Annotated in this window: 42 protein-coding genes, 1 pseudogene and 1 riboswitch (1 of these 44 only partly in view); of the genes and pseudogenes, 4 read left to right on the top strand and 39 right to left on the bottom strand. The window is 41.1% G+C overall.

Translation table 11 applies throughout. The annotated features are described in order from the left end of the window. The coding region (locus AC4HAL_RS02565; protein ID WP_491092835.1) for an antigen I/II family LPXTG-anchored adhesin at window positions 1–3,080 on the bottom strand (3,080 nt) is incomplete at its 3' end. Between the two features lie 266 nt (window positions 3,081–3,346). Continuing rightward, window positions 3,347–3,478: riboswitch (TPP riboswitch) on the top strand. An 85-nt stretch (window positions 3,479–3,563) separates the two neighbouring features. Here AC4HAL_RS02565 and thiT point away from each other — a divergent pair. Continuing rightward, a complete protein-coding gene (thiT, locus tag AC4HAL_RS02560) occupies window positions 3,564–4,136 on the top strand; it encodes an energy-coupled thiamine transporter ThiT (protein WP_491092834.1) in 573 nt (190 codons plus the stop codon). A gap of 196 nt (window positions 4,137–4,332) precedes the next feature. Here the strand turns inward: thiT and AC4HAL_RS02555 are convergent, their stop codons facing one another. The 15 genes from AC4HAL_RS02555 to tgt all read right to left on the bottom strand — a co-directional run bounded on the left by AC4HAL_RS02555 (window position 4,333) and on the right by tgt (window position 25,152). Continuing rightward, complete coding sequence (locus tag AC4HAL_RS02555; protein WP_491092833.1) at window positions 4,333–8,886, bottom strand: antigen I/II family LPXTG-anchored adhesin; 4,554 nt, start codon at window positions 8,884–8,886, stop codon at window positions 4,333–4,335. Between the two features lie 512 nt (window positions 8,887–9,398). Further along, window positions 9,399–10,094 (bottom strand): CPBP family intramembrane glutamic endopeptidase, encoded by a 696-nt coding sequence (locus AC4HAL_RS02550; RefSeq protein ID WP_491092840.1) that lies wholly within the window; start codon window positions 10,092–10,094, stop codon window positions 9,399–9,401. Between the two features lie 104 nt (window positions 10,095–10,198). Then, on the bottom strand, window positions 10,199–11,593 hold the full coding sequence (locus AC4HAL_RS02545) for a sensor histidine kinase (protein WP_491092832.1): 1,395 nt from the start codon (window positions 11,591–11,593) through the stop codon (window positions 10,199–10,201). Continuing rightward, window positions 11,575–12,243, bottom strand: coding sequence for a response regulator transcription factor (locus AC4HAL_RS02540; RefSeq protein ID WP_491092831.1), 669 nt, complete (start codon window positions 12,241–12,243; stop codon window positions 11,575–11,577). Before AC4HAL_RS02540 ends, AC4HAL_RS02545 begins: the two co-directional genes overlap by 19 nt. Before the next feature lie 40 nt (window positions 12,244–12,283). After that, on the bottom strand, window positions 12,284–13,123 hold the full coding sequence (locus AC4HAL_RS02535; protein ID WP_491092830.1) for a TraX family protein: 840 nt from the start codon (window positions 13,121–13,123) through the stop codon (window positions 12,284–12,286). A 499-nt stretch (window positions 13,124–13,622) separates the two neighbouring features. Then, window positions 13,623–13,982 (bottom strand): rhodanese-like domain-containing protein, encoded by a 360-nt coding sequence (locus tag AC4HAL_RS02530; RefSeq protein ID WP_491092829.1) that lies wholly within the window; start codon window positions 13,980–13,982, stop codon window positions 13,623–13,625. 266 nt (window positions 13,983–14,248) lie between these two features. Next, entirely contained in the window at window positions 14,249–14,665 is a 417-nt protein-coding gene (locus AC4HAL_RS02525; protein ID WP_491092839.1) for a MarR family winged helix-turn-helix transcriptional regulator, read from the bottom strand. A 429-nt stretch (window positions 14,666–15,094) separates the two neighbouring features. After that, entirely contained in the window at window positions 15,095–15,640 is a 546-nt protein-coding gene (locus tag AC4HAL_RS02520; protein WP_491092828.1) for an NADPH-dependent FMN reductase, read from the bottom strand. 96 nt (window positions 15,641–15,736) lie between these two features. Next, a complete protein-coding gene (locus AC4HAL_RS02515) occupies window positions 15,737–16,177 on the bottom strand; it encodes a MarR family winged helix-turn-helix transcriptional regulator (protein WP_447452935.1) in 441 nt (146 codons plus the stop codon). Window positions 16,178–16,669: 492 nt separating this feature from the next. Continuing rightward, window positions 16,670–21,070 carry a PolC-type DNA polymerase III gene (locus AC4HAL_RS02510; RefSeq protein ID WP_491092827.1) on the bottom strand — a complete coding sequence of 1,467 codons (4,401 nt, stop codon included), beginning with the start codon at window positions 21,068–21,070 and terminating at the stop codon, window positions 16,670–16,672. A gap of 191 nt (window positions 21,071–21,261) precedes the next feature. Next, on the bottom strand, window positions 21,262–22,545 hold the full coding sequence (locus AC4HAL_RS02505) for a DUF975 family protein (protein WP_491092826.1): 1,284 nt from the start codon (window positions 22,543–22,545) through the stop codon (window positions 21,262–21,264). A gap of 125 nt (window positions 22,546–22,670) precedes the next feature. Beyond that, window positions 22,671–23,201: a biotin transporter BioY gene (locus AC4HAL_RS02500; RefSeq protein ID WP_491092825.1), complete on the bottom strand. Its 531-nt coding sequence runs from the start codon at window positions 23,199–23,201 to the stop codon at window positions 22,671–22,673. A 14-nt stretch (window positions 23,202–23,215) separates the two neighbouring features. After that, a complete protein-coding gene (locus AC4HAL_RS02495) occupies window positions 23,216–23,518 on the bottom strand; it encodes a CHY zinc finger protein (RefSeq protein ID WP_491092824.1) in 303 nt (100 codons plus the stop codon). Between the two features lie 188 nt (window positions 23,519–23,706). Then, entirely contained in the window at window positions 23,707–23,952 is a 246-nt protein-coding gene (locus tag AC4HAL_RS02490; protein ID WP_447452940.1) for a GlsB/YeaQ/YmgE family stress response membrane protein, read from the bottom strand. A 57-nt stretch (window positions 23,953–24,009) separates the two neighbouring features. Beyond that, entirely contained in the window at window positions 24,010–25,152 is a 1,143-nt protein-coding gene (gene tgt, locus AC4HAL_RS02485) for a tRNA guanosine(34) transglycosylase Tgt (protein ID WP_491092823.1), read from the bottom strand. A gap of 336 nt (window positions 25,153–25,488) precedes the next feature. Between tgt and AC4HAL_RS02480 the strand changes: the two genes are divergently transcribed. Continuing rightward, window positions 25,489–26,391, top strand: coding sequence for a helix-turn-helix domain-containing protein (locus AC4HAL_RS02480; protein WP_491092822.1), 903 nt, complete (start codon window positions 25,489–25,491; stop codon window positions 26,389–26,391). A gap of 864 nt (window positions 26,392–27,255) precedes the next feature. Here AC4HAL_RS02480 and AC4HAL_RS02475 read toward each other — a convergent pair. The 15 genes and pseudogenes from AC4HAL_RS02475 to malQ all read right to left on the bottom strand — a co-directional run. After that, window positions 27,256–28,326 (bottom strand): annotated as a pseudogene (locus tag AC4HAL_RS02475) (IS4 family transposase); the annotation flags it as partial. A gap of 168 nt (window positions 28,327–28,494) precedes the next feature. Then, the gene (locus AC4HAL_RS02470; protein ID WP_491092821.1) at window positions 28,495–28,650 is read right to left on the bottom strand and encodes a hypothetical protein; all 156 of its coding nucleotides are present in this window, start codon (window positions 28,648–28,650) and stop codon (window positions 28,495–28,497) included. Between the two features lie 246 nt (window positions 28,651–28,896). Next, a complete protein-coding gene (locus tag AC4HAL_RS02465) occupies window positions 28,897–29,049 on the bottom strand; it encodes a hypothetical protein (RefSeq protein ID WP_491092820.1) in 153 nt (50 codons plus the stop codon). 42 nt (window positions 29,050–29,091) lie between these two features. Beyond that, entirely contained in the window at window positions 29,092–29,223 is a 132-nt protein-coding gene (locus AC4HAL_RS02460) for a hypothetical protein (protein WP_491092819.1), read from the bottom strand. A 194-nt stretch (window positions 29,224–29,417) separates the two neighbouring features. Beyond that, complete coding sequence (locus AC4HAL_RS02455; RefSeq protein WP_491092818.1) at window positions 29,418–30,656, bottom strand: aminotransferase class III-fold pyridoxal phosphate-dependent enzyme; 1,239 nt, start codon at window positions 30,654–30,656, stop codon at window positions 29,418–29,420. Between the two features lie 13 nt (window positions 30,657–30,669). Then, window positions 30,670–31,578: a hypothetical protein gene (locus AC4HAL_RS02450; RefSeq protein ID WP_491092817.1), complete on the bottom strand. Its 909-nt coding sequence runs from the start codon at window positions 31,576–31,578 to the stop codon at window positions 30,670–30,672. 9 nt (window positions 31,579–31,587) lie between these two features. Beyond that, on the bottom strand, window positions 31,588–32,298 hold the full coding sequence (locus AC4HAL_RS02445; protein WP_491092816.1) for an SDR family NAD(P)-dependent oxidoreductase: 711 nt from the start codon (window positions 32,296–32,298) through the stop codon (window positions 31,588–31,590). Then, complete coding sequence (locus AC4HAL_RS02440) at window positions 32,288–33,025, bottom strand: methyltransferase domain-containing protein (RefSeq protein WP_491078537.1); 738 nt, start codon at window positions 33,023–33,025, stop codon at window positions 32,288–32,290. The genes AC4HAL_RS02445 and AC4HAL_RS02440 overlap by 11 nt, the downstream gene beginning before the upstream one ends. Further along, entirely contained in the window at window positions 33,018–34,166 is a 1,149-nt protein-coding gene (locus AC4HAL_RS02435; RefSeq protein ID WP_491092815.1) for a hypothetical protein, read from the bottom strand. The genes AC4HAL_RS02440 and AC4HAL_RS02435 overlap by 8 nt, the downstream gene beginning before the upstream one ends. Before the next feature lie 255 nt (window positions 34,167–34,421). Continuing rightward, complete coding sequence (locus AC4HAL_RS02430; RefSeq protein ID WP_491092814.1) at window positions 34,422–35,135, bottom strand: ABC transporter permease; 714 nt, start codon at window positions 35,133–35,135, stop codon at window positions 34,422–34,424. After that, window positions 35,128–35,973, bottom strand: a complete 846-nt coding sequence (locus tag AC4HAL_RS02425) for an ABC transporter ATP-binding protein (RefSeq protein WP_491092813.1) — start codon at window positions 35,971–35,973, stop codon at window positions 35,128–35,130. Before AC4HAL_RS02425 ends, AC4HAL_RS02430 begins: the two co-directional genes overlap by 8 nt. A 270-nt stretch (window positions 35,974–36,243) precedes the next feature. Continuing rightward, window positions 36,244–38,418 carry a PTS transporter subunit IIBC gene (locus tag AC4HAL_RS02420; RefSeq protein ID WP_491092812.1) on the bottom strand — a complete coding sequence of 725 codons (2,175 nt, stop codon included), beginning with the start codon at window positions 38,416–38,418 and terminating at the stop codon, window positions 36,244–36,246. A 270-nt stretch (window positions 38,419–38,688) separates the two neighbouring features. Next, complete coding sequence (locus tag AC4HAL_RS02415) at window positions 38,689–39,480, bottom strand: endonuclease/exonuclease/phosphatase family protein (protein ID WP_491092811.1); 792 nt, start codon at window positions 39,478–39,480, stop codon at window positions 38,689–38,691. Window positions 39,481–39,725: 245 nt separating this feature from the next. Further along, a complete protein-coding gene (glgP, locus tag AC4HAL_RS02410; protein WP_491092838.1) occupies window positions 39,726–41,990 on the bottom strand; it encodes a glycogen/starch/alpha-glucan family phosphorylase in 2,265 nt (754 codons plus the stop codon). A 4-nt stretch (window positions 41,991–41,994) separates the two neighbouring features. Beyond that, entirely contained in the window at window positions 41,995–43,488 is a 1,494-nt protein-coding gene (malQ, locus tag AC4HAL_RS02405) for a 4-alpha-glucanotransferase (RefSeq protein WP_491092810.1), read from the bottom strand. 187 nt (window positions 43,489–43,675) lie between these two features. Here malQ and AC4HAL_RS02400 point away from each other — a divergent pair, with 187 nt between their 5' ends. Then, entirely contained in the window at window positions 43,676–44,383 is a 708-nt protein-coding gene (locus AC4HAL_RS02400) for a UTRA domain-containing protein (protein WP_491092837.1), read from the top strand. 292 nt (window positions 44,384–44,675) lie between these two features. Here AC4HAL_RS02400 and AC4HAL_RS02395 read toward each other — a convergent pair whose 3' ends face one another. Beyond that, window positions 44,676–45,968 carry an adenylosuccinate synthase gene (locus AC4HAL_RS02395; RefSeq protein ID WP_491092809.1) on the bottom strand — a complete coding sequence of 431 codons (1,293 nt, stop codon included), beginning with the start codon at window positions 45,966–45,968 and terminating at the stop codon, window positions 44,676–44,678. Between the two features lie 359 nt (window positions 45,969–46,327). On the opposite strand from AC4HAL_RS02395, the gene gshAB reads away from it, so the two are divergent. After that, window positions 46,328–48,583 (top strand): bifunctional glutamate--cysteine ligase GshA/glutathione synthetase GshB, encoded by a 2,256-nt coding sequence (gshAB, locus tag AC4HAL_RS02390; RefSeq protein WP_491092808.1) that lies wholly within the window; start codon window positions 46,328–46,330, stop codon window positions 48,581–48,583. Between the two features lie 112 nt (window positions 48,584–48,695). Here the strand turns inward: gshAB and AC4HAL_RS02385 are convergent, their stop codons facing one another. The 7 genes from AC4HAL_RS02385 to AC4HAL_RS02355 all read right to left on the bottom strand — a co-directional run. Next, on the bottom strand, window positions 48,696–49,040 hold the full coding sequence (locus AC4HAL_RS02385; protein WP_491092807.1) for a DUF6568 family protein: 345 nt from the start codon (window positions 49,038–49,040) through the stop codon (window positions 48,696–48,698). Between the two features lie 123 nt (window positions 49,041–49,163). Continuing rightward, entirely contained in the window at window positions 49,164–50,504 is a 1,341-nt protein-coding gene (gene celB / locus AC4HAL_RS02380; protein ID WP_491092806.1) for a PTS cellobiose transporter subunit IIC, read from the bottom strand. A 31-nt stretch (window positions 50,505–50,535) separates the two neighbouring features. Continuing rightward, window positions 50,536–51,048 carry a hypothetical protein gene (locus tag AC4HAL_RS02375; RefSeq protein ID WP_491092805.1) on the bottom strand — a complete coding sequence of 171 codons (513 nt, stop codon included), beginning with the start codon at window positions 51,046–51,048 and terminating at the stop codon, window positions 50,536–50,538. A gap of 13 nt (window positions 51,049–51,061) precedes the next feature. Next, a complete protein-coding gene (locus AC4HAL_RS02370; RefSeq protein WP_447452952.1) occupies window positions 51,062–51,376 on the bottom strand; it encodes a PTS cellobiose transporter subunit IIA in 315 nt (104 codons plus the stop codon). A 4-nt stretch (window positions 51,377–51,380) separates the two neighbouring features. Then, window positions 51,381–53,366, bottom strand: coding sequence for a BglG family transcription antiterminator (locus AC4HAL_RS02365; protein ID WP_491092804.1), 1,986 nt, complete (start codon window positions 53,364–53,366; stop codon window positions 51,381–51,383). A 23-nt stretch (window positions 53,367–53,389) separates the two neighbouring features. After that, the gene (locus AC4HAL_RS02360) at window positions 53,390–53,707 is read right to left on the bottom strand and encodes a PTS cellobiose transporter subunit IIB (protein WP_447452954.1); all 318 of its coding nucleotides are present in this window, start codon (window positions 53,705–53,707) and stop codon (window positions 53,390–53,392) included. A 205-nt stretch (window positions 53,708–53,912) separates the two neighbouring features. Beyond that, a protein-coding gene (locus AC4HAL_RS02355) for a hypothetical protein (protein WP_491092803.1) crosses the window boundary here: on the bottom strand, window positions 53,913–54,071 show its end. The gene runs 177 nt beyond the window's last position; the window shows 159 of its 336 coding nt (coding positions 178–336); the start codon falls outside the window, past its right edge; it ends in the stop codon at window positions 53,913–53,915.

The following is a 54,071-nucleotide window of genomic DNA, read 5'->3' as shown; positions in this document are numbered from 1 at the left end:
ACCGACTGCTTAGCGACCAAGGTCTTGTCGATATCGACCCCTATGTTATTGGTGATGGCCTTGTTAACCTGAGGCTGGATGGCATAGCTAGCATAGTGGTAACGAACCGTTGGAACAGCGGGTGCTCCAGGGAAACGCTGTAGGATTGGCGGCGTCGGCGGCGTTGGCACTACCTCATAGTTAGGCTCATCCGGCTGATTTGGCTCCGGTTGATCCGGTGTCCGAGTCGGTGGTGTTGGCTCTGGATCGTACTTGGGTTCTACTGGAGCTGGTTCGGATGGCTGTTCCACCTCATAGTTAGGTTCATCCGGTTTGTTTGGCTCCGGTTGATCCGGTGTTCGAGTCGGCGGGGTTGGTTCTGGCTCGTAGTTGGGTTCTACCGGAGCTGGTTCGGATGGCTGTTCTACTTCATAGTTAGGCTCATCTGGTTTGTTGGGCTCCGGCTGATCCGGTGTCCGAGTCGGTGGGGTTGGCTCTGGCTCGTAGTTGGGTTCTACCGGGGCTGGTTCCAAGTCCTTTTCGACCTCGTAAACAGGTTCTGAAGGCTTGGTAGGTTCTACCGGTGGTTCTGGATTTTCCTTGGTCACTTTCGGTACGTTAACCGCAAGAATTCGAGCATTGAGAGAATACCAGATATTTGGTTTTTTACCAGCAGCAACTGCATAAGTAGGCTCTTCAGGCAATACTAAGGTTGCAGAAATGGCACCCAGAGTGATACTGTTATTTGGGCCGGACATGCGGACAGCCCCTGCACCATACCACGAGTTAGGTGCATCGGCTGAATCCCAGCCAGAACCAGGTTCGCTACCCCTTTTATACATGGTCCAACGAGCGCCACCTTGGCCTTGTCTAAAGTTGAGGGTATCTGTCGCATAGATTTTACCATCTTTTTCACTGATAGATGAGCCAGTGATTTTAACGAATTCCCCTGTGTAATCCTTAGCCATTTCAATCGAGTTGTTTTCACGATTAAGGGAAGCCACAGAAAAGAGGGCGTTGTCAAAGTCAATTGGTTGGCCGTCTTCGTCATAAAATGTAAATTCATTTTTAACAAAGATAGAGGTATTCTGTTCATCCACCCCTGTATAGGCAGAGGCAAAGATCCCTAGTGTTGGATCGGTAAAGATACCCAACCAAGCCTTATCTGTATTTTGGAATTTTGAATCTGGATCTAGAGTGTATTTAACCACAACTTTAGAAATTTTCTTACCATTATAGTAAGAGTTTTCCAAGTTGGTGTAAGTCGCTGTAGCACTTTGACCGCGTTCTAGGAGAACAGATGCCCACTTAACTTCATTTTCATTGCTGATAGTTGTGGTCCAGTCAGCCTTATCCCCGATATTACCATAGAGCTCAATTGAGTCTGTCACATCATCGGCCTGCAGCATGTTACTGATATCAAGATAATCCACTTGCAGAACTTTTCTATCATATGGCTCTTTTGAAGTGCTCTTACTAAAGGCATCATCTACAGAAGAGGCCTTGACGAACTGGCCATCTGTTACCACAGACAGTTGAGCATTCGGTTCTAAGTCATAAGCCAAGTTTTGAGCAGATGGTTCTGTTAAGTTCCCGTCTTCGTTCTTATGCTTCTCAAGTTCTTCCAGAGCTTTTTTAATTCGCTCTTGTTCCTCTTCGTATTCCCGTTTTTTGATAGGATACTCAGCCAAGTCCTTTTGATATTTGGCTAAGTCCTTTTCATATTTAGCTAATTTGGCTTCATAGTCAGCCTTAGCGTCAGCATTGCGCTGTTTAATAGCAGCGTTTTCCGCTGCAATCTCAGCATTCTTAGCATTATTGTCCTTAACAGCTTGATCATAAGCGGCCTTGGCATCGGCATTGGCCTTTTGTACGCGAGCGAGCTCTTGTTCGTAGGCGGCCTGTTTAGCTTGATAATCGGCCTCATTATCCTTGTTCTTTTGTTGGATATCTGCTAAATCGGCTTCATATTGCTTCAGGGCCGCTTCATATTGAGCTTTGGCATCCGCATTGCGCTGCTTGATGGCTGCATTTTCTGCTGCAATCTCAGCATTCTTAGCATTGTTGTCCCTGACAGCCTGATCATAGGCTGCCTTGGCATCGGCATTGGCCTTTTGTACGCGAGCGAGCTCTTGTTCATAAGCTGCTTTCCTAGCTTGATAATCCGCTTCATTATCCTTATTGCCTTGCTGAGCTGCTGCCAAATCAGCTTCATATTGCTTCAAGGCCGCTTCATATTGAGCTTTGGCATCGGCGTTGCGCTGTCTGATAGCTTCGTTTTCTTTTGCAATCTCGGCATTTTTTGCCGTATTTTCAGCCACAGCCTTGTCGTAAGCCGCTTTAGCATCGGCATTGGCCTTGCGAACGCGCTCTAACTCTGCTTGGTAGGCTGCAAGTGCAGCCTGATAAGCGGTTTCATTATTTTTATTTGTATTTTGAATGGCTTCCAGCTCTTTTTGATACTGGGCTAATTTAGCTTCATAGTCCGCCTTGGCAGCAGCATTAGCAGCATTAATCCGTTCAACTTCTGCCTGATGGGCAGCCATATCTTTATCATATTGCTCTGCAGCGGCCTTGTTTTCTGCATCTATTCGTTCAACTTCCGCCTTGTGCTTAGCAACTTCTTCCTTATAAGAGTCGACGGTTGTCTTAATTTCTTCTACTTGCTGGGCATAATCCGCATCGATCTCCGCCTGCTTAGCAGCTGCTTGTTCTGAGGTCTGAACGGTTCCCGCGTCCACATCAGCCTCTTCTTGAACCGTCACACCAGCTTGGTAGGCTTCCTTAACCGCCTGCTCCAATTCTGGTGACGGAGCCTCTACAACCAGCTTCTCCCCATTGTTCTGGCCGGCTTGGGCCTGACTCTGGCTGGCTTGGTCGCTGGCTGGCCCTTGAGCTTCCGGCAGATTAGTCGCTGGGTTGCCTGTTGCTGTCCCGACAACCTTCGTGTCAACACCGCTTGTCGATGTTGTTTCCGATACTTCCTCGGCTGCTGCTCTATAGCCTGTCAGTGACACCAGCGCTGTGGCTCCCAACACAGCACCGCATAGAGATTTCACAACCTTACTTTTTCGAAAACCGTAAACTTGTTTTGCTTTCATTGTTTTCTCCCAATATTTTTCTAAGCAAATAATATTGCCGGGAATATTGTAACATAATTCCCCTGATTAAGAAATATTATTGTCTCACACTGCCATTGTTTTGAAAAATATATGACATTTTTCTGTTTATTACAGATAAATTGTGATTGGTCTTCTGAGTACAAATCTTCCTTGACTATTTGCATTTAGCCTGATTAATCGGCTTATTAGCTTTTGATATCATAGGGATAAGACCTTGTTAAGTGCACAAAATTTTGCTATGATGAAGACGTCACAAGAGGAGCTTTTGCTGAGAATGACCTTTTTCTATCCTTGCTACTTTGGATTGGAAGTTTCGTCTAAACTCTTTGAACCTGAACAAGGTAATGCTTGCGTAAGGGATGTGAAAATCATAATAAATTTTCCTTGAGTTTATTGCGGTTTTGATTGTGGCAATCATGTAAGTGCCCAGTCTTGACTGCGGTAACGAGAAAGGATTTTTTTATGCAAAAAACAAATGTTGCTTCTATGGCTGAAATAGCCTTATTTGCAGGTTTGGCTATGGTTTTAGATATTTTTACCCAGCCCTTATCGCTGGGACCGTGGCTCTCTCTCTCTTTTAAAATGGTTCCTATTTTTATCTTAGCCTTCCGCCGCGGGACAAGGCCCGCCGTGTTGGCAGGCCTTATCTGGGGAATTTTACAGGTTGTAACTGGTCAGGCAGCCGGAGGCTGGCTTAATCTCTGGCAGGGCTTTTTAGAATACTTCATTGCCTTTAGCTTAATCGGACTTGCCGGAGTCGTTCAGCCTTCATTTGAACAAACCCTTAGAAGAAATCAGCCCTTAAGGAGCTGGACCACCATGATCCTTGGCATCTTAGTCGGCGGCCTGTCTCGCTATATTGTCCATTTTATTGCTGGAATTATTTTCTGGGGAAGCTACGCTCCTAAGGGACAGTCAGCTCTCATCTATTCTGCCATTGTCAATGGTTCTTCTTGGCTGGGTGAGACCCTAGCCTGCATCATTGCTCTGGGTTTGCTCTTTCCTTTTATCAAACGCTTTCTGTTGATAAGCTAAAAAGGTCAACTTAGACTAAAAGGAATTCAACTTCAGGAATCATCAAATTTTAGAAAACGGTAAATGAAATAAAATTTGTCACCTACTGCAGTAGACACACACCCAAAAAGCCCTCGCTGAGTTTAATCCCAGCGAGGGCTTTTTATACAGTCTTATCGTATATGAGCCAAGACTAGCTCCTAATAACTTCTAGCCATTATGCTTCCTTCTTACGGCGCATCCCTGTCAAACCAAGACTAGCTAAAATCGCACTCAAGCCTAAAAGCGGCAGATAAGCACTGTCCTTGCTGCCAGTCTGTGGTAAAAGGCTGGCCTTTGCTGGCTGCGCTGTCGCGTCCTCAAAGTGATAGGTCACGGTTAGCGGCATCCGGTCATGATTAGGCGCTGGCGGCGTAGGATCAGCTGGATCCTCCGGCGTCGTTGTCTTAACCGTATTGGAACTGTAAGTTACACCGTTAATCGTATTGATATAGGTGTTCGCAAAGGTGCCGACAGCTATCCGCTTCATCTGGATGTAGCTTTCCGCTTGGAAACTAGAGGCCAGCGAAACCGAACGCAAGAAGGCTTCCTGAAATCTGATGACAATGAGACCATCAGATTCATTGACGTCTGCCGTCGTACGACCGGTCACATCCGTTCCCGCTGCGATTACAGTCCCATCCTTAAGGGTGATGTCAGACTTGGCATAGACCTTATACTGTCCGGTATACTGATCTCCTGTCTGGTCATAGTCATCATAGAAGTTATACTCAAACAGCTCATCCGAGCGGTTGCCCGGAATGATCCCACCGATCAGACGGTAGTTGAAGACTTGGTTGAGCGCTACGCTCTGACCGTCAAGGTTATTGGTATCGGCTGGATCTAAAGTCAGGGTCACATCCTTCTTAGGATCCACCTTAGGCACGTTATTGACCACAATATTGGACTCATAGCCATTGCCAAAGTCAATCTGGTAGGCCTTGTTCTCATAGGAACCGCCTGTTTGACCCATCTCAGCCTTAACCATCATAGGACTCACAAGGGTCAGATCAATCCCTTTAACTACATAGGCCTCATAGAAGGCTTGCGGATCATCCGCTGTAAAGAGCTGGAAGGCCCCTTTTGGTGTGATCTTAGCTGCTTGAAGCATGGTCCGAACGTTTTCTGGGGCCGCCTCAAGGCTGGCATAATCAGCGACACTGATCCCTGTTATAGCCTGGCCTTTAGCGTCGGTAATTTTTACCAATTCTGGACGCAAGGTTAAAGCTTCTTCTGGATAATCGTCTACATAGAAGAACCCTTTTTGAATGGTATCTGGGGAAGACTTATCGCCCTTGTATTGATCCAGATCCCACGTCAATTCGTAGAAATTGGTTGAACCAGCCAGGACGGTCTTGCCGTCAATCACGGTGCCATTTTCATTTTTATTGACCTTGTGCGGTTTGATGTAGTTATTATTGGGATTGTCTGGATCTCCTGGTTTCCCTGGGGTAGTGACCCGAACGATATTGGATTTGACCCCATAAGCATCATTGACCGTTAGGGTAAAGTTATTTTCATAGGTGGCCCCGTCGTTCATGACCTGACCGACAATGGTTGGGACTGGGGCGGTGATGCCCTTGGTGAAGTCCTGATTGAGCAGGGCCAGCGTTTCAGCTGTGGCCGTAAAGGTCACCGTATGGGTCGCTTGATCATAGGTGACCTCAAAGTCTGGACTGGCCACCTTAGTCGCTTCGAGGTTGAACTGATAGCCGCTTGGCAGGGGATCGACCAAGACGAAGGAGGTGGTTTCCTCACGGTTGGCCGGCAGTTCAGCCGTTCTCAGTTGGAACTTGACCACTGACTGCTTAGCGACCAAGGTCTTGTCGATATCGACTCCTATGTTATTGGTGATGCCTTTGGCTACACTCGGTTGAACCTCTAATTTATAGTAATGGTAGCGAACTCTTGGTACATTAACTGGATCAGGAACCTTCTCATAAAAAGGTTCAACTGGCGGCGTTGGCACTACCTCATAGTTAGGCTCATCCGGCTTATTGGGTTCCGGCTGATCTGGTGTCCGAGTCGGTGGTGTTGGCTCTGGATCGTACTTGGGTTCTACTGGAGCTGGTTCGGATGGCTGTTCCACCTCATAGTTAGGTTCATCCGGTTTATTGGGCTCCGGCTGATCCGGTGTCCGAGTCGGTGGCGTTGGCTCTGGATCGTAGTTGGGTTCTACCGGGGCTGGTTCGGATGGCTGTTCCACTTCATAGTTAGGCTCATCCGGCTTGTTGGGTTCCGGCTGATCCGGTGTCCGAGTCGGCGGGGTTGGTTCTGGCTCGTAGTTGGGTTCTACCGGGGCTGGTTCCAAGTCCTTTTCGACCTCGTAAACAGGTTCTGAAGGCTGAGTTGGAGCTACTGGCGGTGTTGGCTCAGATTCCATCGGTTTATTAGGAATATCCTTTGCCTTTATCTTAGAATCAAAAGCGAACCATATTCCCGAAGCGTTTTCAGCAGAAATCGTAAATTTGATATCGGAACCCGTTTGTTTACCAACAATGGCTCCGTACCAATTCAATGGGGAATCCGAACTATCCCATTCACCGCTTTCAAATCTCGATTGATTGGTCTTAGTATAGTTTGGAGTAGCGGCGTATAAGCCATCTCCATTGTCTTTTACAGAAGAACCGTTTATTTCAATGGCCGTCCCTGTGTGATAATCAACCTTCTCAATGGCATTTACACCATCATACTGTGCCCAACCATGTCCTCTATTAAGTGAAGAGAAATCTAGCAATGCACCCGTCGCATCGATTTTATTTCCATCTTCATCATAAAACCTAATTTCTACATCAATACTCTGTGAGCCAAAGAACTCAAAGTAATAGATCGTTGCGGTAGGATCATCATATAGCATGGCAGGTATTTTATCGGCATTAAGACTGGTATCTTTTAGCGTATATATGAATTCTGCAGAAGCAATTTTTATACCATTCAGCTCTGAATTCTTTAAGTTGGTGTACTTTGCAACAACAGGTCTACCTTTTGGCAAAAATACTCGCTTGCCCGGCCAATCTGCACTATCTTGAATTCCACCCCAAAAGTGGCTATAGGCAACTCGTCTCTTTTCTGTATTAAATGGCGTATCTGCCTTAATATAGTCCATTTTATCTGCTTCGGCGTAGAATTCGTCAGCGTTATAGACTTTATCTCCCGATGTAATTTCAAGGGAGGCCTCTTTTTCCTTCTCAAAGACAAAAGGTTGCGATTCTGGTGATGGTAAATATCCATCATCATTTTTGTGTTTTTCTAGCTCTGCTAAGGCAGCCTTGTAAGCGGCCTGCTCATCTTCGTAAGCTTTTAGCTTGGTTTGGTAGTCAGCTAAGTCTTTTTGGTATTGGGTTAAGTCTTTTTGATATTGGGCTAATTTGGCTTCATAGTCGGCTTTAGCATCCGCATTGCGCTGTTTGATGGCGGCATTTTCTGCTGCAATCTCAGCATTCTTAGCTGCATTTTCAGCCACAGCCTTGTCGTAAGCCGCTTTGGCATCCGCATTGGCTTTCTGCACGCGAGCGAGCTCTTGCTCGTAGGCGGCCTGTTTAGCTTGATAGTCTGCCTCATTATCCTTGTTCTTTTGTTGGATATCTGCTAAATCTGTATTATATTGCTTCAGGGCTGCTTCATATTGAGCTTTGGCATCTGCATTGCGCTGTCTGATAGCTTCGTTGTCTGCTGCGATCTCGGCATTTTTTGCCGTATTTTCAGCCACAGCCTTATCGTAAGCCGCTTTGGCATCGGCATTGGCTTTCTGCACGCGAGCGAGCTCTTGCTCGTAGGCGGCCTGTTTAGCTTGATAATCCGCCTCATTATCCTTGTTCTTTTGTTGGATATCTGCTAAATCTGTATTATATTGCTTCAGGGCTGCTTCATATTGAGCTTTGGCATCTGCATTGCGCTGTTTGATGGCGGCATTTTCTGCTGCAATCTCAGCATTCTTAGCTGTATTTTCAGCCACAGCCTTGTCGTAAGCCGCTTTGGCATCCGCATTGGCTTTCTGCACGCGAGCCAGTTCTTTTTCGTAGGCGTCTTTAGCTGCTGCATAGGCGGCTTGGCTGTCTGAGTTGGCTTGTTGGACAAGGGCCAGCTCTTTTTGATACTGAGCTAATTTAGCTTCATAGTCCGCCTTGGCAGCAGCATTAGCAGCATTAATCCGCTCAACTTCTGCCTGATGAGCAGCTAAATCTCGTTCATATTGAGTTTTCTTAGCTGCGTTTTCTTGATTGATACGATCAGTTTCTGCTTGGTTAGCAGCCACATCAGCCTTGTAGGTTTCTGTTGTGGTTTTGATAGCTTCTGCCTGCTTGCTGTAGTCAGCCTGAATCTCGTTTAATTTTTCATCTGCTTCTTGGGACGTTCCCACAGTCCCCTTGTCAACAGTCTCATCCTGTGACACCGACACGCCAGCTTCAGCAGCGGATTTTACAGCCTCATCAAGCTCAGTAGCCGCTACATCGACAGGTATTGAACCAGTTTTTTGCTCTGCTTGGGCTTGACTAGTCTCTGCTTGCGAGCTAGGAGCAGCCTGCTTTTCTGGCAGATTAGTTGCGGGATTCCCAGTCTCTGTTCCAGCTACTGCTTCTGTATCAACAGTAGATGTTGTACTGATCTCCGTATCTTCAGCAAATGCCTTTTGACCTGCTACAGACGCAATAATAGCAGTTCCCAACAGGGCACCACAAAGGGTCTTACTGATTTTACTCTTGCGAAAACCAAAAGTTTCCTTGTGTTTCATCTTATTTACTCCTTTTAATCGAGTTGTAACATTTCATTTTTTTAGTTACACCGATGTCATATTACCATTTTATTAGGAACTAAACAAGCTAATTGGCTTTTATTTGCTAGCAGTTGATAATCTTTCGAAATTTATACGCTAACTCTTAATAAATATTAGGTTTTATCACAATTTTACAAGCCTAGCTAAAGACCTTCACAGGTAGGGGGTTGAGGAGATGGGGGTATTTCTCTAGGACAGCTCTAAAGCCAAAGAAAGCTATTTTAAAACTGAAGGCCTTGCCTGCATTATTGCTCCGATCCTGCTCTTTCTAGCAAATGATTTTTAATCTTGGACTGAAAAAGCTAGCTAGATAAGGCTGTCCCACCCCTATCTATGAGAAGCTCCCCTTTATTTAAGATTTCTAGTCAAAATCAAATAACTTAGCCCAACAAAAAAGCATAACATCACTGCTGCAACAACATGATTTTATGCTTTCTCCTGTATTATGGAATCTATCTACTTCAGGACCTTTAATGAAGCAGTCCGAAGCCAATAAGGAGGAGGTAGATAGCACTTGGCAGGTTATTAAAAATATGAACCATCATAGAGTCCTTGATATTGCCACGACGCTGATAAGCGCTATAGAGGACTGCTCCTAATAGGGCATAGAGAAAAAATTCCGGAATGGTCGCAGCATGCCCCAAGGAAAAAATCGAGGAGGTTACCAAACCAGCTAATATTTTACGCTGTTTAAAGAGAAGTACCTGCGGAAAACCGCGAAAGGCCAGCTCTTCAATGAGCGGTGCCATCAGACCAATCATCAGACAATATAAAGCCGTATAGAGAAAGAATCCGCCCTGAAAGAAGTCTGTCAACTTGGCAAGCGCTTGGTCATTTGCTGTCTGACTCTGACCAGATATCCAAGCGAGAATCAAGGTTCCAAAAACAGCCACTGCTCGGGCCGCCAAAAAGAAGAGAAAATTGTACCCGATATCCCCCCAGGTCATCTTTTGAAGCTTGACGGTCTCGGGTTCATGCTTTTTATAGCTTCGCCAGAGCAATGTGAAAACGGCAATGATAAAAAGGATACAGAGCAGACCCAGTCCCCACTTGAGCGGCAGAGAAAAATAGGATTGATTTCGTAAAAGCAAGATAGGAACCATATTGCAGCATATGGCCAGAACCAGTAAACCAATAACTTTAAGAATATTAAAAAATAGTTTCATCATATCCCCTTATAATTTTATTTAGATATAGTGTACCATTTCTTTTTCATTTTGATAATGATAACAGTAAGAATAATTTCACTATATCCCAAAATCGGGGTCTGCTATGTGTTCCCAAGTTCATTTACAATCGGTAGAATAACGGTAGCTCGGCCACCGCCTTGTTTTGTATTTGACAGCTCAAGCCTGCCCTTGTGCAGGCGGATAATATTATCCGCAATAGCTAGGCCTAGTCCTTGATGAGATTGGCTGCGACTACGGCTGCTATTCACAGTAAAGAAAGGCATTTTAGCTGAATTTAGAGCTTCTTGACTGAAACCAGGTCCACTATCAGTACAGGTGATGATTAATTGACTGTCTTGTTTCAGATAATGTATGGAAACGTTAGTCCCCAAAGGACTATGCTCTATAGCATTAGCAGCAATATTGATAAGCGCTCGTTTGAGCAGTTTGGGATCCCAGCTTGCTTGATCCGTGAATGCTAGCGACACCAGACAATCAAATGTAAGGCCTCTGACAGTAGCCAGTCCTTTAAGATCACGATTGAGAGACTCTATAAAGTCTCTGACTGTAAGGATCTGAGGAGAAAAGACCTGCTGGCTCTGCGTCTGCGACAGTTCTGTTAGCTCTTGAAGATAGTCATCCAAGGCTTGGATATTTCTCTTAGTATGGCTCAGAAAATCAGCTTGTTTCTCAGTTAAGTCCGTCAATTCCAGAAGGTCGGTGTTACCCTTGATAACTGTCAAGGGAGTTTTGAGATCATGAGTCAGGGCGGCTATCTGGTAGCTCTGGTCCTGCTTTGTCTGCCAAGACTCAAGAAGAGACTCTCTCAAACTAATACGCAGTCTGTCCAAACTCTGGATAATTTGGTCGAACTCCTTGATTCTAGTCTTTGGTAAAGAAAATTCTAACTCCTCCTCTTGGATCTTCTCTGTCATCCTTATAATAGGCCACAACTGGCGCTTGACATAACGGCCAAAGAAAAGGCTGGTCAAGATAAAATAGAATAAGAGTCCTAGACTCAATAAACCAATAATAACTATGCTCAGACGGGGTAAATGCTGCTCTAACCAAGGATCACGGTAACGCTGCCTGAGTTTATAATTGACAATAAGATGGCTGCCGTCAGGCCTCCTAAAGGTTTTGAAATACCCATAGCGACCATGGTCAAGACTGTAAGAATCTCGAGACGACGATGCCTTCTTCTTTAATTGGGGGTTCATATTAGTTTGTAGTTCCTGTCCATCTTTATCCACGAGCAGATAGCTAGTCCCTTGTGGAAGATTGGATAGTTTAAAATGCGAATCTGTCTCAATCGAGCGTGTTAAGTTTATCAACTCATTTTCTGTCTGATTAGCTGGCAAGATAAATCCGGTTCTAAAAGCCACTATCAAACCAATGTAAGCTATAATCCCCATTCCTACTGCTCCCAGAACAACACTCATGAAGTAAGCTACGAAAATACTGGTCAAGGATGGGTTTAATTGTTTGTTTGCCATTTATAACCAATCCCCCAAACTGTTTCAATGGGTTCTGCTCCAGCCATCCGAAATTTTGCTCGAATATTTTTGATATGCTCAGCAATGGCTGCAGGTGTTCCGCGTTCTTCAAATCCATAGAGATAGTCATAAAGCTGCTCTTTAGAGAAAACCTGACCGCGGTGTTTGGCCAAATACTCACAAATTTCGTACTCTGATTTAGTCAGGGCAAGTACTTGATTGCTGATAGAAATTTCTTTGGCAGACAGATCGAACCGAATATTTCCTAAGACTAAACTGGTATGATGTTCACGCCTTTCCCGACGTAAGTGGGCATTAACACGCGCTAAATGCTCTTGGACACCAAAAGGCTTAACCAGATAATCATCTGCTCCGCAACTAAGCCCTGTGACAATGTCTGCTTCCTGTGACTTAGCTGTCAGAAAAATGATCGGACTGTCCACCAGAGAGCGGATCTCTTTACAAAAACTCAAGCCATCGATATCAGGCATCATAATGTCCAGTAGAATCAAATCATAATCTACTAACTTTGAACGATCAACTTGTTCAGCACTGGTAAAAGTCTCTACCAAATAGCTTTGCAGCTCTAAGGTATTTTTTACCAAAGTCAGAATATCTGCTTCATCATCAATTACCAAAATACGTGTCATCTTTTTTCCTTTTTATGTTATCCGTACCATTCTTATCATATCATCCATAAAGTAATACTGACAAGCCATAGAGCAAGTAAATATGCAGCGGATAGAAAATATAAAAGAGATGCTTACTGCCCTTGCCTCGTTTGCCATTATACATAAGCATGAACGGTGCTGCAAAAATTTCCATCCATTCAAAATAAAGAAATAAAAATGCGTGAAGCGTCAGCGGTGCACCCACCAGAAGACTACGGCCTAACTCAATTAGCAGCGAAACAATGACAAAGGCGAGAACTTCCCTTTTGAGCGTTTTTCGGCAGAGATACATGGCAATGCCTACAATCAAAGTTACCGTTCCACCATCCATAATGGAAAGATGCAGCGGCAGGATCGTAAAATTGAGCAGGTTAACAACAAACATGCCCAGTTGATTACCAGACCCCATGAAAATGCGGTAGAAAGGCATGAAAAGAAAGGGCAGAAGAATCGGAAAAAGAAGGGTCGGAATGCCTCGAAGGTACTTCCTCTCCTCAATCCAAGCAATCCCTTGAAGAGCAACCAGCAAAATGGCAAAGGAGGACAGCATCATATTCTTAGGAAAGAAGCCATCTCCCCGTACCAAAGGCTGCAGCACATTATAAAAGCCAAACTGAATCAGTCCCATGGCAATAGCTAAGCCGTAAATCTTCAGAAAATATCTCTTGCGGTCATGCGTATGAATAAACCCTTCGATAATCGTAAATAAGAACAAAGGAGCGGATAGTCTCCCAAGCTGAGTGAACCACAGGGGGATCTTTCCTGTATAGTCAAAAAAGTAATGAATATGGTCTAGCAGCATGAGCACCAAGGCGATGTATTTGAGCTGAAAGCCCGTCAGCTTCTTGAATTTTGTCATAAGTAGTCCTCCTTACCTATTCTTAGTATAAACAATAAATTTAAGGACTTTATCAGGAAGAGCAAAATAAAAAACGTATAAAGGTCCAATTGACATCTTTATACGCTTCTTATGCTGATAGCTCTCTGCTCCAAATTTCATACGCTTCTTTAGCTAGAATAATTAGAGGCTGAAATAGCAATCGCGATACCATTTTTCCACTATTTATCGCGATGGCAAAAGTATAAAAATAAGTGCTAGCCATAACCCAGTTCGAACTCCATTGATTGCCGCTGTGTGTCAGGTTGGGGCAGCTATAAGTTGCTTCAAATTTACAGGTTGCGCTAGGTAGCTGAAAAATTCTGAAGAGCTATAGATGGCAGCATAAGTTCCAGTTACTCCGCACACTCATCACTCGGAAATAAAAGGACAGGGCACGGAGCCTTCTCCTAACAACTCTCATTCCATGCTGCTCTAACACATATTAAAAGTAAAGTCCAATAAGATTAAATAGAGGAGATTATATGACAGCTTCAGTAGGCAAATTCATCCCCTTCCAACCCTCAAGGGCGCCTGACAATTCATAAGCCTCTAGCCCAGCTGATAAGAGAAGTAACAGTGCCTGTTTGCCTAATATGGTGCCGCTGTTCCAGTCATAAACTACGTAGGTTTTATCCTTGGCTAAGCTCCCTAATTCTTGGGCTAAATCTTTAGCAGGTAGAGCTCTGGCTCCTTTTATCTGCTCTTTTTTAACATGAGCTGGTGCATTGCGGACGTCAAGGAGGACATAAGGTGAGTCATCATCTTCCATGGCTTTTAATACCTCAAAATGGTTAATATAAAGGCTAAGGTAGGTTTCCAGTAATTCAATTTTTGTCATAATAGTTCTCCTTATAATATTGTCGGGATTTTTCAACCCAAGTTTTAACGGTTCTCTATTTTAGTTTTTTTACAGGCAGTTGAATTTACCAATTTACCCCCCTTCGAAAATCCAGAAGAACCACTAAGAATGGCAAGAAAGAAGCGAGAGTACAGCTGCGGTTACTGGCTACCTCACTTCAACTTCTGCAGCGACAAAAGAGCTTAAGAGTACACTGCCCTTCTGCTCAAACAGAAAAAAACTAATTTTGCACGTTTGAAGCTGATTCAGCTTATTTGCTCAGCGATTTGCAATAGGATAGCCTTTTGACTGTCTGATAATTCCTCTATCACTTCATGCTCAGCCTGTCTCATAACCAACCACATATCGGAAACCAGCTTCTCACCTTTTGCAGTCAAGGCGAGCACGTTCTGACGGCGATCTCTAGGATTTCGCTCTCGCTTCACCAATTCTTTTTCTTCAAGCACATCAATAATTTGCCCAATACTAGTTCGGTCTATGCTCATTTTCTCACCAATCTTAAGCTGAGTATGATTGGGAGAATTAAATATGGCTAAGAGGACACCATAATATCTGGAATCCCTGTAATCCAACCCATGCTGGCTTAAATGGCTGCTAAAGCGTCTGTCCATAGACTGAGCAATTTTACTTAGGGTAAATCCCCATGATTCTTCAACTCTTATAAGAGTTCACCTCCATTCTTTATATATAATCATCTTTACTGATTATCAGTTAAAATGATTATAAAGCAGGAACTGAAATTTGTCAAGAAAAAGTGCAGTGGGTAATTTTATTGATAGATCACTGAGGTCGCAGCATTCTTATTCGTTTATAACTAATTCTAGCTGAGTTCGCTGTAATTTAGCCTTTTATTCCTATAATGCTAAGGTGAAAACGGCGATTGATTATACCAAAAGCTTAGAGTTCCTCTTTTAACTATCACTAACGCTACTAACAAGATCAAAAAAGAAAGGCCCTATAACTCCTAGTAGGGATTTATCCACTGAAGTTATAAAGCCAATGTCTATACTTATATTACAAAAAAGAGCAGAGGTAAATCGATTTCTTTAAAGTATCGATCATCTCTTACTCTCTTTTATATAGATTAGGATTTAGCCAATAGCTGCAAGAAGAGCTTGGACTTGCTTAGCCAAATCTGCTAAGACTTCTTCAGAAGCTACATATTTACCATCAGCCCAAGCAGAATCGTTAACTTTTGAGAAAGTCACTTGGTCCACAAACTGTGTGCGGATAAATGGCATCAAGTTACGGTAGCTCTCTGCTACTGGTTCATTACCGCCATTTGCCAGAACAGATACTGTTGTAACCTTATCTTGAAGGACTGAAGCACCTGTTGTATCTGAAAGATCTTCAGCACGAGAAAGCCAATCCAGTAAGTTCTTAACAGAACCCGGAATCGCAAAGTTATAGACTGGTGAGAAAATCCAGATAGCATCAGCTGTCTTAACAGCGTCACGAACAGCTTGAACTGCTGGCAATACCGGTGTTTCAAGGTCTTGATTAAAGATTGGAACCTGAGCCCAATCAAGATAGGTGACCTCGGCCTTGCCAGCAAGGGCTTGCTCAGCCTGCTGAGCCAACTGCTGACTAAAAGAGCCTTGACGCAACGATCCGACAATAAATAAAATGTTTTTCATATAGGTTTCCCCTTAAAAATATTGTGTTTAGTAATTTTTCAACTATTACTATGTAGTAATAATAGCACAACCAGAGGATCTTGTATAAAAATTTGCTCACTTATCATTTTGATCAAGAGTTTTAAATTTTTTCAAGAGGGTAATCAGCTGCTCTTGCTCTTCTTGCGTTAATATGCTAAAAGTCTCTTCTACTGCCTCAATATGTGCTGGCAAGGCCCGCTCAATAATGCGGCGACCTTTTTTAGTGAGATGAATAATATAGGCACGGCCGTCCCTCTTACTAGCCTCACGTCGAATCCAACCGCTCTTTTCCATATTTTTGATGACAATGGTCATATTACCCGATGTCGTCAAAATACTGCTCACCAGTTCTCCAATACGCATGGAGCCTTTACTGTAAAGTACATCAAGAACACTGAACTGGGCTGGGGTCAAATCGAAGTCACGGAAAGTTGTGGAAACTCGGCTATCAATAGTATGGAAGGCTTTTCTCATGACAACCATACTTTTGACAGCAGAATTTTTAAATTTTGTCATAGACTATCTCCTCAAATGGGTTGAAGCGGAATCCCAGCACTGTCTGTTTGGAATCAATTAATTTATTGAACAAACAAAGGAGAAACTAGGACATCCTCTTCTCAACAAAAATTGTAATCGCCCTTGTATACGAGCCACCTTAAATCCACAAAACTACAGACAAACCTGACGCCTGGCCTTGGTCGCTATCGCTTGGTTATTAAGGGTTCTACCAAGAGCTGAAAAATAGTTTAAAATGAAACCAATTCCCTTGTTAAAGCTGCTATATTCAGCTTTTTTACTTTCCTAAAATGACCTCTAAGTTCTTTCATTGTAGCATTTCTGACTAAGAGTCGCAAGCTAAACATCTTATTTTGGAAATATAAAAAGGATCTGATCCTTCTTTCAAATAAAGGATCAAATCCTTAGATAAACCTAAGGCTAATTGATTGATTAAAGCCGTGTCAGAAACTACTTTTTAACCCGTGGAAATTTTTAGAAGCAAAAAGGAGGTCAATTAAAAAAATCATCAAAAAGCGACAGTTGGTTATCTTCAGGCATATCACCTAGAATACCCATTTCATCCATTTTTTCAACTAGAGTAGTTGAAACCCCACCGCGTTTGCGCAGCTCGGTTTTAGATAGGAATTCTCCTTCTTGACGGCTAGCAACAATCTGTTTAGCAACGTTTTCACCAAGTCCGTCCATAGCCACAAATGGCGGGATGAGAGTATCGCCTTCAATCTTGAATTCGGTTGCTTCACTATTATAGAGGTCTAACTGACCGAAGTGATAGCCGCGCTCCAGCATTTCATTGACAATTTCCAAAGTGGTATACAGATCAATTTCAACGTTGGACGCTTCATTATTCTTACGTTTAACAGCAATATCTTCCATACGTGCCTTGACAGCTTCTACCCCTGCGCTCATGGTTTTGAGCTCAAAGGCTTTAGCTCGAATGGAGAAGTAGGCACAGTAATAGTAGATAGGATGGTGCACCTTAAAATAAGCTACGCGCAAGGCCATCATAACATAGGCAGCTGCATGGGCTTTAGGGAACATGTACTTGATCTTCCCGCAAGATTCAATGTACCAGTCTGGAACATTGTTATCGCGCATGGCTTGAATATAAGTATTGCGCTCTTCTTCAGAAATTTTAAGCCAAAGCCCCTTACGCACCCGCTCCATGATAGTGAAAGCCATCTTGGGTTCAAGACCTGCGTGCATGAGATAAACCATGATATCATCCCGACAGCCGATAACTGTTGAAAGAGTGGCAATGCCTTCTTTTATCAAATCTTGAGCATTGCCCAGCCAGACATCGGTCCCGTGTGAGAGTCCAGAAAGTTGGAGTAATTCAGCAAAGGTCGTCGGATGAGTCTCATCAACCATCCCTCGAACAAAGTTAGTACCAAATTCAGGAATTCCCAGCATCCCCGTCGGTGTTCCGATCTGCTCCTCGGTCACACCAAGAACTTCAGTTCCCGAAAAGAGCTTCATGACATCCGGATCGTCGGCTGGAATATCTGTAGGGTCAATTCCCGAGAGATCCTGAAGCTTACGAATCATGGTTGGGTCATCATGACCCAGAATATCGAGTTTGAGGACGTTTTCGTCAATATCATGGAAATTAAAGTGGGTGGTCTGCCATTCTGCTGTCGTATCATCAGCCGGATATTGAACAGGAGTGAAATCATAAACATCCATATAGTTCGGAATAACAACGATACCGCCAGGATGCTGACCCGTTGTTCGCTTAACACCAGCTGACCCCATAGCTAAGCGATCGACCTCAGCATCACGGTAGAATTTATTATAGTCACGCTCATAACCCTTGACAAAGCCATAAGCTGTCTTTTCCGCAACAGTACCGACAGTTCCGGCACGAAAGGCATATTCTTCACCGAAGATATCACGCACATCCAAATGGGCAGATGGTTGGTCATCACCGGAGAAATTAAGATCGATATCGGGCACCTTATCGCCATCGAAGCCCAGGAAGGTTTCAAAGGGAATATCTTGACCGTCTTTCATTAGGGACTGGTCGCAGTTGGGACAGTCCTTATTTGGTAAATCAAAGCCAGAGCCGACGGATCCATCCGTAATAAACTCCGAATATTGACAGTCTGGACATATGTAGTGGGGAGGCATGGGATTAACCTCAGTAATCCCAATCATCGTTGCCACAAAACTAGAGCCGACAGATCCCCGTGAACCAACTAGATAACCGCGCTTATTCGACCGATCAACCAACATCTGGGAGGCCAGATAAATAACGGCAAAGCCATTTCCCAAGATAGAGGTCAGTTCTTTTTCAATACGGCGATCGATAATGTCTGGCAGAGGATTGCCATAGAGCTCAAAGGCTCTAGCATAAGTTTTTTCAGCGACAGTCTCTTCGGCCTTGTCGATATAAGGCGTATAGAGGTCATTTTTGACCACCTCTACTTCTTCAAAGCGTTCTGCAAAGTCCTGTGTGTTTGTGACTACAATCTCATAAGCAAGCTCTTCCCCTAGGAAGGCAAATTCATCCAGCATTTCATTCGTCGTTCTGAAATGGGCCTTGGGCAGAGGAGCTGGCTTAGCATCCTCACCACGACCGATTGGGCGATTAATCATAGCTCCTGGTCCTAAACTGCGGACAATGATTTCCCGATAGAGCTCATCTTCAGGCTCTAGGTAGTGGACATCTCCCGTCGCTAGGATCGGCTTATCCAGTCTGCGTCCCACTTCGATCAAATCACGGATAACCTGTTGAATTCCAGCCTGATCTTGAATCAGATCATTAGCCAAAAGGGGGGCATAGATAGCCGGTGGCATCACTTCAATAAAGTCATAGTAGCGAGCTACTTCCACCGCCTTATCTACACCGCTGGTTACTACTGCATCAAAAACCTCGCCTTCCGAGCAAGCTGATCCCAGCAGCAGCCCTTCACGGTGAGCATCCAGGATCGTTCTTGGTATTCTGGCTACACCTTCAAAATATTTGACATTGGATAAACTAACCAGTTTAAAAATATTTTTTAAACCGATTTGATTTTGTACATAGATGGTAGCATGTTTGACTCTGGCCTTTTTGTAAGAGTCCTCTGAAACCAACTTAGTATTAAGTTCTGATAAATCAGTAACATTACGGTGGTCACGCGCCTCTTTAATAAAGATGAAGAGCAGGCGCCCTGTGGCCTCCGCATCATAATTAGCCATGTGGTGATGATCTAAGGCCACTTGAAAACGTTTGGTCAAAGGGCCTAGACCATGGCGTTTATACTCAGGATAGAGGTTACGGGCAAACTCTAGAGTATCTATGACTGGCTGAGTAATCAGGGGCAGACCATGGCGTTCATAATTAGCATTCATAAAGCCAACGTCAAAGGTAGCATTGTGGGCAACTAAGACCGTATCCTTACAAAAGTCCTGAAATTCTTGCAGAACCTGCAAGAGCGGTTTGGCATCTTTAAGATGGTTGTCCGTAATCCCTGTCAGATCAGTCGTGAACTGGCTGAGGGGGTGGCCTGGGTTGATAAATTCATCGAACTGATCAATGATATTACCTTTGTGCATTTTAGAAGCCGCAATCTGAATCAAAGAGTTATTTACGGCAGAAAGCCCTGTGGTTTCCACGTCAAAGACAACATAGGTTGCTTCATGCAAATCCATAGGCACTTCATTGTAAGTAATCGGCACACGATCCTCAACGATATTAGCTTCTAAGCCAAAGATAGCCTTGATACCTGCCTTTTTAGCTCGGTGGTAACCATGGGGAAAACTCTGAACGTTTCCGTGGTCGGTGATAGCAACAGCTGTGTGCCCCCAGTTAGCTGCTTTGTCAATTAGCTGTTCAACCGTAGGTAGGGCATCCATGGTAGACATATTGGTGTGGGCGTGAAATTCTACACGCTTTTGCCCTTCGGGCATAAGATCCTTGCGTTCCTTATGGACAATTTCCTTCACATCCTGCACATTCATGGTCAAGGTTTTGGTCCACTGATTATTTTCAATATTTCCGCGAACGCGCAGCCAAGCACCTTTGGCAATCATGTCATACTTTTGCAAATCGGCATCATCTTTAGCCCACTTCTGCATGGCAAAAGATGAGGTATAATCTGTCATTTTAAAGCTGATGATGTGACGACCGGTTCTAGTTGTACGGCGCTCTACATCAAAGACCATCCCTTCAAAAACAATACGATTTTCTTCTGTTTCGATCTCCACCATAGGTGTGATCTCTGCCTTATCAAAACCAGCTTGACGTTTAGCTGCTCTTTCCTTATAGTCAAATTTGGGAGTGGGAGCAGCCTCTTCTTGGGCAGGCATAGAAGCTTCTAGGGAGGCCACAGCCTGAGCGTTCTCTTCCTGAGCCTTCTCAATTAATTGCTCACTTCGAGCCTCAAAGGCCTGAGTCAGCTCTTGGGTCTTGTCAGCGTCGGTCCTAATCGTAAATGTGACAGCCCCAAAGCCAAACTGGGCAAACTGTTTCTCCAGCTTAGGCAGGTGCTGTTGTTTAAAATGGTCATTATCCAGAAAACTGGGGGCATGAATAATGATTTGTCGACCTTCGCGAGACACTGCTAAATCCGAAAATGAAGAGCGAAAACTCGCGCTATTGCACAGAGGAAGATTAAAACTCTCTCTATAATATTCCTGAAGCAGTTGGTCTGAGACATCATTAGATTGAGCTTCAATGTCAAAACTGACCTTGATATCAGCCTGTTCGAAGGTCCTGACTAAACGGTCAGCTAACTCGCGATAAATTTCAATGGGTGGAATTTCAGCAAAACTAAAATGAAACTCCCAGTGACGGCTAACAGCATGTACTTTAACTTCCTTAATGTCAGCAGACAAAAATACTGGAGACTGTCTCATCTCAAGCGGCATTTCTATCTGTTCCATCAATTTTTTGAACAAGTCTGACATGATATTTTACTCCTTAATAGTCAGTATATTATAGCATAAATAGCCTATAAAATCTCCCCATTGCCTCAGGCCAAAAGGCTTAGAAAAGGGGCTGGAACTGATCTTGTTCCACCCCTTTTGGTGCTTTTTTGCCGATACGGCAAGTTACCAACAAAACTGTTTCCTGATATTTCAGAGCTAAATTTAAAACCCTATTTACGTTTTTTAGACTTTTTCTTCTTGGACTTTGATTTAGGCTTTTTAGTCGTAGACTGATTACTTTTGTTTGATTTAGAAGGTAGTGCCTTCTCAGACTTATCTGTCGTATTAGATGTTTGGGTATCTGCTTGAGTGCTCTTTTTACCATTAAGCTCAGAGGCCTCTGATTTTACATCTGCCTTCTCAGTTTTAGCCGCCTCAGCCTTAGAACTAGCTGCTGATTCGGCGTTTAATTTTTTAGCAGAGGTCTTAGTCTCTTTTGCCTTTTGGGATTTCTTAGCTTCGCGCTGCTCACGCTTTTGCGCTACTTGTTCGCGGCGCTTTTCCTCCCGCTCTTTCTGGGCTTTTAACTTTTTAGCTATTTTTTCATCGTGAGCTTTTTGCTTATCAGCCTTACGCTTGGCAAGCTGGGCATTGTAGTCTGCCAAAGATTCCTCAAATTCAGCCTTTTTCTGGGCTAATACTTCTTCAAGCTCTTCCAGTTCTTTAGGTTGCTCTTGCTGACGTAAATCTTCGTAAAAGGCCGCCACGGTTGTTCCTAGGTAAGGTGCCAAAATAGAACCACAAACCAAACCGATGATAATGCTCAAAACCAAGATCAAAGCGACCCCTGCTGATGATCCCGTTTCTAAGACAGATTGACTTGCAGCAATTCCTAGCAGCGCAGCAAAGACAGTAACCAGCAAGTACCACCCTAAAAAGCTCAGCACAAGCTGAAAAAAGTCTTTTTTATGCCCTTCCATCATGAGACGACTTTTAGTGATCGCTGAAGTAGTGGTGATGCCGTTATCAGCATCAAAATCGTCTTTGAGTAAGAAGAGGCCTTGTGAATAAGAAATCGCCTTTACGACACCGGGGACGATCAACAGAACTGACCAAAGCAGACTAAAAATGTTGGACATAAGAACAAGACCAAAAATGCTGTCAAAGCGTTGGTTCCTAAAGGCATAGGTGCCTGCCTGTCTAAAAGACCATTTACGGCCACGAATCAACTCTAAATAAGCATAGTTAGCCCCCGCGCTGATGCCAACAGTCGCAAAAAAGGCGAAGAGAGCTAGAATCAGAAAGGCCATGGTAAGAAAGACCAAAACAATATTGGTACTAACTGATAATTCTAAGCCAGAGGCCTGCTTCCAGACGAGGGTTAGAACCCCCAGCAGGACTAGGACGATCGCCACTAAGACTAGCATTGGTACTAGTATGACACCGATTCCCCAAGCCCAGTTACCACGCAGGGCTATCTTAGCTTGTTCTTTTAGCTCTTTTCTCGTTTTCACAACAAACTCCTTTTAGTTTAATACTACTATTCTATTACGGTTAAGAAAGCTTGTCAATGTAAAAAAGGACCTCGATGCCAGTAGGACTTAGCAAATCTTGCTACAGAGCTTTGAAAAGTACACTTTTAGTTATGCGACATCTTATGAAAACGCAGATTTGCAATAGTTGCAACAAAAACTTTCACTGTATCTCCGGGGATGAAAGCCAGGCTGCCCGTCACTACAGCTGTGAAAAGGGGAGCTCCCGTAAAAAAGGCTAGATACAAGCCCCCAAGTACATCAACAAATAGGACACCAGCCAGCCAAATAACTACGAAGGTCAGCACAGCCCTACGTCTTTTCAGACGAGACAAGCCCCAATCCATCAAGAGAGGAACAAAAAGCCAAGCAAGGACATAGCCAGCTGTTGGACCGATCATTACCTTAACTGTTGTTGTCAAACCTGAAAAAACCGGAATGACAAGACCGACTAGAAACAAAAGCAAGACTGACAGACTGCCTTTTTTGCCTCCTAACAAGCTGCCAGCCAGCATAACACCGAGATTTTGTAAGACAATAGGAACAGGGATAAACCCTAGGGGGATGCCCGGTATGTAACTGAGGACGACCAAAAGAGCTGTCATCATAGCAATAGATACGAGATCTTTTGTTTTCATTTTTTCTCCGATTCTCACTTAAAATAGATACTATCGTGCAAAGAGCACTTGGGATTGAAGGGATGACAACAATGCGGACAATGGCCAGACTTGTACTCTGACCAATCTAACAATGACCGACAAGCACCACATTGGACTAAGCACTTCTCGTTTTTATTCATGGGCTGAAAGCGGTGATCACAGAGGCTGTCATGGCATTGGTAGCAGGCATAAAAAGTTTGGCAAGCTTGACATTTTAAGGCCACGATATCGGTCTCACTGTGATAGTGATAACACCGACCTGCCTCATCGAGATCAATGCCTCGTATGGTTCGCATAAAGTTACTCCTAACTGTCATTGGTCTTAGTCTAGCATAGCTAGTATCGCTTGTCAACCAAACATAAAAAATACGTTAACAAACAGCGAACAAAAATTGGCTTGTAACGCAGTACTCCCATTAGCTATAAGAAGTCAGAAGTACTGCTGCCAACATTCCCAACTGATTCATGCTATAGGGATATTAATTCAGGTATCATCCCCGAAAAAGAGCGAAACAAGCGCAATGACGATGACAGCACCAGCTACAGAGGGCAGCAAGGCCATACCTGCTAAGCTCGGTCCCCAATAGCCAAATAATTTTTGACCAATCCAAGAACCAATTAAACCAGCGAAAATCTTTGCCAAGCAACCCATGGAGCTGCCTCTATTTGTAATACTGCCGGCTATAGCACCAATAATGGCTCCGACAATCAGCGATCCTATCCCTATCATCTTTTATCCTCCATTTAACAACAAGTAGAAGCGGCTCTGTGCTTTAACAGCCAGATATCAGAAATTTCGATTATTTTTTCCATAACCATAGCGCTCAAGAAAGTCCTGACGGAACTCTAGCAGACTATCGTCCATGATAGCTTGACGAACCTTCTTCATCAGGTTGACTAGGAAATAGAGATTGTGGTAGCTGGTCAGGCGAATACCAAAGGTTTCGTCCGCTTTGAGCAGGTGACGCAGATAGGCGCGTGAATAGTTTCGGCATGTATAACACTCACAATCTGGATCTAAAGGTCCAAAGTCCTTAGCAAAGACAGCATTTTTTACAACCAAACGTCCTTGACTGGTCATGCAGGTGCCATTGCGGGCAATACGAGTCGGTAACACACAGTCGAACATATCAACTCCGCGGATGACTCCGTCAATCAAACTGTCTGGAGCTCCTACTCCCATGAGATAGCGCGGTTTATTTTCTGGCAGGAGAGGAGTTGTAAAGTCGAGGACGGCATTCATCTCTTCATGACTCTCACCAACAGCAAGTCCCCCAATAGAGTAGCCTGGAAAATCCATGCTGACAAGATCAGCAGCCGATTGACGACGCAAATCCTCAAATCCCGCACCTTGGACAATCCCAAAGATCCCTTGGTCATGCGGACGGCGGTGGGCTTTAAGGCCCCGCTCGGCCCAACGACTGGTGCGCTCGATAGACTTTTTGACATAGTCATAAGGTTGATAAAACTGCGGGCATTCATCAAAGCTCATCATAATATCCGAGCCTAGATTATTCTGAATGGCGATAGCTTTCTCAGGTGAGAGAAACATTTTGGCGCCATTGAGGTGATTTTTGAAGGTTACACCTTCTTCTGTGATGTTGCGGCTATCTGCCAGAGAGTAGACCTGAAAGCCACCACTATCGGTTAAAATGGCTTGATTCCAGTTCATAAATTTGTGCAGACCACCAGCCTCAGCAATCAACTCATCACCTGGACGCAACCAGAGGTGATAGGTGTTTGATAGGATAATTCCGGAACCCATCTCCTTGAGCTCCTCTGGCGATTGGGTCTTGACCGTCGCCTGAGTCCCAACTGGCATGAACATAGGAGTCGGAAAAGTGCCATGCGGTGTGATAATCTCACCCAAACGAGCACCTGTGTGCTTTTCTTTCTTAATCAAACGGTATTTGATTGGATAATCTGTCATTCACTTCTCCCTCGTCTTACCTTTATTTTTAAGAGCAAATTAGCTTCACTATTTTAACAAAATAAGACAGACTTGTCACTTAGAGCAGTAATGGACATAGAGGCTGAAATTAATAATTTAAAAAAGAGCTATACTATCACCAGCATTAGAGAGCTAGTGTACTGCAAGAAGTGAAATGTACTCGTACATTATTGCTAGTAAAGATAGTCTAGTTATTTCGGGTAAAGGTATCTTATCGTGAATTAGTGATTATACATATCCAGTTTTTGATATTGTACAAATATTGGGGAGAACGATATAATTATCATAATATGAAACAAAATCGGAGGTGCTCTTATGACAATTAAAGAAGAGTTAGGACGACGAATTAAAGCTGAAAGAAATCGCCAGCAGCTCACACAGGGGGAGGTATGTGGAGACGAAGGGAAATTAACAATCCGACAGCTTCAAAGAATTGAAGGTGGTCAATCTATGCCAACTCTAGAAAAATTAGAGTTCATTGCTAACAGCTTGGGAAGTAAAATAGCTGACCTATTGGATGGTAACGATATTCAAGTACCTGATGATTACTGGAAATTAAAGGGACAGATCGTAAAGTTTCCTACCTATGGTGATACAGAAAGACTCCAACAAAAGCAAGAGCTGATCGAGAAGATTTATGACAGGTACTTTGATATTCTGCCCGAAGATGAGTTGCTCTTTTTGGATCTTTCAGAAAATATTCTAGATAGTTTCCATGAAAAGGATATTCCTAACATCGAGGAGATCTACGATGATGCCTTTGAGCAAGCACTCAAGAAAGAGACATTTGCCCTTAATGACTATCTTTATATGAGTTATTTTTTACAGAAGTGTGGAAAAGCAGCGGATTATGATCAAGCAACCTTCAAGCTGCTGGAACAAAAATTGCTCCAGCAGGAATTGGCAGCAGATGAACTTTATAATATTGAATTTTTGATTACTGTTATAGAAGCAACTTCCGTTTATGCCCTTCATGATGATTACTGGAATCTTCTTCCTTTGCTGGAGAAGGCTCAGCAAATTATTGACAAGGCTCAGCTTCCCACCTATAAACCAGCCCTTTTAGAACTTGAAGCCAAGTACTATGTCAAGGTCGTTAAAGATAAGGTAAAGGCTAAAGAACTCTACCAACAAGCTTTGATGCTGGGAGAAATCTTAGGTGATTCTAACGTCATTGCAGATGTTAAGATGGAGATGACCAATGATGGAATAAATTAGCAGAAAAACATATTTTTGTTTTTAGGTGTCATTCTGAAAAGGTGACATTGATGTCGTTGCTGCTTTGAGAAACTTAAGATAGAATAGACTCATCAAACGAAAGGAAGTCTTTATAAAATGAACTTGAAAAAAATCTTGGAAATTTTAACCACCCTAGCTCTTTTAGGAATAGCTTTACACTAATAATTAATATTGACTAGGAACGACTTGCGTAGAGCTAATCTAGCTTAATAATTAACTCTGTAATATCTCCAATCGGTGAGTTCACCCGCTGCAGATATTATGGAGTTTTTTCATAATGATGAATTGCAATAATAAGTACAACTTTTTTAAAACTCATTCAACAGTGCCTCAAAAGATGTCCTGTAACCTAGTTTACACGATTGAGGCTCTATGAGTTTTTTTGTTGCACTTTATTTTACAATCTATCCTAATTAAAAAACTTAATATCTATAATGACAAATACTTAAGCAGCCAAAAGGCTTATAGATTAGCTTAGAACCCTTAAATTTAAGGGGATTAAGAGAGGAGATCATCATTATTTTAGTCGCTCTTAAACACCACTCTCATCTGAACGTTCGCCCCTAATCGAACTTCCCAGTTTTAGCTTTACTTTCTATTCAAGAAACTTTAATTCCAAAATTCCAATATAAAACTTGTTTACAGAAAGATATTGCTGGCCATCTGAATTTCTAATGCAGAAAAAGAGAAGCAGCTTCTTGGCAATGTCGTTAAGTTAAGCCTCTAGCCTATAACAAAACTATTTCCACAAGTAAAGGTTATGACACAAGTGGGAATAGTTTTTTCATATTAGAGAATTTGGAGAGCACAAAAGTAAGGTTTTCTAAACTCATCTTTCATTTATTATGATACCCTATAGGTGAAACTTACTGCTACTTGACTTCTTATCTTTTTTGGAAATATTCGATTGAGTCGAATGATCGCTAAATGCTTGGCCATATAAGTTTTCAATTGGAAGGAAGTGAGCTCATCTCTAAGATATTTTCGACAAGCATAAACGGCGTCTGAAAAACAAATCTTATAAGCCTTGTTGGTCTTTGATTTTTTAACGGCAACGGATGAGGTTAACCATTTACAAAAGTTAAAGTTAATAAAACGGGCATAGATTTCTTAGGGAATGAATACCTTCCTTCTTTTTCGCATGAAAATTGGCGAGACCAAGACAGTATTTAAGATCACGAAAGCTGGTCTCTATGCCCCATCTGTAGGCATAGAGATCTTTTAATTTTTCCGGAGAAATATAGTCTGTGTTTGTCAACAAAGTTTCAATAAGCCAGGCCTGATTTCTAAGCGTACCATCCGAAAACGAAGCCAATACAACCTTGTTGGGTCACTTTTTCGACAAGAACTTGGTAAAAAATCAAAAAGTGAGTGATTGGGTAAATTGTGATACTGATTAGGAAAGTTTTGATGATACTACTTCATTTTCTTGGTCTGTTTCCGACAGATTTTTAGGTCAAACGGCTCATCAAAACAAGGCTTATCAGGGATATGAAAACTTGATTTGATGGAATAATTTCCCTCACGAATACGAATCCACATACAACCAATTTTTCTCTTGGCAGTGTGCCATATCATTGTAGGATTCATAAACCTCTATCCATAATTCAGAGCCCGTGCGAAAGGGAGAATTCTCCATTATGTCAACGAAATCAGCTCGTTCATCATTGTCTCGCTTATCTTGAATCCGCAGGTCTTGATAAATCCCTTGTTCTAAATTGTAGAGCACATTGATATGAATGAAGTTGTAAGGGGTGTGGTGGGGGCTAGTTTGAATACAGGTCGTTTTATCAAAGCGATTTCTAGGTAGAATCACATCACTACCATCAACGGCCAAGATAGGAAGATGACTAGAGTTAGAAATCTTAGAGGTGAGATCCCTAAAAGTGTTTCAAAAGCCTGAGGTTTAATCTGGTCTAGCATGATTTTTTCCCTTTTATTTTTAGTGTAGCATGGAAAAAACTCACCTACCACAAAATGTAGTAGGTGAGTTAACTTAATAATATTGAATTTCTTGATCCTCTCTTATACTAATGATATATTAATTACCACAGTTGACAAGGATTCTTATAAATGTCCTTATTATGTAATAATTATGGCTGCTACTCCTGCACCTGAGCCAACCATTGCTGCACCTGCGGCTACTCCAGCTGCAAAATGAACAGTGTTAATTCCATTAAATTCATCTGTTTCAACTTCCTCAAACATTAGGTTATTATCTCTCTTTAAGTTTTCCACAATTATTTCCCCTCTTCTATTTATCTTATTAATTAGCGATTAATCTTTTTTTGCTGATTTATAACACTTGCTAGTGCTGAACCTGCAAAAATTACATCTAAAAGCAATGCAACAACAATCATATATAGTTCGATATTTGACATTGTTTCCTGTCTACAGAAAGCCAAATAAAATATTATTAATAAACTGATGATTGAAACTAGAACATTATTTATAATCAACTTCATTTTTCTCTTACATAATCCCTCAAGTAAGTGCTACAATTCCACCAGCGACTAGCAAAGAACCTCCTGCACCCGCAGCAACTCCAAGCCCAAATGATCCCATACCATGCAATTCTTCTGGATTAATTTCCTCAAATTGTACAGCAGTCATCTTTGTTTCATTTTGTTCTTTCATTTTCTTTTTTCCTTTCATTCTATTTTACATTTATTTCGTCAACTAAGTCGCAATAATTAAAGCACCTATACCGACACCAGCACCAAAAGCAAGAACATGACTAGCACCATGTAATTCTTCAGACTTAATTTCCTCAAACTCTAAGCACTGAAAAGCTTTTTCTTCCATTTTCATATTATCATCACCTCCTTTCAAAATCAGATTAATCATTTAACAAGTTTACAGAATAACTGGTTGCAGCAACCCTTGCCAAATTAATTTTCCAAAGTTAGTGTGTAGTTCTTCTACAGCAACTTCTTCAAAGATCTGTGACTCAGATTTATAGTTTTCTTTTTGCATAGCCTCACCTCCTTTCAATAAAGCCAGATTTAAAAAGAATTTTGAGTTTCAATTTTTTTAGAAATCAATTTGAGAGCTCTTTCTAAAACATTTAAATTAATATTAATCTGTGGCATAATAGATAACCCTTCCTCTTCTTCATTGACGTAAAGATAGGTTAGTATACCAAGCTTTTCTAAAGACTTCATTATTGCAAAAGATTGATTACTTCCTGTCCTAACCGCAGTCATAAGTCCTTGATTACGATAAGATAGGTTTCGTGAGTCTAAGATACCGGAAATTCCATCAGAGATATCTTTTACCTTTTCTTCTATAACCTCTCTAGACTTAATATAGTATTCCAGAGTAATATTGGCTGATTCTAGCCCCAAAAGATTCCCATTTTGAGTTGAGAAATGCTCCATAATTTTTGGATTTTGCTGTAAATTCAGGTCGACTCTTTCATTAACGCAGACACAACCAAAAGGAGTAATACCGTTATTAATGGCTTTACTGAGGCATAAAATATCAGGTTTTTCAGATAACTGCTGGAAATAGAATGGTGTTCCTGTTTTAAAAAAACCAGTAGCTACTTCATCAAAGACTGTCAAGACTTGATTTTCTCTTAGTAACTTTAAAAGGGAATTGAAAAACTCTGTACTTGCAAAGTAGACACCCGCTGAAGCTAAAATAGGCTCAATCATCATAACATCATAAGAGGAAGCTACTTTTGCAATATAATCTAAGATATCCTTTTCTTGTTTTACAGATTTAGGGTAGTCTATAAAGGTCACTTCTCCATATTTTGGATAAAAAGAACGATTGATACCTTGGTCAATACCACTAACTGATATACCTCCAAAAAATGTACCATGATAAGAATCCTTGAAAGTTAAAATTCGGTTATGTTGGCCTTTTTTATTGATGTAATCAGCAATTTTCAAGGAAAGTTCCGTATTTTCTGATCCAGAATTGGTATAAAGGACTCGCTTAAAACCCTGTCCTGTTAATGCTAATATTTTCTGGGCCACTTCATCATAAATATCATGCTGAAAAGAATGAATATCAACATAGGGAATCTTTTCGCTTAACACTTGCTCAAATCTCCTAGAAACCCGTTGGTATAAAGAATCACTATAACCAAGGGAGGTATTCCATAACCCACTTCTTAAATCAAGATACTTCCTGTTTTGATTATCATACAAATAAGTGCTATCCGCCCTGACTGGTTTAAAGTCATACATGGTTTCATTGCTATATGCACCATTTAAAAGAGCATAATTTTTCATTTTCCTCTCACTCCTAAATAAAGTAACCAAACAAACTATAGATAAAATTGATAAAAGAAAAAATTATCATAAGAAAATTTACTATACCTAATATAAAAACATCTAATCTAAATTTTTTATTCCGTAAAAACATATCCTTGAAGTAAGTCATATAATCTTCTACTCTAAGTAAATTACTAAGATACCAATAACCATCTAATTTTAAGAAGGGAACTAGGTTGGTGACCATCAGCCCCATATTAACAATGATTAATCCAAATAAGAAGCTAGATGGATATAACAAAGCAACTAAGGTTAAGAAAAACCAAATGGCAACCTGAAATTTCACACCAGCCAAGACCAATTCATTCTTTTTTCTGCCTTTCAAGGTTTTATAAAAGGGCACTTTGATAAAGAAGACAGGCATGGAAAAATATCTCAAAGAAAATCCAAAAGTAACTTTAGAAGGTTTCAAATACTTGTAATAAACCGAGAAATGAGCATACTCATGTAAGGGGAGAATTATCACAGTCGTCACAAAATAAATAGCTGCCATATCCCAGGCTGAAAAGCGTCCTAGTGAAAAATGACTTAAATCAACAGAAGTTATTCTTGCTACATGAGGTAGTAAAATTAGACTAACTACTAGCATTAAAGATGTTAAGTACCACCTATTTAAAAATAAAGGAATTTTATAAAAGGCATTAATTTTAGAACTATCTAAAATTAGTCTAATCAAATGAAAATTGGTCAATTTTCCCCTTTTGTAAGGAGAAGTATAAAAATCATGTAGAGGGTTATCAGGCTCTTCAACATTTGTCAAATAATTTTCCAAATGATGGTTAGATGTAATCATACGATCATTTCGCACATTATATAGCCACCTTCTACTATCATCAATTTGGTACTGAATATTTTTGTATTCTTTAATGGTTTGATACATATCTATCTCCTAAACAATAGTATAACCATAGTCCAAAACAAGATTTTGTCCACGCATAGCTCTGCTATTTTCGCTTAGAAGGAAAAGCATTGCTTGATTAACATCTTCGATAGTTACAAACCTCTTGTAGGGAATTCGTGCTAATAAGCGTTTTCCAAAACTCGAAGACAGGAGTTCTCTATTCCTATCACCGATAATGTATGAGGGCGATATTGTATTTATTCTGATATCCTTATCCTTTATTTTGGCATAATCAACTGATAAATTTTTGGCTAATTGAATTAAGGCACTTTTAGCAGGGCCGTAATCTATTCTTTGCTCATGAGCGACAATTCCATTTTGAGAAGCCATAAGCACAATCGAGACCTCATCAGACAGATAATTATAAATTGCCTTCATGGAAAAAAGAGCTGCTCTCACATTAACATCAAATGTGCTATCCCAATCTTCAAGTGTAACTCCAAAAGTATCATTCATATAATTGACACCAGAAGTAAACACAACACTGGAAAAAGTTAGGTTTAATTCTTTTAAAAAGGTTTCCATCTTTCCGAAAGCATCGTTTTGGCGGAAATCAACAGAAAGGTAGGTTGCTAAGCTACTTGAACTCCTAGGAAAATCTATCCCAACAATCTGATCAAAATTTTGGGAATAGCTTTTTAAGAAACCCTGACAAATTTGACTTTCTGACCCAATTAAAAGTAAATTATTACTCATCAAAGACTCCTTCCACCATGGCATAACTGTCTAAATCCTCTACAAGTTTCAGGTTAAGCCCTAATTTTTTAAACATCTTTTCTAATACTTCGTATGAATAAGAATATTTTACAGAAATACCTAACTTTTTAGGACTTACCAAATTATAGATAATCCGTTCCTTTTCTTGATCAAAAAAATTAACATTGTAAAATTTTTCGCCATTTAATTGGCTAGAATTTATAAGGCCGGAAGTAGATTCAAAGAAACTCTCTTTTAAGAAATCGAATACAATTCTCTTAATATGCGGCTGGGTCATTTTAACTTTCTTCAAAAAATCATAGAAATCTCCGTGACTAAAAAGTGAAACTGTAGTCGCTGGAATAATAATCACTTCAATATTTTTTTGTGGAAGATTTTCAATTTCTTGTATGGTAAGAGAGTAAATCCTATCGCGCCCCTTTGTTCTAATATACTCTGACATCTCTTTGGCAGGTTCTAAGCCAAAAATGTTGTAGCCTTCTTCAAATAACGGGTTAAAAATTCTACCAGTTCCGCTACCAATCTCTAAAACAGGCATTGACTTATCAAAAAATTTTTTATAACTATCAATATCATCCTCTAGCAATTCATCCTGATTAATAATTGACCGGTAATAATTTGCAAAGATATTATCCTCATAAAGATTTTCAATAATCTCTAATTCTGCCGCTCTTTTTTGAAGTTTATTAAAAATTAATGATTTATCCATAAACTTGCAACATCTCCTTTACCTGACTCATTGTTTCATCATTAATATTGCTATCATTATTCTTGATAATATATTCTAGATATTGAGTAACCAGAGCATTAACTTTGAATAAACGTCCAGTTTTAACATTAAAAACAAAGTGTGACTCATCATTTCTAAAAGCAATCCATTCCATCTGACTAAGTGGCAAATCAACTGCTGCCATCTGGTAGTTATTATATGGGGTAATAAACTCCATTTCCCCGTAAACATAGGTGATATCCAATAAGGCTGCTAGTAAATATTTTACATCCTTTTTTATGGGTACTTTGTCGATTTCCGGTAATTGTAAACTGGCTTGATTATGTAGTTGCTGGTAACTATCTCCCGAATTTCCAAGCCTAATTTTCGCTTGAGAATCTAAATAAAACTGTCCTTCCATGAAATATAAAGAATTTAATTTTGTAATTCCTGTTAACACACCATAATCTGAAATGTAATCAGCTAAACTGACCCGCCCAGAATTTATAAACTGCTTAAAGAGATTTTCCAAAGATTCTTGATTCAAAATTTTAAAACTCAGATTCTCAAAATTTGATACAGATCTAATAATTACAGGCCATTTTTCTTCAACCACTTTATTACTTGTATAAACAGCACTATTAATTGCAAAATGACTTAATAAATTACGATTTTCTAAAACAAACCTCTCTAGATCATCTGCAAAAACATGCTTCAATAAACCTCTGGGTAGATTGGGATAAATAGCAGTCTTAAAGGCTTTAAATCCATTTTGAAAGACTTGCCCTGTCTCAAGAGCAACTAGTTTATGATACAAATCATGATTTTCTAACTCCGCTTTAATTTCCCGTATTTTAGACTCCTCAAGCAGACTATCAAGCTTATCCATGTCAATGACATCGATTTTTACATCTAGCTGGTCTTGCAAATAGTTTGCAAGCCGCTCTAAACGGTTACTTTCTTCAAGTCTGATAAAAATATATTTATCAAACCCTAAGAATTCTAGGTAGTCACTAAAGTCTTCAAAACTTTGATTGTCAAAATCAAAATAATCCAAACTATATTTTTTATCCATTTGGGTTGATAATTTTAGTGAATATAATAACTCATCTTTTTCAAATACAAAATTTAATCCAATCATATTTCCCTCCGCTTTTATCCTCCTCATAATAGGGAAGAGTCACAATAAAATTTGTTTAATTTTATTGTGAATTTCCCCTATTAAATAGGGCTTGTCATTGACTACTAATTCAAAATCAATCTTTTTAATGTTGTAATCACTATTAATATAGAAAGGCTAATTTATTTATGAGCCAACAGCTTAGCTGCCCATACAGCAAAAGCTACACCTGGTCCAACCACCATACTTTTCACCTCCTTTCAATATTTCACTTTCTCAATTTTTCTTTTGTTGTCGAGCTACTACAATAATTAATGCTAAAAGCATCAAGAGCCACACAAGTAAACTTGACGTTTGTAAAGTAGCACGATGCCAAGAAAAATCTTCCCATTTAGTAAAAAATTTGGTAAATAATCCCATAAAACTGTAATCTGTTACCTTAGCGGCAGTTTTATCCATACTAGAGAACATCGGTAAGAAAGCTGAAATTAGCATGGTCGGAACCGTGACAACTTGGGCCATAACTTGTGATTTCACAACTAATCCTAGTAATAAGTAAAGAAGTACAATTGCTAAAGCTGTAAGGCCGCCAATAGCCCAATAATTCACTAAATTATCAATAGGTACATCCAAAATAACCGGAGTAAGCGTCAGGTAGACTATTGTTAAGACTAGGGGGACAACTAATGTCGATAGAAGATACTCATTAGTCCTAACTCCACTGAGTAACAATGTCTTTAGAGTTTTCTTTTCCTTTTCATCTGCTAAAATAGTTAGAATTGGGCTGCCTACAGCTAAGACAATGGCAAAAGGAATACAAAGCATTAGATAAGCAAGGCCTATTTGATCCTTTGAACCGGACTGACTGTCTATTATAAACCGGTAAAGGTAAATCAGGGCTACAGGCATAAGTACCTGTAAGAGAACACTCTTATTAGATAGAATAATCTGACAGCGCAACCAAAGAAGGGCCGTAAATTGTCTAAACATTGAGTTTTCCTCCTGTTAATTGAATAAAAATATCTTCTAATGTTGGCTCACAAGAATGGATGGTCACTATTTTTTCGCCATCATTAACCATGACTTGACCTAGTTCAGTAAAATCTAAAGTTCTTTCTGAGCCGTCTTCATAACTCAATTTAACTCGCTTGTCCTGGTTGTATTTCCGGATTAGGTCTTTTGGACTCCCTTGTTCAACTAATCTCCCCTCATTAAGCAAGGCTAAATTATCACAAAGTAAGGTCGCTTCATTCATGTCATGAGTGGTTAAAAAGATTGTTGTCCCAGATTCTTTCAGCTCTAAAATCAGCTCATGGATGGCCTGAGAGGTTGCCGGATCAAGACCTGAAGTTGGTTCATCAAGAAATAGAACTCTAGGTTGGTTAATTAAGGCACGAGCTAGAAGCATTCGCTGTTTCATACCTGTTGAGAGTTTTTCAGCAACTGTCTTGCGGCTGTCATAGAGACCAACCCGCTTTAGGAGATCGTCAATAGCAACATTATCTATTCCATAATATTTAGCATAAAAAAGCAGGTTATTATAAAGGGTCATTTTTTCATAAAAGCCAGTAGTATCACCAACTAAACCAATTTTCCCTAATTCTTGACTTGTTAATTTATGGGAATTTTGTCCTAAAATTGAGGACTGACCGCTGTCTTCCCTTAACTGTCCTGTCAAAATATTGATTGTAGTCGTCTTTCCTGAACCCGAAGGTCCAAGAAATCCAAAAATTTGACCCTTTTCAATCGAAAAACAAATGTCATCAAGGGCAACAGTCTTACTAAACGTTTTTCTAATATCCTGAGCAACAATAACTGAAGTATTCATACATGTTCCTTTCTTAACGGTATGGCGTTATTATAAAGAAAAGGGAGCAAAAAGAAAACGACATCCATGTCGGCTACATGGATGCCCCATTGAAATTTATTATTACAATTCAAACTCCCTGATGTGTCTTTATTTTTTGTTTGTTTATTTTTTAACAAACCTAGAATGCAGATTATTTCTTATTTCGAATGACTTAAAAACGAGGCCACATCTATTTTGACCTCGTTAGTAAATCTGTTTATTAGGAATAGTAATTATGCTATTTCCTCTCTAAATTTCAACCTGAGCAGCTACTGTTTTAGCTGGTTGTTTCCCGACGTTTTCTAGGGTTACAGACTTGACTTCTGCTGCATTGGTAAAGACAACAATGATTGATTTTTCCTTTTTAGCTGCTTCAAGGGCTGCCAAGTCAACTACGGCAAGGAGATCACCAGCTTCCACGCGCTGACCATCGGTTACCTTGGGCGAGAATGGAAGACCATTCAGATTAACCGTATCAATCCCAATGTGGACCAATACTTCTAAACCATCATCGGTTAAGAGACCGTAAGCGTGTTTGGTAGGAAAAACACTGGTTACAACACCGGTTACCGGTGAATAGACATTACCATCTGTAGGTTCAATCGCAAAACCATCTCCCATCATCTTACCGGAGAAGACCGGATCCTTGACTTGATCGATTGGAATAATCTCACCGTCAGCCACTGAAATAACTGTCTCAGTGATACCCTTGAAGCTACTTTCCGGTGCTGCTACTTCTTCTTTTTTAGAGAAATCAACCACAGGAATACGAGCACCGGAGTCGAGGAGATCTTGAATATCAGATTTGAGCCCATCAGCCTTAGGTCCATAAACAGCTTGGACTCCCTGCCCTTTGACAACCAGTCCGAGAGCACCCGCCTTCTTCCAGTCATTTTCACCGCCGACATGCTCAGGATTTTTAACCGTTACACGCAGGCGGGTCATACAAGCATCAACATCTTCAATATTATCTTGTCCACCCAACAGGTTAATGATTTGGACAATTTGAGAATCAACTGATGTTTCAGCATCTCCATTATTAGCATGGATAGCTTCGTCAACTTCTTCGCTGTCGTAGTTACCATTACGGCCAGCAGTCGCTAGATTCATCTTTTGAATCATAAAGTTAGCAATGAAATAGGTTAATAGACCAAAGAGCACACTCACCCAGATAAAGTTGACCACATCAATACCCAACCCAGCCTTAATAGCCATTGGTGTACGCGTCAAAAGTTCAATATTCCCAAATGAATGAAGACGAAGGTGAACGAGATCAGCCATGGCAAAAGCTAAACCTTGGATAATAGCATAGACAGCGTAAAGCGGCAGCGCAGCGAACATGAACATGTATTCCAAGGGTTCAGTAACTCCTGTTAGGAAGGTGGCAGCGGCGGCAGAGATAAACATTGATTTGTATTTTTTCTTCTTATCAGGATCAACATTGCGGTACATAGCAACAGTCATACCCATCAGAATGCCTGAGGCACCAATCATCTGACCAACCTTGAAACGAGCTGGAACAACATCTTGCAATAATTGATGGTATTTGCTAGGATCACTTCCCTTAAGGTGAATAAGGTCTGTTACCCAAGCTAACCAGAGGGGATCTTGTCCCAGAACATCCTTACCAGTAACGACTGAGTGATAAGTACCGCCGAGCTGAGTGTAGTTCATGGGGATAGTCAACATGTGGTGGAGGCCAAATGGCAGAAGTAAGCGCTCCAGAGTACCGTAGAGGAAAGGCGCCAAGAATGGTGCCGTATCCTGGGAGTTAGCCAACCATTGACCAAAACCATTGATGGCAGATTGAACCAAGGGCCAGAAAATCGCCATAACTAACCCAACAATAGCTGAACGTATGATAACAATAAAGGGAACGAAACGTTTGCCATTAAAGAAGGTCAGGACATCTGGCAGTCTGCGGAAATTATAATATTTATTATAGGCCGTAGCCCCGACGAAACCAGCAATGATCCCAACGAAAACACCCATGTTAAGAGCCGGCTGATTAAGCACATTGATAAAATAGTCGGCAACACGCATTTGTCCGCCAAAGATATTATGTACAACAGCCTTATCATCTGCCAACATGTCTGTTGTAACACCGTAGAAATTACCGGTGATCAGATTGATTAGGATAAAAGAGATACCAGCAGCAAAGGCACCACCTGCTTTTTCCTTAGCCCAGCTGCCACCAATGGCCAAAGCAAAGAGTAGATGCAGGTTGTTTAAAAAACCCCAGCCAATCTGAGAAATTAGGTTCGTGACTTGCAACCAAACTTCATTGTTGGGAGCAATCAAAGCTAATGAATTACCAATACTGATCATAAGCCCCGCAGCTGGCATGACAGCAATAACAACCATGAGACATTTTCCGAATTTTTGCCAAAATTCGAAACTTGCTAAGCTTTTAACGTTTTTCATTTAAATAACTCCTTATTAGAAAGATACGAAAAGTGATAAAATCCGATTGAAAAATAGGAATTTAGCCAGAAATTATGGTGTTTGTGACTAGCAATAGTACTAGTAGCTACAGCTGTAGCACAAATTTCTAGCATCAGCGCCCCTTTTTTCTGAAGGATTAGCCTGGGTTTCACTATAATTATTCCATTAAAATTTAAGTTCAACCAACCCCTGAATACTCTGACATTAAGTTTTGCATCAAAAGTGGGCAAGGGGCTGTCTAGATAGCAACTAGATATCAATGGTGACCTCAACTCCAAAATGGTCTGACACCACATTGCCATTGCGGTTATTAAAAATGACCTGACTAGATAAAACTGGACGCCTCTGAGTAATGAAGATGTAATCCAGACGTTTTTCCTGCGCTTGTTCAGCCCAACCATCAATAGATTTAGATACTGTGATACCATCGTCTTTTTCCTTGGCTAAGTGATAGGTATCCAAGAGCCCATTATCTAAGATCTTTTGATAGGCTAAGGGTGAACTGATAGCGTCCGTATTGAAGTCTCCCATAAAAATCTTGAGTCCGGCAAAATCAGAATAGCTCACTAAGCGGCGGAGATTATCTTCTTGATTTTCAGACTGGCTTGTTGGTAGATTCATATGACAACTGTAAACTTCAACAGGCTGACCCTCTATTTCTAGATTAAGTTTGATAATTTTTCTAGCATTAATAGTATGGATATCTTGACTTTGGGAAGTATAAAAATCCTCGACTGCCAGCACCTTATACTTAGTCAAAAATGCCAGCCCTTCATCGTAGATATCATAGCCAATATGTGAGGTTGACCAATGATAAGCGTAGTTTGTGACTCCTCTCTCTCTAAGCAGTTCCAGCAAAATTAATCCATAATTATCTTTTCTCAACTCTCCCTCTACCCTAGGAGTCGAGATGCTCTGATTAACTTCCTGAAGCGCAATAATATCATAGTCTCTCTCCGCTATGGTATCCGCTAAATGTTTCAGTTTCATCTCCTGATTTTCTTCTAACCAAGCATGAACATTTAAGGTTAGCAGTCTCATACGAGCTCCTTTCTCCTAAGCTATGGTTTTATTATAATGTAAACGTTTTCTAAAGTCAATATGTATTACGTAATTCTTTTTAAAAATATCGTTTTTTACTGTAATTAAGTTTGATATATACAACTGATAATCGTAAGAGATAGAAAAAAGCAACAGAAGTAAACCGTCGTAATGAACCTGTTTGCCTTCTGCTGCTTTTCATTTAGCGATGAATCTTCCTTCGAACAGCTGTTTTAATCATTGGATTAAAATTCACTATGCCAAATCTCCTCATTGTACTGAGCAATGGTTCGGTCAGATGAGAAGAAGCCTGCTTTAGCGATATTGTGGATAACTTTACGATTCCAAGCTGCTTGGTCTTGGTAGTCTGCCAACATTTTTTCTTTAGTAGCAATGTAGGCATTTAAATCAATCAAGGTCATAAACCAATCTTTGCTGGTCAGTTCATGATACAGCCGTTCTAAACGCTCACTACTGCCATGTGCCCTCATCTCATCGCTAACAATAAAATCAACGGATTCTTTGATCATGGCATCACTATCGTAGTAGTCCTCAGGCCGGTAGCCTGCTGTTTCATAGAGGTTGATAACAGTCTCTGAATCCTTACCAAAACTGTAAATGTTATCTTTTCCTACTAATTCTGCAATTTCAACATTGGCTCCGTCCATGGTTCCTAAAGTAAGAGCACCATTGAGCATGAATTTCATATTCCCTGTACCGGAAGCCTCTTTAGATGCCAAAGAAATTTGTTCTGAAATATCAGTTGCTGGAATCAGGTGTTCGGCCACGGTAACATTGTAATTTTCCACCAGATGTACATTAAGGTAAGGGCTGACCTCAGGGTCATTGTTAATCAACTCTGACAGACTGAGGATAAGATGAATGACATCCTGAGCGATGGTGTAGGCCGGTGCTGCCTTACCACCGAAGATGATGGTGATTTTCTTCTCAGGCAAATGACCTCGCTTGATTTCCAAGTATTTGTGGATAACATAGAGGGCATTCATCTGTTGCCGCTTATACTCGTGGAAGCGTTTAATTTGGGTGTCAATGATAGAATTTTCATCCAAATCAATCCCCTTATTTTCCCTGAGATAACGCTTGAGAGCCAGCTTGTTGTTGAATTTGATCTCAGCCAAACGATTTTGAACCCTTTCATCATCGACAAAGGTCAAGAGTTTCTCCAATTTCGTAGCATCAGTCAGATAGCTATCGCCAATCAGTTCCTTGAGATAGGCTGCTAAATCTTGATTGGCAAATTCCAACCAGCGGCGAAAAGTAATACCGTTGGTTTTGTTGTTAAATTTCTCTGGGTAAAGCTGATAGAAATTCTTGAGTTCACTAGTCTTCAGAATTTCTGTATGAAGGGCAGCGACCCCATTGACACTGGTCGAGTAATGAATATCCATGTTGGCCATGTGGACGCGCTGGTCCTTATCAATAATGTGCACGGTTGGATTGCTGTATTTGCTGCGAACCAAGGCGTCTAATTTTTCAATAACGATGACCAGATGCGGAACAACCTCATTGAGGTAGTCCAAAGGCCATTTTTCCAAGGCTTCAGCCAAAATAGTGTGGTTGGTATAGCCGACCATCTGAGACACGATCGTAACGGCTTTCTCAAAATCAAGGCCATGTTGCTCAGTCAAAAGTCGAATGAGCTCTGGAATGACCATAGACGGATGGGTATCGTTGATTTGGACATAGGCATAATCCGCCAAATCATGGAGGTTAGAACCACGTTCCAAGGCCTCATCAATCAAAAGCTGGGCCGCATTTGAGACCATGAAGTACTGTTGATAAATCCGCAGAAGTTCACCACTCTTATCTGAATCATCAGGATAGAGAAAGAGGGTTAGGTTCTTTTGGATTTGTGTTTTATCAAAGCTAATCCCATCGTGGATCAAGCCGTAGTCTAGTCCATCGATATCAAACAGATTGAGGTAGTTTTTGCTGCCCTTGTGGTAGCCCAGTACATCAATGCGATTTAGACGGGACTTAAGGGTGAAATCCTTGAAAGGTACGTCGTAGCTGATATCAGTTGGCACCAACCAAGAATCATCTTCAATCCAATAGTTAGGCTGTGCTTCTTGCTGATTATCGTGGAAGACCTGTTTGAAAAGACCGCAGTGATAGTTAAGGCCAACACCTTCACCATTAATACCAAGACTAGCCATAGAGTCGATGAAGCAGGATGCCAGACGACCCAGTCCGCCATTACCTAAAGAAGGTTCCAGCTCTTCATCTTCAATCTGAGCGATAGATTTCCCAGCTGCCGCTAAGGCTTCTTTGGTTTCCTGATAGATTCCTAGATTAATAAGGTTGTTGGATAAGAGCTTTCCGATTAGAAACTCAGCTGAAATATAGTAGATCTTACGTTTCCCTGTATTTTTAGGAAGCTGACTAGCCCTCTCCTTGACATAGTTCATCAATCCTAAATAAATATCTTTGTGGCTTAAATTCTCTAGCTTACTCCCGGTGTGCTCTTCTAAATATTCTGTTATTCTCATCATTTTAGCCTCTGTGATAACGTTCGGTTATCGTTTTTAGAAATTCTTTCTTATCTCTCGTTAACTGGTCGGCTGTCATCCGCCATTTCCAGTTATTCCCGACTGTATTTGGGGTGTTCATCCGACTGGAAGCCGGTAAATCTAAAATATCCTGCATGGTCGCTATAGCTATATCGCTAACCGTCGCATAGAGTGTACGAAGCAGAGCCTGAGTCACTGGTTCTCCCAGTACTCGGTGAGTATAGGCATCTGTATATATCCTAGACTCACTAGTTAGTCCTTCATACCAGCCTCGAACGACCTCATTATCGTGGGTGCCTACATAAGCTACCGTATGACTGGTATAGAAATGTGGTAAATCGAGATTGGATTCATCCGGCCCTTGCAGGCCAAATTCCAAGATTTTCATGCCTGGAAAGGCAGTTTCTGCTAAGAGTTTCTCCGCCTTTTCATCAATATAACCTAAATTCTCCGCAATAATTGGCACCTGACCCAGTTCCTTCTTAATAGCACGAAAGAGATCATAGCCTGGGCCCGGTTGCCATGTCCCATATTTTGCAGTCGACTGGCTGGCCTCAACCTGCCAAAAATCAGAAAAACCTTTAAAATGGTCAATCCGAATCACGTCATAGAGTTTTAGGCTCTCCTTGACACGATTGATCCACCAAGCATAGCCACTTGTCTTGTGAGCTGACCACTCATAAATGGGATTGCCCCAGTACTGTCCCTCATCACTGAACTCATCTGCGGGGACACCTGCAACGTAAAGCGGCTTACGCTCTTTATCTACCTTGAATAGTTCCGGCATGGTCCATACTTCAACACTATCAGCAGATACATAAATTGGCATATCGCCGATAATTTTAATACCGGACTTGTTAGCGTAACCCTTAAGAGTCTGCCACTGCTGGAAGAAAAAGTATTGGGTAACCCTATGGTAATCAATACTATCAGCCAAATTACGACGGAGCTCAGTTAAAGTGCCCTCATCACGCAATATGGCCTTTTTATCCTCCCACCCCTGCAAAGCTTTTTGTCCAAAATATTCTTTAATAGCCATGAACTCGGCGTAATCCTGCAGCCAGTACTGATTGTCCGCTTCAAAATCTGCTAATTTTTGGCTGTTAGAGCGATTTGCTAAGAAGGCCCGGACAGCTTTTTCTAACAGGGGGCGGCGTACTTTAAACAGTAAGCCATAATCCACTTCCTCTGGATTATTCCCAAAGCTGACCTTAGCTAAATCAACAGTACTTAGCCAGCCATCTGCTACCAACAAATCCAAATCGATCAAGTTGGTGTTCCCTGCAATTGCTGAAAAAGACTGGTAGGGAGAATCCCCGTAGCTAGTAGTTGTCAACGGTAAAATTTGCCAATAGCTCTGTTTTGTCTCTACCAAAAAATCCACAAAATCATAGGCAGCCTGCCCAAAAGTTCCAATCCCGCGCTCTCCTGGCAGAGAGGTAATGTGCATTAAAACACCACTTGTTCGTTTTTTCATAAAGTTTTCCTTCCCTAAGCCTCCCAAAGGTTAGTACATCTTTCATTATAGTGTAAGCGATTTCTTCTGTCAATAGTTTTACGTAATTCTTTTTTTATTTCTTTATATGATACGTATTTAATTGCTTGTTAAGGTCTATTTATGGTAAAATATGACTATAATATTAAAGGACATTAAATTTATGAGCATGAGTAAGTACAAGCAAGTTTATGAAGACATTAAAAAGCAGATTGAAGAGGGCCAGCTCCAACCCAACCAAGAGCTCCCCACTGAAAACGAACTGATGGAAATCTATGGCTACTCCAAAGATACGATCCGAAAGGCTCTGTCCTTGCTAGAATTGGATGGTTATATTCAAAAAATGCGAGGGCGCAATTCGATTGTTATGGAACACGGCCGCACCAAAAACAATTATCTCTCTGAAATCAAGACTTCAGATGAACTTAACCGCGATGGTCAGCTTGATATTAAGACTCAGTTGGATAATCTTTATATCATTCAGGGCGAAAAAGAGATTATGGATATCTTTAAAGTTGACGACAGCGTTGATTTCTATCGGGTTGGTCGCAGCAGAATTATTGCTGGTGAGCGCATCGAGTTTGAGCTTTCCTATTTCGATCGCCGCGTTGTCCCTTACCTCAATAAGACTATTGCCGAAAGTTCAATCTATCAATATTTAGAAAATCAGCTTGGTTTGCGGATTACACATTCCCGTCGTGAAATTTCTTTTCGTTATGCTACAGAAGAGGAACAGGCTAACATGGATTTGGGAGATTTCAAGATGGTGGCGGTTGTCACCAGTCTAACCTATCTCTCTAACGGCCAACTCTTCCAATACGGCACCATTAGCTATCGCCCCGATAAATTTACCTTTGTTACTATGGCTAAACGGTGATTTTATAAACAAAAGAAGGCCGAGTAAAAACCTGATCGTTCTATCGTTGAATAAATTCCTAACACGCTATAGACTTTATCAAAAAAGATAAAATTCTCCTAGTGATAAACATCTGCGTCAACTTCTATTTAACTTTATTCGCTAGGTAGGTCTTTTTTCTGTATTCTATTTAATCGAACATATGACTCTGTAAACTTAGATAAAATGGGTGACGAAGCGAGATGTTTCGTCACCCATTTTCTAAAATTCTTTAAAGACTCTTCATTGGCTTCCCTTATTTTACTTTGCCTGTTTAAATATTCGCCCAAACACTATCTAAAATGTTGGTTTGGTCGCGGTCCGGTCCGACTGAGAATGTTGATATGCGAACGCCGACCAGTTCACCGATACGGCGGACGTAATTGCGGGCATTTTCTGGTAATTCATCAAGACTGCGGCAGTCGGTAATATCTTCTGACCAGCCCGGCAATTCTTCATAAATTGGCTGGCAGCGTTTGAGCTGCTCCAAGCTAGCTGGATAGTGATTAATACGCTGACCGTCAAGGTCATAGGCCACACAGATTTTTACCGTCTCAAGACCCGACAAAACATCAATGGAATTGAGGGATAGGTTGGTAATACCTGATACACGGCGGCTGTGGCGCATAACAACAGAATCAAACCAACCAACACGGCGCGGACGGCCTGTTGTTGTTCCATATTCATGACCAACCTCTCGGATACGATCCCCTGTTGCATCACTCAATTCTGTCGGAAAAGGGCCATCTCCTACGCGGCTGGTGTATGCTTTGCAGACCCCAACAACCTTGTTAATCTTGCTTGGTCCGACACCAGAACCGATAGTTACTCCACCAGCAACAGGATTTGATGAGGTGACAAATGGGTAAGTCCCTTGATCTATATCAAGCATAACTCCTTGGGCTCCTTCGAAAAGGACACGCTTCCCGCTGTCAAGGGCATCATTAAGGATGACCGAAGTATCCGTCACATAGTTTTTGATGATTTGGCCGTAGTCGTAGTATTCCTGGAAAATGTCCTCAAATTGAAGAGGGTCACATTCATACATTTTTTCAAAGAGACGATTCTTTTCAGCCAGATTAGCTTTTAGGCGGTCAGCAAAAATATCCTTATCTAAAAGGTCGGCGATGCGAATGCCAACGCGCGCAGCCTTATCCATATAGGCAGGACCGATACCCTTGTTGGTCGTTCCGATTTTATTATCTCCCTTGGATGCTTCCTGTAGCTGATCTAATTTAAGGTGATAAGGCAGGATGATATGAGCCCGATCTGAAATACGCAGATTGTCGGTATTGACACCTTCTGTATGAAGATAGTCTAGCTCTTTTACTAGAGATTTAGGATTGATAACGACACCATTACCAATGACCGCCAACTTCTCCGGAAAGAAGATGCCTGATGGAATCAAGTGCAGCTTAAACTTTTTACCATCGATAACGATGGTGTGCCCGGCATTGTCTCCACCTTGATAACGAGCAATCACTTCAGCGTCTTGACTTAAAAAATCTGTGATTTTTCCCTTGCCCTCGTCTCCCCACTGGGTGCCTACCACAACTACTGATGTCATATTAATACTTTAGAAAACCTGATATCGGCTTTCTTTACCTTTCTAGAATAAGATGATAGGACTTTCACCTATCAGTTTTCTACAATAATTTATTATAAGAAATTTCTGATTATTTTTCAAGATTTTGATAATTATAGAAGCTAAATATAAACAAAAATACTTTAAATAAAAAAATAATAGCTAAATTCCGAACGTTATAGGGTGTTTTCAAGATTAAGCGATAAAGTTCGGATACTGGCCTTCATCAGGGAGCAAGGTAGCAGAAATTTGAGTTTCCGCAGGATTCAGTGTATAGTGGAAGCGTCATTAAAGTTTAATATAGTTATAAATCAAAAATAGCCAAAAGGGAGGGCCCCCTTATGACCATCAATCAACTCTTGCAACAAGCTCCCAGCAGTTTGCCTATTCTCGAAGGCACTTTTGGTATTGAACGCGAAAGCCTGAGGATCAATCGTCATCAACACAAGCTATCTCAACGGGAACATCCGCGTGTACTTGGATCACGTAGTTTTCATCCTTACATCCAAACCGACTATAGTGAGCCCCAGATTGAACTGATTACACCGATCAGTCAGTCTACTCAGGAAGCACGCCGATTTTTACAAGCTGTCACGGATGTCGCTGGACGTTCTATTGCTAAAGAGGACTATCTCTGGCCTTTATCTATGCCGCCACAAGTTAGCGAAGATGAAATTGTTATCGCTCAACTAGAGGATGATTTTGAGCGCCGCTACCGCCAGCATCTAGCTGACACTTACGGCAAACGACTGCAATCCATGTCAGGTATCCATTATAATTTTGGGCTAGGCAAGCACTTGTTAATGAAGCTTTTTGAGCAGAGTGACTACGATAATCTGGTGACTTTTAAGAATGATCTATACCTAAAGCTAGCTCAAAACTTTATCAAATACCGCTGGCTGTTGACTTATTTGTACGGAGCCAGTCCTCTGGCCGAAAAAGGTTTTTTTGAGTCAGAAGTGGCCCAGCCAATGCGCTCGATTCGCAACAGTCAGTACGGTTATGTTAATAAAGATGATGTGCAGATCTCTTACAGGAGTCTTAAGCAGTATGTTCATGATATTGAGGCTTGTGTTGCTGATGGGCGCTTAATCGCCGAAAAAGAATTCTATTCACCTGTCCGTTTACGGGGAGCACAACACAGTCGAGATTTTTTAGAAGAGGGAATTACCTATTTGGAATTCCGCTGCTTTGATTTAGATCCTTTTGACCAGCTGGGAATTAAGCAGGAAACGCTTGATACTGTTCATCTCTTTGCCTTATCTCTACTCTGGTTGGATGGCCCCACAGCTGTTGATCAAGAACTGGCTGCTGCCGAAAAGCTTAATGAGCGCATTGCCAGGTCAAATCCATTGGAAGCCCTGCCTAGTGAAACCCCTGTTAAAGATTTACTGCAAGCCATGCGGGCAGTACTGAAACACTTTAGCCTACCTCATTACTACAGCCAATTGGTAGACAGGCTGGAAGCTCAACTGACCGACCCTAGTTTGACTATTGGCGGTCGGCTAACCAAGGAAATCAAGGAATCCTCTTTAGAAGACTTTGGATGCGAACAGGGACAGGCATACAGCAATCTCGCTTGGCAGGCCCCTTATGCGCTCAAGGGCTTTGAAAGCATGGAACTGTCGACCCAGTTAATCATGTTTGATGTTATTCAAAAAGGCATAAGGCTAGAAATTTTAGATGAAAATGATCAATTTCTCAAATTATCTCTGGGGGATCATACCGAGTATGTTAAAAACGGCAATATGACTTCTAAGGATAACTATATCGTCCCTCTCGCTATGGAAAACAAAACAGTTACTAAAAAAATTCTGCGACAGGCTGGCTTTCCAGTTCCAGATGGAGCCGAGTTCCATTGCTTAGAGGAGGCTCTTGATGATTTTGCCCGTTTCAGTCATACGAAGGGGATCGTCATCAAACCTAAGAGTACAAATTTTGGGCTAGGTATCTCTATTTTTAAAGATGGCTTCAGCCGAGATGATTATACCAAGGCTGTCGAGCTGGCCTTTGCTGAAGACGACAGCATTTTAGTTGAGGATTATATTGTTGGAACTGAGTATCGCTTCTTTGTGCTGGAGGGAGAGACTCTAGCCGTACTGTTGCGTCAGCCAGCCAATGTCATTGGCGATGGTAACTCTACCATCAAAGAGTTGGTTGACAAGAAAAACAGTAATCCTCTGCGCGGTACTGGCCACCGCTCCCCTTTAGAAAAAATTGAACTAGGAGAGATTGAACGGCTCATGTTGGAACAGCAAGGTTACACACCTGACAGTATTCCAGATAAGGATAGTCGGATTAATCTACGGGAGAATTCCAATATCTCCACTGGCGGAGATTCGATTGACATGACCGAGCAGATGCACCCCAGCTACCTAGACTTAGCTGCCCAAATGGCCAAAGCTATGGGAGCCTGGGTCTGCGGTGTTGATCTCATTATCCCTGATTACAGACAGCCATTTTCACCGCAAGACCCTAATGCGATCTGTATCGAACTTAATTTCAATCCTTTGATGTATATGCATACATACTGTGCTCAAGGACCTGGCCAGATTGTTTCGACTCGGGTTGTTGAAAAACTCTTTCCAGAGTTATAAAACCGTGACGCTAAAATTGTAAACAAAAAATTCCTAACAGATTGATGAACTGTTAGGAATTTTTATGCTTGTAGAAGGGCTGAAAGCCAGGCATCCTATTTATAACTTCGCTTTAACCAATAAACTCTTTAATATCTTCCGGTGCAAGTGATGAGTCACAAACAACCTTTACAGAACCATTTTGAGAGACTAAGAGTCCAGGCACTGTAGCTATGCCATAACGATTGCGAAGTGCCTGAATATCATCGATTTGCGACATATCCTCGCTGTGCAAGTAGGCAACATCAGCCCCTGCCTCTTGTACCACTTGACTCAGTTTAGGTGCAAAACGCTGGCAGAATGGGCAGGTTGGACGACCGACAAAGAGGATGAACTTCTCCTTAGCATCAATGCGATTCCGTGCCTCTGCTGCAGTAATCTGTTCAAAATGACTAACGGCTTCTTCAAAACTTGACATCTTATTACCTCACTTTATTTCTTTGCCTTATCATAAACCAAGACAGCCAATAATGCAATTTTTTGCTACGCTGATGTGAAAAGAGACAGGCACTCTTGCCTGTCTCCAGATAATATACGATTATTATGCTTCTTGCTCTTCTTTCAGAAGTTTATTATCGTACATTTTGATGAATGGATACCATACGATGAAAGCAGCGATCGCACAGACAATTGCGGTTAGGAAAGCTCCAAAAGCTCCAGATCCTGGCGCTCCAATGAAGGCATTAAGTCCAACAGGCGTTGGCCAAGGAGATTGCGAAATAGAGAAGCCCGCAAATCCAAGTTTAACCGACCAGTAGCCAATTGAAGCACTGACAATTGGCGCAATGATAAACGGAAGGGCTAAGAGTGGATTATAGACAATTGGGATCCCAAAAATTAATGGTTCATTGATATTGAAAATAGCAGGTCCCAGAGCTGCACGACCAAGCAATTTAAGCTGCGGTGCTTTAGCTAGAAAGGCGATATAGAAGCAAAGAAGCAAAGTTGCACCAGAACCACCGATAGTAACATACGAATTTGTAAATTCACCGGCAAAAGCAATATGAGCACCATTGGCATTTTCAGCCATATTAGTCAAAAGAATTGGATTTACGAGTCCCATAACGATATTAGCGCCATGAATACCAACAATCCACAGGGCATGTACAAGTAGATAGATAACTACTATACCTAGCCAACTATTTGTAATATTACGAACAAAAGCAAACGGAATAGCAATGACTTGATAAATATCTGTTCCAAGAGCTATAAAAGCACCATTAATAACGAGTATAACAACTGCAACAACCCCTGCTGGGATCAATGCTGAGAATGAGCGTGACACACCTTCTGGAACAGCATCAGGCATTTTAACAACCCAATTGCGATTAATACAAAGCCTATATAATTGTACAGCCAATATAGACATTAAGATGGCTGTAAACATACCAGAAGTTGATAGACGATCTAAGCTATTGCCACCAATTGTCCATCCATTGATCGTAGCGCCTTTAACATTCAGATAGTCAAATGCACCTTTAGAAACAATCAACTGAGGAATCGTTAAGAAGAAAGCAAAGACAGACAGAAGTGCTCCATAGACAGGGTCAACATTTTCTTCGTTTTCTTCGGCGTAAATTTTAGTGTATTCGTAACCAATAACAATGGCAAAATAGAGCGATAGAATCCCCATTGTACAATTATAGCCTTGTAAATACAAAGGGGCAATTTTATCAAAGGATCCCGCCCATATATCTTCTAAAAAAGTCAGCATGGGGAAAGCTTGTGGGATAACACTGATCACAAGAAACATAGACCCTACGATTGTAAAGGGAATAGACGCCATACCAGCAGCGACAATAGCACGAACTGGACGCCATGTAGAGACTATACTCATTGGCCCCATTAAGTACTTTTCTAAAAATTCAAACACTTTATTCATCTTAAACCTCCTCAAAGTGTGAAATAATATATTACTTAAGACTTGCTAGATATTGTTGGATACGGTGGTACTGACGGTCTTTTTTCTGATTAATTTGGTTCAGTTTTCTCAACATCCATGCTGATATTAGCATTCCTAAAGCCAGAATAATAATGATAAATAACTTAGCAGCTGTGCTATTTGAAAGAAATGGGTAAAAGTATCTGTATTGATTAAGCAGCGTTAACAGAATTAATGCACCATTCACAGCAATGATAAGATAAAAGTAATTTTGCGTTATACGAGCAGGCTTTTGCTCACGTGTATACATCTGATACTGTTCCCACATACAGGCAGCCCCCATACCACCTAACAGTATAGGTAAAAACGACATGATTAACTTACCCGATAGTAACAACAGTAACAACCAGTAAAGATTTACGAAAAAGAAAAATACAACTGTGTAACGTATCAAGAAATAGCGTGTATAGTACATATTCTTGAGGCCGTTTTCTTTCCTTAAGCCGTCTATTTTCACTTTTTCTTTATCAGTTAAGGCGGCCATACATGCTCCCTCCCTATTCTAACTTCTTATACAACTCAAGCATTTCAAGTGCTACTTCACGCAGGGTCATGGTGGTCATCAGGTGATCTTGAGCATGCACCATGATGATCTCTACTTTAATTTCTGTTCCTCCTGCATACTCTTGCAAAAGATCTGTCTGTGACTGATGTGCTTTCAGAAATTCTTCATTGGCTTGGTCTAATTTTTTTTGAGCTAGATCATAATCGCCTTGCCGCATAGCGTCGAAAGCTTCATGAACGATGGCCCGGGCGTTCCCTGAATTAAGGATGATTTCAAAGGCAGCAACCTGTAGCTCTTCTGTATTCATATCTTTATTTCCTTTCTCCTAATCGTAAAAATAGCGCTTTAAATTCCTCAAAGGTTTGGCAGGCTAAGATTTTAGACTGTAATTCGGACTTATCCACTAAGTCAACAATACTGTTTGCGATAATCGGCAATCCATCGTTTTCATAGACAGACATTGAGATCAGAAAAATTAGTTTGATAGCCGGATAGTCATCACTCCATCTTAAACCTTGACGAACAAGGGCAACAGCCACACGATGCTTTGTTCCAACCGCTTTCAGTGGATGAGGGACAGCAATACTATCACTGAAGACAACCGAACTCATCAACTCCCTTTGCTTAACCATCTCCTGCATTCGACTTTCAAAATGGTTTCCTTCATAATCAGAAATACTATGAATGAGCTGGGCAAGTACCTCCTTTTTTTCAGCTTTATCAAAAATAAGGAAGTATTCTTTTGCAAAAAACTCATCAAAAATCGGCTCTAGCGGAACTGTATCTTCCTCAGTGTAACGAATAAGGCGTTTCTTTTTCTGCAAACTGGCAATTTCTTGCCTAATATGATTGATTTCCTCGTCATCTAAAAATACAGATACTGTAAACACAGGGATATTAAAAATCAGGGTTGACAGGTCGATAGATGAGATAATAAAATCAACACCTCGCAGCTTTTGATCACTGATTTCATAATATCCGATAACATCAACGACGCGAACGACATTGCCCAATTCGTTTTCAATACGACTTTTGAGCATTTGGGCACTGCCATAACCTGTTGCACAGATAACGAGGATATTATACTTTTTATGCTCTTTATAGCGTTCTTTAGCTGCCATAAAATGAAGAGCGATGTAAGCCAATTCGTCTTTTGATACAGAAAACTGGCTGAAGGCCGGCATGAGCGACAAGGTCTTTTCAGCCAGTTGATACATATCTGGATATTTGTTCTCAATATCATCTGTCAGCGGATTGTCTAGAATCACTTCGTTTTCCAAGCGTATCAGCATGGTTGAGAGATGGGACATCAAACCCTCAATCAGTTGAAAATCATTCTCCACCGCGGGATTTAGTGTTTCAATAGCTGCTAGCAGCTCCTGACGAATGCGATCTTCCTGCTCCTGCACAGCATGACTAGCATTAGCCTGCTTTTTCGTTACCAAATGCAGAGTAATGTAATCAACTTCCTCGCTAGGAAAATCAATACTGGTTACCAGACTAATTCTATCAAGGATACGCTGGGCAATCTTGCGTTCATACCGATCAGCTATATCAACTGCCTCAGTGAGTTTACTGATCTTAAATCCTTCCGTAATCCGACGTATTGCTAAGGCAATGTGAATAACTAAGTTTTGAATAACATAATCGGAAAGTTTTAACTCCCCCTCTCGACATTCGTCCAAGACAATAATGGTTAGTTCTTCAAAACTAATTTTTTGGCTAAACAAATCATTATCAACATAAGTATGCAAGGTATTGACGAAACCTGAACTGATAAAGTAGTCCATGATAAAGCGTCTCTTATCGCGTTCACTACCAGTGATATAAACCCCTTTATTAGGTTTGCTTTCAATCCTTAAATGGTAGGGAATAAACTTTTCACGAATTTTCCTGAAATCACTAGACAGCGTTGAACGACTGACATAGAGCTCATCTGCTAGATCATCAAAGTAAATTTTATTCTGTTCAAAAAGCAGCTTATTCAACAAATAATTATAGCGATCATTGATATCAGAAACTTCCTTATAAGGAAGTTGGGCTAGATTCAGATGATAATCTTCCAAAAAATCAGAGAACTGCTCATCATCGGAAATGACAAGTTTATAGCCGTGTCCCTGCTTTGAGATCAGCGTTAACTTAGGATAGGAGGACAATTTATCCACCAAAGATTTGTAGTAGGTGCGTATAGTCCTATCTGAACACTCAAGCTGATCAGCCAATTCCTGACTGGTTGTATAATGATCCTTGTTCTTTATAAGAATCTGGAGAATTTGTCTTTCACGTTTATTCAGCATCAGACACTCTCCCCTCATTAGACTTAGATATTTTCTTTAACCAAGGCAGCCATCTTCTCTATTCCCATTGGGATAGGAATGTAGGCTTGCGGCGGAATTTGAACGATGGGTTTATTCTTCTTGGCAGCCGCATCAGCCAGCTGCTTAAAGTTCATTTTCGTCTGCGGACTAACCAAGTAGAGATCATAATCATCTGCTTCAATACGTTTTTGACCTTCTGGTACGCCTACCGCATCCATTTCAATATCTTCACCCTGCTCTTGCAGCATGGTCATCGTTTTTTTAGCAATCATTGAAGATGACATGCCACCTGCACAGATAATCAAAGCTTGTTTTGCCATAATATAGCACTCCTTTATTATTTAATTTCTAACTTTATTATATAACAGCGTTTTCAAGATGTGTATCGCTACTTTTTCCGTATCTCAACGGAAAAAATCTCCATGGATACGGAAAATATGAAAATAGAACTCTCTAAAATTTCCGCACAAAAAAGAGACCAACCCTTATAGCTGATCTCTTGCCTTTATAGATAGCTCCTAACACTTAAATAACCTGCCGGTAAGTGATGATAACGTTTTTAAGCTTGAGCTGATATTCCTGCATGATTAACTGCCGCAATTTAACATCATTGATAGTTGAGGCAACTACAAAACCATCCGATGTCTCATACTTTATGGATAAAATATCCATCAGTTTGGAATT

Source organism: Streptococcus sp. ELY_125 (genome assembly GCF_058314535.1).
This window is presented reverse-complemented; position numbering and strand designations above follow the sequence as displayed.

Coding starts and splice junctions, on each gene's coding strand:
- thiT (WP_491092834.1), top strand. CDS start 3,564: ATGCAAAAAACAAATGTTGCTTCTATGGCTGAAATAGCCTTATTTGCA.
- AC4HAL_RS02555 (WP_491092833.1), bottom strand. CDS start 8,886: ATGAAACACAAGGAAACTTTTGGTTTTCGCAAGAGTAAAATCAGTAAG.
- AC4HAL_RS02550 (WP_491092840.1), bottom strand. CDS start 10,094: ATGAAACTATTTTTTAATATTCTTAAAGTTATTGGTTTACTGGTTCTG.
- AC4HAL_RS02545 (WP_491092832.1), bottom strand. CDS start 11,593: ATGGCAAACAAACAATTAAACCCATCCTTGACCAGTATTTTCGTAGCT.
- AC4HAL_RS02540 (WP_491092831.1), bottom strand. CDS start 12,243: ATGACACGTATTTTGGTAATTGATGATGAAGCAGATATTCTGACTTTG.
- AC4HAL_RS02535 (WP_491092830.1), bottom strand. CDS start 13,123: ATGACAAAATTCAAGAAGCTGACGGGCTTTCAGCTCAAATACATCGCC.
- AC4HAL_RS02530 (WP_491092829.1), bottom strand. CDS start 13,982: ATGACAAAAATTGAATTACTGGAAACCTACCTTAGCCTTTATATTAAC.
- AC4HAL_RS02520 (WP_491092828.1), bottom strand. CDS start 15,640: ATGAAAAACATTTTATTTATTGTCGGATCGTTGCGTCAAGGCTCTTTT.
- AC4HAL_RS02515 (WP_447452935.1), bottom strand. CDS start 16,177: ATGACAAAATTTAAAAATTCTGCTGTCAAAAGTATGGTTGTCATGAGA.
- AC4HAL_RS02510 (WP_491092827.1), bottom strand. CDS start 21,070: ATGTCAGACTTGTTCAAAAAATTGATGGAACAGATAGAAATGCCGCTT.
- AC4HAL_RS02500 (WP_491092825.1), bottom strand. CDS start 23,201: ATGAAAACAAAAGATCTCGTATCTATTGCTATGATGACAGCTCTTTTG.
- AC4HAL_RS02495 (WP_491092824.1), bottom strand. CDS start 23,518: ATGCGAACCATACGAGGCATTGATCTCGATGAGGCAGGTCGGTGTTAT.
- AC4HAL_RS02490 (WP_447452940.1), bottom strand. CDS start 23,952: ATGATAGGGATAGGATCGCTGATTGTCGGAGCCATTATTGGTGCTATA.
- tgt (WP_491092823.1), bottom strand. CDS start 25,152: ATGACAGATTATCCAATCAAATACCGTTTGATTAAGAAAGAAAAGCAC.
- AC4HAL_RS02480 (WP_491092822.1), top strand. CDS start 25,489: ATGACAATTAAAGAAGAGTTAGGACGACGAATTAAAGCTGAAAGAAAT.
- AC4HAL_RS02465 (WP_491092820.1), bottom strand. CDS start 29,049: ATGAAAGAACAAAATGAAACAAAGATGACTGCTGTACAATTTGAGGAA.
- AC4HAL_RS02460 (WP_491092819.1), bottom strand. CDS start 29,223: ATGAAAATGGAAGAAAAAGCTTTTCAGTGCTTAGAGTTTGAGGAAATT.
- AC4HAL_RS02455 (WP_491092818.1), bottom strand. CDS start 30,656: ATGAAAAATTATGCTCTTTTAAATGGTGCATATAGCAATGAAACCATG.
- AC4HAL_RS02450 (WP_491092817.1), bottom strand. CDS start 31,578: ATGTATCAAACCATTAAAGAATACAAAAATATTCAGTACCAAATTGAT.
- AC4HAL_RS02440 (WP_491078537.1), bottom strand. CDS start 33,025: ATGGATAAATCATTAATTTTTAATAAACTTCAAAAAAGAGCGGCAGAA.
- AC4HAL_RS02435 (WP_491092815.1), bottom strand. CDS start 34,166: ATGATTGGATTAAATTTTGTATTTGAAAAAGATGAGTTATTATATTCA.
- AC4HAL_RS02430 (WP_491092814.1), bottom strand. CDS start 35,135: ATGTTTAGACAATTTACGGCCCTTCTTTGGTTGCGCTGTCAGATTATT.
- AC4HAL_RS02425 (WP_491092813.1), bottom strand. CDS start 35,973: ATGAATACTTCAGTTATTGTTGCTCAGGATATTAGAAAAACGTTTAGT.
- AC4HAL_RS02420 (WP_491092812.1), bottom strand. CDS start 38,418: ATGAAAAACGTTAAAAGCTTAGCAAGTTTCGAATTTTGGCAAAAATTC.
- AC4HAL_RS02415 (WP_491092811.1), bottom strand. CDS start 39,480: ATGAGACTGCTAACCTTAAATGTTCATGCTTGGTTAGAAGAAAATCAG.
- glgP (WP_491092838.1), bottom strand. CDS start 41,990: ATGAGAATAACAGAATATTTAGAAGAGCACACCGGGAGTAAGCTAGAG.
- malQ (WP_491092810.1), bottom strand. CDS start 43,488: ATGAAAAAACGAACAAGTGGTGTTTTAATGCACATTACCTCTCTGCCA.
- AC4HAL_RS02400 (WP_491092837.1), top strand. CDS start 43,676: ATGAGTAAGTACAAGCAAGTTTATGAAGACATTAAAAAGCAGATTGAA.
- AC4HAL_RS02395 (WP_491092809.1), bottom strand. CDS start 45,968: ATGACATCAGTAGTTGTGGTAGGCACCCAGTGGGGAGACGAGGGCAAG.
- gshAB (WP_491092808.1), top strand. CDS start 46,328: ATGACCATCAATCAACTCTTGCAACAAGCTCCCAGCAGTTTGCCTATT.
- AC4HAL_RS02385 (WP_491092807.1), bottom strand. CDS start 49,040: ATGTCAAGTTTTGAAGAAGCCGTTAGTCATTTTGAACAGATTACTGCA.
- celB (WP_491092806.1), bottom strand. CDS start 50,504: ATGAATAAAGTGTTTGAATTTTTAGAAAAGTACTTAATGGGGCCAATG.
- AC4HAL_RS02375 (WP_491092805.1), bottom strand. CDS start 51,048: ATGGCCGCCTTAACTGATAAAGAAAAAGTGAAAATAGACGGCTTAAGG.
- AC4HAL_RS02370 (WP_447452952.1), bottom strand. CDS start 51,376: ATGAATACAGAAGAGCTACAGGTTGCTGCCTTTGAAATCATCCTTAAT.
- AC4HAL_RS02365 (WP_491092804.1), bottom strand. CDS start 53,366: ATGCTGAATAAACGTGAAAGACAAATTCTCCAGATTCTTATAAAGAAC.
- AC4HAL_RS02360 (WP_447452954.1), bottom strand. CDS start 53,707: ATGGCAAAACAAGCTTTGATTATCTGTGCAGGTGGCATGTCATCTTCA.